The organism is Chitinophaga silvisoli, from assembly GCF_003412465.1.
Classification (GTDB): domain Bacteria; phylum Bacteroidota; class Bacteroidia; order Chitinophagales; family Chitinophagaceae; genus Chitinophaga; species Chitinophaga silvisoli.
Genome location: NZ_QTJV01000007.1, coordinates 1 through 57,671, shown reverse-complemented (window position 1 = coordinate 57,671; position 57,671 = coordinate 1). Strand labels below are relative to the sequence as shown.

The 57,671-nt window shown below is 46.6% G+C and carries 56 protein-coding genes and 1 pseudogene (1 of these 57 running past the window's edge); 36 read left to right on the top strand and 21 right to left on the bottom strand.

Translation table 11 applies throughout. The features are described 5' to 3' along the window. The 8 genes from DXN04_RS19015 to DXN04_RS18985 form a co-directional block, all read left to right on the top strand. A protein-coding gene (locus DXN04_RS19015; RefSeq protein WP_116854979.1) for an ABC transporter permease crosses the window boundary here: on the top strand, positions 1-366 show its final stretch. The gene continues 2,025 nt to the left of window position 1, outside the view; the window shows 366 of its 2,391 coding nt (coding positions 2,026-2,391); the start codon falls outside the window, past its left edge; the stop codon is at positions 364-366. Between the two features lie 280 nt (positions 367-646). Beyond that, positions 647-1,033, top strand: a complete 387-nt coding sequence (locus DXN04_RS19010) for a hypothetical protein (RefSeq protein ID WP_147319987.1) — start codon at positions 647-649, stop codon at positions 1,031-1,033. Then, positions 1,014-1,670, top strand: a complete 657-nt coding sequence (locus tag DXN04_RS19005) for a hypothetical protein (RefSeq protein WP_147319986.1) — start codon at positions 1,014-1,016, stop codon at positions 1,668-1,670. Before DXN04_RS19010 ends, DXN04_RS19005 begins: the two co-directional genes overlap by 20 nt. Then, complete coding sequence (locus DXN04_RS19000; protein WP_116854976.1) at positions 1,660-2,511, top strand: hypothetical protein; 852 nt, start codon at positions 1,660-1,662, stop codon at positions 2,509-2,511. The genes DXN04_RS19005 and DXN04_RS19000 overlap by 11 nt, the downstream gene beginning before the upstream one ends. A gap of 307 nt (positions 2,512-2,818) precedes the next feature. After that, positions 2,819-3,352 carry a YciE/YciF ferroxidase family protein gene (locus DXN04_RS18995; RefSeq protein ID WP_116854975.1) on the top strand — a complete coding sequence of 178 codons (534 nt, stop codon included), beginning with the start codon at positions 2,819-2,821 and terminating at the stop codon, positions 3,350-3,352. After that, a complete protein-coding gene (locus DXN04_RS34585; RefSeq protein ID WP_147319985.1) occupies positions 3,315-3,539 on the top strand; it encodes a hypothetical protein in 225 nt (74 codons plus the stop codon). Before DXN04_RS18995 ends, DXN04_RS34585 begins: the two co-directional genes overlap by 38 nt. A 24-nt stretch (positions 3,540-3,563) precedes the next feature. Beyond that, a complete protein-coding gene (locus DXN04_RS18990; protein WP_116854974.1) occupies positions 3,564-4,850 on the top strand; it encodes an alpha-L-fucosidase in 1,287 nt (428 codons plus the stop codon). Between the two features lie 284 nt (positions 4,851-5,134). Continuing rightward, a complete protein-coding gene (locus tag DXN04_RS18985) occupies positions 5,135-6,469 on the top strand; it encodes an NAD(P)/FAD-dependent oxidoreductase (protein ID WP_233525633.1) in 1,335 nt (444 codons plus the stop codon). Positions 6,470-6,618: 149 nt separating this feature from the next. Here the strand turns inward: DXN04_RS18985 and DXN04_RS18980 are convergent, their stop codons facing one another. Next, positions 6,619-7,344 (bottom strand): DUF4197 domain-containing protein, encoded by a 726-nt coding sequence (locus tag DXN04_RS18980; RefSeq protein WP_116854972.1) that lies wholly within the window; start codon positions 7,342-7,344, stop codon positions 6,619-6,621. Positions 7,345-7,397: 53 nt separating this feature from the next. On the opposite strand from DXN04_RS18980, the gene DXN04_RS18975 reads away from it, so the two are divergent. From DXN04_RS18975 to DXN04_RS18965, 3 genes are read left to right on the top strand one after another with little or no spacing between them, the layout of a single operon-like run. After that, positions 7,398-8,639, top strand: coding sequence for a multiheme c-type cytochrome (locus DXN04_RS18975; protein WP_116854971.1), 1,242 nt, complete (start codon positions 7,398-7,400; stop codon positions 8,637-8,639). Position 8,640: 1 nt separating this feature from the next. After that, entirely contained in the window at positions 8,641-9,129 is a 489-nt protein-coding gene (locus tag DXN04_RS18970; protein WP_116854970.1) for an SRPBCC domain-containing protein, read from the top strand. Beyond that, positions 9,129-10,040: an alpha/beta hydrolase gene (locus DXN04_RS18965; protein WP_233525632.1), complete on the top strand. Its 912-nt coding sequence runs from the start codon at positions 9,129-9,131 to the stop codon at positions 10,038-10,040. The genes DXN04_RS18970 and DXN04_RS18965 overlap by 1 nt, the downstream gene beginning before the upstream one ends. Here DXN04_RS18965 and DXN04_RS18960 read toward each other — a convergent pair. The 3 genes from DXN04_RS18960 to DXN04_RS18950 are packed head-to-tail and all read right to left on the bottom strand — an operon-like array spanning position 9,988 to position 12,615. After that, the gene (locus DXN04_RS18960; protein ID WP_116854969.1) at positions 9,988-10,566 is read right to left on the bottom strand and encodes a hypothetical protein; all 579 of its coding nucleotides are present in this window, start codon (positions 10,564-10,566) and stop codon (positions 9,988-9,990) included. The two genes, DXN04_RS18965 and DXN04_RS18960, sit on opposite strands and share 53 nt — an antisense overlap. Before the next feature lie 11 nt (positions 10,567-10,577). Then, a complete protein-coding gene (locus DXN04_RS18955) occupies positions 10,578-11,072 on the bottom strand; it encodes a CinA family protein (RefSeq protein ID WP_158569075.1) in 495 nt (164 codons plus the stop codon). Then, a complete protein-coding gene (locus DXN04_RS18950; protein ID WP_116854967.1) occupies positions 11,059-12,615 on the bottom strand; it encodes an FAD-dependent oxidoreductase in 1,557 nt (518 codons plus the stop codon). Before DXN04_RS18950 ends, DXN04_RS18955 begins: the two co-directional genes overlap by 14 nt. A 447-nt stretch (positions 12,616-13,062) precedes the next feature. On the opposite strand from DXN04_RS18950, the gene DXN04_RS18945 reads away from it, so the two are divergent. From DXN04_RS18945 to DXN04_RS18930, 4 genes are all read left to right on the top strand, one after another. After that, a complete protein-coding gene (locus DXN04_RS18945) occupies positions 13,063-13,473 on the top strand; it encodes a hypothetical protein (protein ID WP_116854966.1) in 411 nt (136 codons plus the stop codon). Between the two features lie 10 nt (positions 13,474-13,483). Continuing rightward, positions 13,484-14,704, top strand: a complete 1,221-nt coding sequence (locus tag DXN04_RS18940) for a hypothetical protein (RefSeq protein WP_116854965.1) — start codon at positions 13,484-13,486, stop codon at positions 14,702-14,704. Between the two features lie 205 nt (positions 14,705-14,909). Further along, a complete protein-coding gene (locus DXN04_RS18935; protein ID WP_116854964.1) occupies positions 14,910-15,125 on the top strand; it encodes a YgaP family membrane protein in 216 nt (71 codons plus the stop codon). A 200-nt stretch (positions 15,126-15,325) separates the two neighbouring features. Next, a complete protein-coding gene (locus DXN04_RS18930; protein WP_116854963.1) occupies positions 15,326-16,114 on the top strand; it encodes a DUF1266 domain-containing protein in 789 nt (262 codons plus the stop codon). A gap of 111 nt (positions 16,115-16,225) precedes the next feature. Here DXN04_RS18930 and DXN04_RS18925 read toward each other — a convergent pair whose 3' ends face one another. Next, positions 16,226-17,437 (bottom strand): MFS transporter, encoded by a 1,212-nt coding sequence (locus DXN04_RS18925; RefSeq protein WP_116854962.1) that lies wholly within the window; start codon positions 17,435-17,437, stop codon positions 16,226-16,228. A 283-nt stretch (positions 17,438-17,720) separates the two neighbouring features. Here DXN04_RS18925 and DXN04_RS18920 point away from each other — a divergent pair, with 283 nt between their 5' ends. After that, entirely contained in the window at positions 17,721-18,773 is a 1,053-nt protein-coding gene (locus DXN04_RS18920) for a site-2 protease family protein (protein WP_116854961.1), read from the top strand. Between the two features lie 175 nt (positions 18,774-18,948). Here DXN04_RS18920 and DXN04_RS18915 read toward each other — a convergent pair whose 3' ends face one another. Continuing rightward, positions 18,949-19,815 (bottom strand): sugar phosphate isomerase/epimerase family protein, encoded by an 867-nt coding sequence (locus tag DXN04_RS18915; RefSeq protein WP_116854960.1) that lies wholly within the window; start codon positions 19,813-19,815, stop codon positions 18,949-18,951. Positions 19,816-19,968: 153 nt separating this feature from the next. Between DXN04_RS18915 and DXN04_RS18910 the strand changes: the two genes are divergently transcribed. Then, positions 19,969-20,709 (top strand): SDR family oxidoreductase, encoded by a 741-nt coding sequence (locus DXN04_RS18910; RefSeq protein WP_116854959.1) that lies wholly within the window; start codon positions 19,969-19,971, stop codon positions 20,707-20,709. 101 nt (positions 20,710-20,810) lie between these two features. Here DXN04_RS18910 and DXN04_RS18905 read toward each other — a convergent pair whose 3' ends face one another. Continuing rightward, positions 20,811-21,563, bottom strand: a complete 753-nt coding sequence (locus DXN04_RS18905) for an alpha/beta hydrolase (protein ID WP_116854958.1) — start codon at positions 21,561-21,563, stop codon at positions 20,811-20,813. A 98-nt stretch (positions 21,564-21,661) separates the two neighbouring features. On the opposite strand from DXN04_RS18905, the gene DXN04_RS18900 reads away from it, so the two are divergent. Continuing rightward, positions 21,662-22,027 (top strand): winged helix-turn-helix transcriptional regulator, encoded by a 366-nt coding sequence (locus DXN04_RS18900; protein ID WP_116854957.1) that lies wholly within the window; start codon positions 21,662-21,664, stop codon positions 22,025-22,027. Here DXN04_RS18900 and DXN04_RS18895 read toward each other — a convergent pair. The 4 genes from DXN04_RS18895 to adhE form a co-directional block, all read right to left on the bottom strand. Continuing rightward, positions 22,022-23,056 carry a pyridoxal phosphate-dependent aminotransferase gene (locus DXN04_RS18895; protein ID WP_158569074.1) on the bottom strand — a complete coding sequence of 345 codons (1,035 nt, stop codon included), beginning with the start codon at positions 23,054-23,056 and terminating at the stop codon, positions 22,022-22,024. The genes DXN04_RS18900 and DXN04_RS18895 overlap by 6 nt on opposite strands. A 48-nt stretch (positions 23,057-23,104) precedes the next feature. Next, a complete protein-coding gene (locus tag DXN04_RS18890; RefSeq protein ID WP_116854955.1) occupies positions 23,105-24,301 on the bottom strand; it encodes an L-lactate MFS transporter in 1,197 nt (398 codons plus the stop codon). Between the two features lie 12 nt (positions 24,302-24,313). Then, positions 24,314-25,333 (bottom strand): hypothetical protein, encoded by a 1,020-nt coding sequence (locus DXN04_RS18885; protein WP_233525631.1) that lies wholly within the window; start codon positions 25,331-25,333, stop codon positions 24,314-24,316. 120 nt (positions 25,334-25,453) lie between these two features. Further along, the gene (adhE, locus tag DXN04_RS18880) at positions 25,454-28,084 is read right to left on the bottom strand and encodes a bifunctional acetaldehyde-CoA/alcohol dehydrogenase (RefSeq protein ID WP_116854954.1); all 2,631 of its coding nucleotides are present in this window, start codon (positions 28,082-28,084) and stop codon (positions 25,454-25,456) included. Positions 28,085-28,271: 187 nt separating this feature from the next. Here adhE and DXN04_RS18875 point away from each other — a divergent pair, with 187 nt between their 5' ends. Next, positions 28,272-29,144: a phosphatase PAP2 family protein gene (locus DXN04_RS18875; RefSeq protein ID WP_233525630.1), complete on the top strand. Its 873-nt coding sequence runs from the start codon at positions 28,272-28,274 to the stop codon at positions 29,142-29,144. 76 nt (positions 29,145-29,220) lie between these two features. On the opposite strand, the gene DXN04_RS18870 is transcribed toward DXN04_RS18875, so the two are convergent. Further along, positions 29,221-30,369, bottom strand: a complete 1,149-nt coding sequence (locus tag DXN04_RS18870; RefSeq protein ID WP_116854953.1) for a macrolide family glycosyltransferase — start codon at positions 30,367-30,369, stop codon at positions 29,221-29,223. Positions 30,370-30,485: 116 nt separating this feature from the next. Here DXN04_RS18870 and DXN04_RS18865 point away from each other — a divergent pair, with 116 nt between their 5' ends. The 10 genes from DXN04_RS18865 to DXN04_RS18820 all read left to right on the top strand — a co-directional run bounded on the left by DXN04_RS18865 (position 30,486) and on the right by DXN04_RS18820 (position 38,730). Beyond that, positions 30,486-30,935: an SRPBCC family protein gene (locus DXN04_RS18865; protein WP_116854952.1), complete on the top strand. Its 450-nt coding sequence runs from the start codon at positions 30,486-30,488 to the stop codon at positions 30,933-30,935. Then, a complete protein-coding gene (locus tag DXN04_RS18860) occupies positions 30,910-31,239 on the top strand; it encodes an ArsR/SmtB family transcription factor (protein WP_233525629.1) in 330 nt (109 codons plus the stop codon). Before DXN04_RS18865 ends, DXN04_RS18860 begins: the two co-directional genes overlap by 26 nt. Positions 31,240-31,397: 158 nt before the next feature. Next, positions 31,398-32,399 carry a sensor histidine kinase gene (locus DXN04_RS18855; RefSeq protein ID WP_147319984.1) on the top strand — a complete coding sequence of 334 codons (1,002 nt, stop codon included), beginning with the start codon at positions 31,398-31,400 and terminating at the stop codon, positions 32,397-32,399. After that, positions 32,396-33,154 carry a LytR/AlgR family response regulator transcription factor gene (locus tag DXN04_RS18850; protein ID WP_116854950.1) on the top strand — a complete coding sequence of 253 codons (759 nt, stop codon included), beginning with the start codon at positions 32,396-32,398 and terminating at the stop codon, positions 33,152-33,154. The genes DXN04_RS18855 and DXN04_RS18850 overlap by 4 nt, the downstream gene beginning before the upstream one ends. A 103-nt stretch (positions 33,155-33,257) precedes the next feature. Beyond that, a complete protein-coding gene (locus DXN04_RS18845) occupies positions 33,258-33,578 on the top strand; it encodes a DUF2147 domain-containing protein (protein ID WP_116854949.1) in 321 nt (106 codons plus the stop codon). Between the two features lie 10 nt (positions 33,579-33,588). Further along, a complete protein-coding gene (locus tag DXN04_RS18840; RefSeq protein ID WP_116854948.1) occupies positions 33,589-34,890 on the top strand; it encodes a TolC family protein in 1,302 nt (433 codons plus the stop codon). A gap of 2 nt (positions 34,891-34,892) precedes the next feature. After that, positions 34,893-35,993, top strand: a complete 1,101-nt coding sequence (locus DXN04_RS18835) for an efflux RND transporter periplasmic adaptor subunit (protein WP_116854947.1) — start codon at positions 34,893-34,895, stop codon at positions 35,991-35,993. 1 nt (position 35,994) lies between these two features. After that, positions 35,995-37,239 (top strand): ABC transporter permease, encoded by a 1,245-nt coding sequence (locus DXN04_RS18830; protein ID WP_116854946.1) that lies wholly within the window; start codon positions 35,995-35,997, stop codon positions 37,237-37,239. Positions 37,240-37,249: 10 nt separating this feature from the next. Continuing rightward, a complete protein-coding gene (locus tag DXN04_RS18825) occupies positions 37,250-37,948 on the top strand; it encodes an ABC transporter ATP-binding protein (protein ID WP_116854945.1) in 699 nt (232 codons plus the stop codon). Beyond that, positions 37,945-38,730 carry a hypothetical protein gene (locus DXN04_RS18820; protein ID WP_116854944.1) on the top strand — a complete coding sequence of 262 codons (786 nt, stop codon included), beginning with the start codon at positions 37,945-37,947 and terminating at the stop codon, positions 38,728-38,730. The genes DXN04_RS18825 and DXN04_RS18820 overlap by 4 nt, the downstream gene beginning before the upstream one ends. Here DXN04_RS18820 and DXN04_RS18815 read toward each other — a convergent pair whose 3' ends face one another. Beyond that, complete coding sequence (locus tag DXN04_RS18815; protein ID WP_116854943.1) at positions 38,731-39,621, bottom strand: helix-turn-helix domain-containing protein; 891 nt, start codon at positions 39,619-39,621, stop codon at positions 38,731-38,733. 35 nt (positions 39,622-39,656) lie between these two features. Beyond that, on the bottom strand, positions 39,657-40,478 hold the full coding sequence (locus DXN04_RS18810; RefSeq protein WP_116854942.1) for an SDR family oxidoreductase: 822 nt from the start codon (positions 40,476-40,478) through the stop codon (positions 39,657-39,659). A gap of 97 nt (positions 40,479-40,575) precedes the next feature. Here DXN04_RS18810 and DXN04_RS18805 point away from each other — a divergent pair, with 97 nt between their 5' ends. From DXN04_RS18805 to DXN04_RS18790, 4 genes are all read left to right on the top strand, one after another. Next, positions 40,576-41,667: an alpha/beta hydrolase gene (locus DXN04_RS18805; RefSeq protein WP_116854941.1), complete on the top strand. Its 1,092-nt coding sequence runs from the start codon at positions 40,576-40,578 to the stop codon at positions 41,665-41,667. Between the two features lie 69 nt (positions 41,668-41,736). Next, positions 41,737-42,450, top strand: coding sequence for an SDR family oxidoreductase (locus DXN04_RS18800; protein WP_116854940.1), 714 nt, complete (start codon positions 41,737-41,739; stop codon positions 42,448-42,450). A 63-nt stretch (positions 42,451-42,513) separates the two neighbouring features. After that, positions 42,514-43,407: a helix-turn-helix domain-containing protein gene (locus tag DXN04_RS18795; protein ID WP_116854939.1), complete on the top strand. Its 894-nt coding sequence runs from the start codon at positions 42,514-42,516 to the stop codon at positions 43,405-43,407. 53 nt (positions 43,408-43,460) lie between these two features. Continuing rightward, positions 43,461-45,062 carry a sigma-54-dependent Fis family transcriptional regulator gene (locus tag DXN04_RS18790; protein ID WP_116854938.1) on the top strand — a complete coding sequence of 534 codons (1,602 nt, stop codon included), beginning with the start codon at positions 43,461-43,463 and terminating at the stop codon, positions 45,060-45,062. Here the strand turns inward: DXN04_RS18790 and DXN04_RS18785 are convergent. From DXN04_RS18785 to DXN04_RS18775, 3 genes are all read right to left on the bottom strand, one after another. Next, positions 45,048-45,986: a ring-cleaving dioxygenase gene (locus DXN04_RS18785; protein WP_116854937.1), complete on the bottom strand. Its 939-nt coding sequence runs from the start codon at positions 45,984-45,986 to the stop codon at positions 45,048-45,050. The genes DXN04_RS18790 and DXN04_RS18785 overlap by 15 nt on opposite strands. A gap of 123 nt (positions 45,987-46,109) precedes the next feature. After that, entirely contained in the window at positions 46,110-46,358 is a 249-nt protein-coding gene (locus DXN04_RS18780) for a hypothetical protein (protein WP_116854936.1), read from the bottom strand. 55 nt (positions 46,359-46,413) lie between these two features. After that, positions 46,414-48,255 (bottom strand): glycoside hydrolase family 2 protein, encoded by a 1,842-nt coding sequence (locus DXN04_RS18775; protein ID WP_116854935.1) that lies wholly within the window; start codon positions 48,253-48,255, stop codon positions 46,414-46,416. A gap of 178 nt (positions 48,256-48,433) precedes the next feature. On the opposite strand from DXN04_RS18775, the pseudogene DXN04_RS35820 reads away from it, so the two are divergent. The 3 genes and pseudogenes from DXN04_RS35820 to DXN04_RS18760 form a co-directional block, all read left to right on the top strand. Next, a pseudogene (locus tag DXN04_RS35820) lies at positions 48,434-48,532 on the top strand (UbiD family decarboxylase domain-containing protein); the annotation flags it as partial. A gap of 239 nt (positions 48,533-48,771) precedes the next feature. Further along, positions 48,772-49,191, top strand: a complete 420-nt coding sequence (locus DXN04_RS18765) for a PNPOx family protein (protein WP_116854934.1) — start codon at positions 48,772-48,774, stop codon at positions 49,189-49,191. Further along, positions 49,184-49,756, top strand: a complete 573-nt coding sequence (locus DXN04_RS18760; protein ID WP_116854933.1) for a UbiX family flavin prenyltransferase — start codon at positions 49,184-49,186, stop codon at positions 49,754-49,756. The genes DXN04_RS18765 and DXN04_RS18760 overlap by 8 nt, the downstream gene beginning before the upstream one ends. A gap of 13 nt (positions 49,757-49,769) precedes the next feature. Here DXN04_RS18760 and DXN04_RS18755 read toward each other — a convergent pair whose 3' ends face one another. The 4 genes from DXN04_RS18755 to DXN04_RS18740 all read right to left on the bottom strand — a co-directional run. After that, positions 49,770-50,633: a helix-turn-helix domain-containing protein gene (locus tag DXN04_RS18755; protein WP_116854932.1), complete on the bottom strand. Its 864-nt coding sequence runs from the start codon at positions 50,631-50,633 to the stop codon at positions 49,770-49,772. Between the two features lie 12 nt (positions 50,634-50,645). Next, entirely contained in the window at positions 50,646-52,037 is a 1,392-nt protein-coding gene (locus DXN04_RS18750; RefSeq protein ID WP_116854931.1) for a PD40 domain-containing protein, read from the bottom strand. A gap of 10 nt (positions 52,038-52,047) precedes the next feature. Next, positions 52,048-52,974, bottom strand: coding sequence for a PorP/SprF family type IX secretion system membrane protein (locus DXN04_RS18745; RefSeq protein WP_116854930.1), 927 nt, complete (start codon positions 52,972-52,974; stop codon positions 52,048-52,050). Between the two features lie 67 nt (positions 52,975-53,041). After that, a partial coding sequence (locus tag DXN04_RS18740; RefSeq protein ID WP_116854929.1) for an Ig-like domain-containing protein occupies positions 53,042-57,671 on the bottom strand: 4,630 nt, incomplete at its 5' end.

Genomic DNA, 57,671 nt, shown 5'->3' with positions numbered 1-57,671 from the left:
ATCTTTGCATTGCTGGCGATCTTTATTTCCTGCCTGGGTTTATTTGGGATGGCATCGTTTATGGCGGAGCAAAGGACGAAGGAGTTGGGGATCCGGAAGATATTGGGCGCGTCTGTATTTAATTTATGGGGGATGCTGTCAGGAGAGTTTATTGTATTGGTAACGATTTCATTGTTGATAGCGATGCCCTTGGCCCATGTATGGATGTCGGCATGGTTGCAGCGGTATTCATACAGGACGGCGATACCCTGGTGGGCGTTTTTAGTGGCGGCAGGGAGTGCGCTGATCATTTCGTTGCTGACCGTAAGTGTGCAGGGCATCAGGGCGGCGACGATGAACCCCGTGAAAAGTTTAAAAACGGAATAAGGGGATGGCGAACATGGGTTTGTAAATGGGAATGCGCAATTACCCGGGTTCCTGGCGTTGTTTATGGCAAGCGCAATTACCCGGGTTCCTGGCGTTGTTTATGGCAAGCACAATTACCCGGGTTCCTGCGCAATGTTTATGGTAAAGCGCGGGAACCGGGAAATTCCCCTGCTACCGGCTTTATTAAATTCAAACTGAAAATTAGGGTATAAATACCTGATTGTTATATAATTGAAATCCCCTAACTTGCCTTCATATTAATCCCAAAACATTTCACTGTATGAAAAGGCTTCTATTGCTTTCATTGTGCGCCCCTGCGGTGCTCCTCCTCTCGTTTTCATTCCAGCAGGAAATCGGCGTTAAGCGCGTGAGCAAGCACCTCTACACTGTTTCCAAAGTCGCTTCCAAGCGCGTGTCTGTGAGTGACCAGGAAGAGATCAAACGTGTTGTAGCAGAGCACTACGGCATCAAAGATTTCGGTCGTGGTGCGATCACTATTGCATCGAATAATCCGCTGAACAGAAGGATGGGTGGTATTCTTGACAACTCCATTTACAAAGATTGGGTGTCTACCAAGTTCATTTTCTGGAAGCAGATTAAAACCCTGCCGGAAGAAGTGATCAAAGCTAACGAGATCATGAACCGCTATGCACCAGCCATCAAGTAAGTGGCTAAAACGATGGCTGGCACGTAATCGGCCGGCCATCGTGCTGTTTCGAAAGATTCGTATGCGCGCTTTGTATGCCTGGATGGCCGTACACCTTCTCTTAATTATTATCATTAACAGCGTCAGTGCCTATAAGGCGTACCATGAGTTCTACCACACGCCGGAAAATTCCGTGATCGTGCAAAAAATAATGCCCTGGGTGGAAGCCCCGGCCCTGCGCTATTACGGCCGCTATACCGGCGCAGAAACCGGCTATGGGTTCTTTGGTATCAATGTGCGCTCAAATGGAATATTGATCGGAGAATGTGATGGCACGCCCATGACTGCCGATTTTAAATCGTACGAGACTTCTCTCCGCTTCTTTTCAATGGCCAATGCGCTGACGGATGATTTTATTAAACCGGATGCACATGATAGTCTGCCCGGAGGCCTGCTGGGAGAATATAATAACCTTGTCTTTAAAAATATCGCTGTCACACTTTATCAGCAGCATGGTTGCGCGGACAGTACTGTACTGCTAAGTTACAATGTACTGCAGTTCCCTACACTGCAGGCTGTGCGATCCGGTACACCCCCTGCATACCAGCTGACGAAATTAGTGACAGGTACCTATAGTCTGACACCACATGCGCAATAAGACCTATCCCGGATGGTTGTTCTTTTTCCGGGTAAATATGGCGGGTTTTGCTTTATTACATTTCCTGGCGATACAGCCGGATTTCGATATGTTGTATTCCTATAAAGGGTATATCTACCCGGATATAATGGATACGGCTACGGATCATTTTAGTCCTACCCTTATCAGCCTGCAGCATTATGTGGGTATGCCCTATGAAACTTTATTGATGATCTGCAGGATTGCATATCCATTGGCGTTAGTAAGTCTCCTGCTTGGATGCTGTACCCGGCTGAGTGCTATATTGTCTTTATTCCTACAACTGCTAATGCTAAAATCCATCCACCTCTATGAGTATGGGGTGGATGGTTATACTACGATAGCATTATTCTATTGCTGTATTTTTCCTGTGGGATATATCTATTCCATTGATAACAGGTTAAGGCGTTTTATCATTGCGCCGGAATATGGCCCCTGGTTACTTTTGTTAAGAGCACACCTGTGCATTGCATATTTCTTTTCAGGCTTTGATAAAGTGATCGGGGTAAGCTGGAGGAATGGAGAGGCACTGTGGAAGACCCTGCATAGTCATAATTATTATAGTTTGTTTAGCATGGATTTCCTGGTGCATACCCCTTTCTTCCTGGTAGCAGGCTGGGGTACAATCCTTCTTGAAATGGGGTATTGTATCGGGATGAATATCCCCAAGGTAAGGATGTGGTGGCTGGGCGGTATAGTGTGCCTGCATCTGTTCATCGCTTTATTCATGGGCTTATTTTTCTTTTCGGCGATGATGATATTATTAAACCTTTGTGCCTATTATACGCCCTATATAGATCCTGAGCGGTTTAGAAAAAAATAAGCCTTCGGTATGGATTACCGAAGGCCTTGCTGGAAGTTTCTTTTTTTTCCTTCGCTGGGATTATCCAGAGCAGGTACTAAGGGTATTATCTCAGGTTCAATTGTTATAACCACCCCGGGTTTGAAACTTCCTTTCTGATTTTAAGAGTGAAAGAATCGTGCCAGCCCTATATGGGCTGAAATGCCTGTTTAGAGGGTTTTATTACTACGATCTGTGGCCATTTGGGGTAGTAAATCACTGATGAGGACTACATTATCGTGCCAGCCGTTATGGCATCATTTTCTCTCTTTCTTGGGAAACTAATCTTATGGCAACTACATCCGCAAATGCGTCTACGGCGTATGACAGCAAACTGAAGGAATTTTTCATTGACCAGTTGAAAGATATTTACTGGGCAGAAAAGAAACTGGTGAAAACCCTGCCAAAACTAAGCGAAGCCGCTACTACTAATCAATTGAAAGATGCGATTGATAGTCACCTGGTAGAGACAGAAAATCATGTAGCAAGACTGGAAGATGTATTTGAGATGATAGGTGAAGATGCAGATGCGAAGAAGTGTCATGCAATGGCGGGCATTGTGGAAGAAGGTGAAGACCTGATTGATGAGACAGATACTGATACCTGCCAGCGGGATGTGGCGTTGATTTTTGCCTGTCAGAAGGCAGAGCATTATGAGATTGCTACTTATGGTGGCCTGGTAACACTGGCGGCTACATTAGGGTATAAAGAGGCAGCAGTGCTATTGCGGCAGACACTGGAGGAAGAGAAGGCGGCGGATGTGAAGCTGACGCAGATAGCGGAGAATGATATTAATTATAAGGCGAGCCAGGAAAGGGAGTAGGAAAGAACGGTTATGGCAACAGGGAGGAAGAGAAATCCTACGGGCAAATAGCGGAGAAGGAAATACTGAAGAGGGAAATCCTTTCTCAGGAATTCTTGAGAAAGGAATCCTTGAGAAAGGAATCCTTGAGAAAGAAATTCCTGAGAAAGAAAGAATATTTCCCTGGAGCAGGAAAAAGATAAATTAGCTATCTTATAGAAAATTCCCAACTATGTTAGCCAGATTTACCTTTATCCTGCTCCTTCTTTCCAATTTCTGTTATTCCCAAAAAATGGACTGGTGGAAGCATGACCGCTTTGGCATGTTCATCCATTTCGGCCTATATGCAGAAGCCGCCAGGCATGAATGGGTCAAAAACCATGAAAGACTTACAAACGAACAATACCAGGTTTACTTCGACCAGTTTAACCCCGACCTCTTCAATCCAAAAGAATGGGCCAGGCAGGCCAAAGCAGCGGGCATGAAATATGCCGTGCTGACCACCAAACACCATGAAGGTTTCTGCCTCTTTGATTCAAAATACACTGATTATAAATCGACCAATACCGCCATCCGCCGGGACCTGGTCAGGGAATTCGTGGATGCATTCCGGGCAGAAGGAATTAAAATCGGGTTTTATTATTCGCTGCTCGACTGGCACCACCCGGATTTTACAATCGACATTTACCATCCGCAACGCCCTTCCAACGACACAGCTTATGCCCGCCTCAACAAGGGCAGGGATATGGCAAAATACCGCGTGTACATGCGCAACCAGATTACCGAACTCTTAACGAAATACGGGAAGATCGATATCCTCTGGCTGGACTTCTCCTACCCCGGCCCTCATGGCAAAGGCAGGGATGACTGGGAATCTCTCGCGCTGCTGAAAATGATCCGGAAGTTGCAACCCAATATCATTGTAGATAATCGCCTGGACCTGGCCGGCGTACCTGATGGGGCTGACTTCGCGACACCGGAACAGGTAAAACCGGAGGAGCTTAAAAGTAATTATGATGGATTGCCTTTTGAAACCTGCCAGACCTTCTCGGGTTCCTGGGGTTACTACAGGGATGAGGAAACCTGGAAGACGAATCTGCAGTTGCTAACCCTGCTGATTACTTCGGTGAGTAAGAGTGGAAACCTGATCCTGAATGTAGGGCCTACCGGCAGAGGCGTGTTTGACTACAGGGCTACACGGGCATTGGATTCTATCGGGCAATGGATGCATTATAATGATAGGGCGATTTATAATTGCCAGGAGGCTCCGGCTGGCTACCTGGCACCGGCGCATAGCCTGCTCACTTATAATCCTGCTGCTAAAAGGCTGTATGTACATTTGATGGAATACGCCGGAGGGAACCTGGTGTTAAAAGGGTATAAGGGCAGGGTAAAATATGCACAGTTCCTGCATGATGCATCTGAGATAAAGCGGGAAGAAAACGGGGATGACCTGGTACTGGTATTACCACTGCGGAAGCCAGGGTTTACAGTGCCGGTAATTGAATTGATGTTGTAAAGGGAGAAGAAGGAAGTGTAGCAGGAAAGATGGGGCCTTTAACAGGAAGGATACACTCTTAAGCAGGAAAGATGAAGCCTTTAACAGGGAGGATACACTCTTAAGCAGGGAAGAAAACCTGTCAATTTTATTTAAATCTTATAAATCTCACCACAAAAGCGATAATATAAACAATAATAGGGAATTCTCCTAGGACGGCTATTAGTCGAATGGTACTATCTTTGGTATCAAATTGTGCCCGGCAGTTTGCCATATCATTGATTCACAGTCTAAAATACAATAGCGTGGTCTTATTAAGTCAAACGAAAATAGCAACAACAGGTAAGAAAAGAGTAGTGATCATAGGCGGGGGATTTGGAGGGATGGAACTAGCGAAATCCCTTGCCGGAACAGACTTGCAGGTAGTACTGATTGACAAGCATAACTTTCATACCTTCCAGCCATTATTGTACCAGGTAGCGACTACCAACCTGGAAGCTCCCTCCATCGTAGCGCCTTACCGTAAGATTTTTAAGCAGCAATCGAATTTGTTTTTCCGCATGGCGGAAGCAAAAAATATTGATACCGCCAACCAGACGGTGGAAACCTCTATTGGATTGATCCGCTACGATTACCTGGTAATTGCAACGGGTGCTACTACGAATTTCTACGGGAACGAGGAGATCGCGGCAAGAGCGATCAGCATCAAGAGCCTGGAAGATGCCTTGTTGTTGCGGAACACGATTGTGAGCAATTTTGAAAAGGCCTTGCAGGTAGAAGATGAAATGCAGCTGAATAGTTTGATGGACTTTGTGATTGTAGGTGGCGGACCAACTGGTGTAGAGATTGCGGGTGCACTGAGTGAGTTGAAGCGACATGTATTTCCGAAAGATTATAAGGAACTGGATTTTGTGAAGATGGATATCCATCTGATCCAAAGCGGCGGGGAGATCCTGAAAGGAATGTCGGCGGCAGCATCGAGGGAGTCTTTGAAGATGCTGAATGACCTGGGCGTGAGAGTATGGCTGAACAGAAGAGTGGTGTCTTACGATGGATTTGCGGTGAAACTAAGTACGGGAGAACAGCTGGTGACGAGGACCTTGATCTGGGCGGCCGGCGTATCCGGGTTGCCGGTGGAGGGCTTGTCGCCAGAGTGTATGCAGGATTCCAGGATTAAGGTAGATGAATATAACAAAGTAGCGGGCTATGATAATGTGTTTGCGATTGGGGATATAGCCGCGATGGTAACGGAAGAAACGCCACATGGGTACCCCATGCTGGCGCAGCCTGCGATACAACAGGGAAAGCTCCTGGGGCGTAATATCATGCGGTGGGAAGCAGGAAAGGCGCCGAAGCCGTTTAAGTATAATGATATGGGAACCATGGCTACCATTGGAAAGAATCATGCCGTGGCAGATTTAATGGTGTTTAAAAAGCAGATCAGGACACAGGGATTCAGGGCATGGCTGATATGGATGTTTGTGCACCTGATGTCCTTGGTTGGATTCAGGAACAGGATTGTGGTGCTGATAAACTGGGTGTGGAAGTACTTTACCAATGATGCGGGGTTTGGGACGATTATTGGAAAGCCGAAGGAGAATATACCAGTGGAGAAAGTGACGGAGAAAGTGCTTGTTTAAATTTATAGATGGTAATAAAAAAAGAGCTTGCATCAAAAGTAAAATTCCCGGAATTTAATCCGGGTACCTGACGGAGAGAATTTTTGTTTATGTAGTTCTCAATGCCTTCAGATTACTTTTGGTACAAGCTCTTTTTTATTTTGATGATATTATTTATTAGCTGTCTGCGCCAGTGTGCTGCCAAAAACGGTTTTCAGCAGGTCTGTGACACGGGCGGCAGGATCCTGCCTGATCTTCGCTTCTTCTGCGGCTACTTCCACATAGATCCCAGCGATCGCTTTTTCTGTTACATAAGCAGAAAGGTCGGTGTTCACCGGTGTGCTGGAAAATTTGTTATACAGGGAGAACACATCACTCCAGTATTTAGTGGCATCTACTTTCTTCAAGGCTGCTGCAATCACTGGTTTGAAAGCATTGGTCAGTTCAGCAGTGGTCTTGCTTTTGAAATAATCAGTAGCTGAAGTCTGGCCACCTCTCAGGATGCCGATAGCATCTGTAATACTCATTTGTTTGATCGCATTCACAAAGATAGGTGCAGCGGATTTTGCAGCTTCTTCAGCGCCTCTGTTCATAGAGAGGATGGCTTTGTCTACCACATTACCCATACCCAGGTTACGTAAGGTAGATTCTACCTTCTGCGCTTCCGGCGGCATGAGGATTTTTAACGCTGCATTTGCAAAGAACCCGTTGACAGCAGATAAGCGGTTTGCGCTGTTCTGTGTTCCGATAGTCAATGCTTCTTTCAGACCCGCGGCGATCTGTGTGCTCGTAGGTTGCCCCACAGTAGTAGGAAGGTTTTGTAAAATCTGCTGTGAGGTTTCACAGCTGGTAGAAAAACATAAAATGCCCAGGCATACAAGAATAAGACGCTTCATAGTACAGTATTAATTTACTCGAACGGAGGCAAAGATATAAAAATCCGGGCGCAATGAATTACGTATATAAGAATGTATTACTACCCTTTATGCGGTACATCATTTTATCATCCATTATCTTGCTGATCATCCTGGGCAGCATCATGTGTACGACTACACAACCTGCCACACAAAGCGGCATTATAGAATTACCAAATGGTAAAGCCTTTGCAGGTGCAGCCGCCTGCCAGTCCTGTCACCAGGACATATATAAAGATACCCGCCACACGGCGCACTTCCTCACCTCTTCCCTACCCGATGCGGCAAATATCAAAGGCAGCTTTGCCAGGGGCAGGAACCGTTTTGTTTACAATGATAAAATGGAAGTTGTGATGAACCGGGTAGGCAATAAATTTTACCAGACGGGGTATTTAAATGATGTGAGCACACAAAGGGAGGCATTCGGCATGGTGATCGGCTCCGGGCGCATGGGGCAAACCTACCTTTACTGGTCGGACAATCGTTTGTTCCAGTTGCCCATCTCCTACTTTACACCGATTCATGACTGGGCGAATAGTCCGGGGTATTCGATCAGTTATATTCGTTTTAACCGCCCCGTTCCGGCAAATTGTATTGAGTGTCATGGTACCTATGCAGCGGCGGAAGTACTGCCTGATAAGAGTACTGTTTTCGACAAACAAAAGATCATTTACGGTGTAGACTGTGAGCGTTGTCATGGTCCGGGTGCTGCCCATGTAGCCTACCATGCTGCCCATCCTGCGGATACAGTTCCACAATATATCGTTAACACCGCGCATTTGGACAGGCAAATGAAACTGGATGCCTGTGCGCTGTGTCATTCCGGGATCAGGACACCCTTGCAACCGGCTTTTTCCTACCAGGTGGGCCAGCCTTTACATGACTATTCTACAGAGAAGACAGCTGAGGGGGAATTGGATGTTCATGGGAATCAATATGGACTGCTTACTTCCAGTAAATGTTTTAAGTTGTCCGAAATGGATTGCAGTTCCTGCCATGATGTGCATAAGGATGAGGCTAAAAATTCCCGTTTATTTTCTCAGCGCTGTATGAATTGTCATAACAGGAAAGATACCTGTAGATTCCGGCCTGATAATGGATTGGTATTATCGGATAATTGTATTGATTGTCATATGCCCGCAATGGCTTCTGCAAAGATAACCTTCAAGATGGAGCAGGATAAAGCCGCTATTCCGGACCTGGTGCGGACCCATAGAGTAGGTATCTATCTGGCAGAGACCAGGGCATTTTTGGCAACCCAACTCAAAACGCATTGATATGACTGAAAGAAAAGAAGCCATTGTACCCCATGACGGCCGGGAGATCATTCTTTCCCGCCTGGTACGTGCACCCCGGGATATTGTATTTCAACTTTGGATCAGCGAGGATAAACTGGCTGAATGGTGGGGGCCTAAAGGATTTACCATCACCATCGAATCTTTTAATTTAAGCACCGGGGGAGAATGGAAATTTGTGATGCACGGCCCTGACGGCGTGGATTACCGAAACAGGGTGGTGTTCATTGAAGTGCTGGAACCGGAAAGGATCTCTTTTTCACAAAGCAGTGATACCGACAATGATCCCGACCAGTTCAATACAACCGTAACATTCCAGGACCAGGGCGATAGTACCTGTATCGACATGCGGTTGATTTTTAAAACTAACGAGGCCAGGGATCATGTCATCCGATCCTATGACGGCATTGAGGCGGCGCAACAATCATTGGACCGGCTGGAAGAAATATTATTTAAAACTATTGCGGAATAATGGCTAACTTATATGCCATGTCACGCATTTACCTCCTCCTTTGCCTCCTGCTGCCCGCTGTTGCCCATGCGCAAAATAAGCAGGATACGCCCATTGTTCTTCATCTTTGGTCCAATGGTGCACCCGGTTATGAAAACCGTAAAAATGAGCCTGAAATCGCCAAAGATTACTATGTAAAAAACATCCATAATCCCAGTATCACCGTCTACCTTCCCCCAAAGGAAAAAGCGAACGGTGCTGCCGTGGTAATTTGTCCGGGTGGTGGCTTCCGCTTACTGGTATATAATTCCGAGGGGGTAAACCCTGCAAAATACCTGAATAACCTGGGCATTGCGGCCATTATTCTCAAATATCGCCTGTTCAGGGAAGATTCTACTTATTCATTGGAGAAGGAGGTCAGGCAGGATGCTTACCGGGCCATGCGCTTAACCCGTAGTCATGCAAAAGAATGGGGCATTGATACCAGCCGGGTTGGTATGTGGGGATTCAGTGCCGGCGGAGAAGTGGTGACCCAGGTAGCATATGCAAACGGGTATATCAATCCTGCCGCCAAAGACCCGGTAGACAGGTTGAATGGTAAACCGGATTTCCAGATCCTGGTATACCCTGGTCCATTGGGTATTCCGCAATCTGTACCGGCAGATGCTCCGAAGGCATTCCTGGTGGTAGCGAATAATGATGCCTGCTGTTCTGCACCGATAGTGACCTTATTAAGCGCCTACAGGGACGCTAAGGTCCCTGTAGAAGCACATATTTTCGCCAATGGAGATCATGCTTTTAATATGGGTTATAAAACCGATCTGCTTTCATTGAAAGCATGGCCATCCCTGTTGACGAACTGGATGATGGATAGTCATATTATTCCTGTACAGCCAGCACAGTCTGCTCATGCCTCACCACCACAGCTTTAGACTGATCTTCAAATGTGAGCAGGGCGAAATGCCGCTCATTTCTGGTAATATCATCCATCAACTGTGTATTTTTTATCGGCCGCTGGTAGACTTCTTCCCCATCTGTCAGCTGCACGGGTAACAATACGGGTGATTTACGTTCAGGATCGAAGAGCTTTGCAATCTGTGCCCTTACGAGCGGATCATTTTCATCGTCAATATGCTCGATCCTGTCGGCAATATCTTCTATAAATTCCTCATCATATTTCCGTTTGCCAGTCGTATAGATGCAGTAATAGGTTTCTGAATGATCATTGCTAAAAGGAATCGGTGCATACTTTGGTACACTTGCCTTCCTGATAGTTACATTTTGCAGGATGGCGGCTAATATGAATGAACAGATAGCAATTCCTGCACACACATACATGGCAGGATAATAGGACGGATGCTGCTGCGCTTCGGCATAACTGAAATAAGTGCCAAAAAGAGAAAATACAAACAAAATAGCAGGCACAGCCACCCACTTGTTAATTCCACGCTGTTTCATAAATAATGCATTTAAGGTGATACAATGACATTTACAAACTGTGAAAGCAGCTGATTTGTGAAATAATATCTCACTTCCATCGGGTCTGCGTCTTCACCGGCGGTAATCTTACCATGCGCCACCGGCTGACCATTCCTGCTGATTGCATAATAGGCAAAGAGCGAATGGATACCCTGCTCCGGTACTTTGGTCGCATAGCCTGTAATCCCTAATCCCCAATCGGCTGCAAATAAATAACAGACCTGATCGGCCATTTGTTGTGCAATCCGTTCAGATACGCAGTCTACCTGCTGGCCGTGGATAGGATCGATTTGTAAATGCCTGGACTTTTGTCCGATATTATAAGCTGTAATACCTCCCTGAAAATAGCTGGAGGCTTGTTCTGCCATGGAAAAGGCCACCTGGAGATGGCCGGAAGTAACGCTTTCAGCCACCCCTACAGTCTGACCTTTTTCTATCAGCAGATCTCTGATATTGTTTATCAAATCCTGGTCAAAATTGTTCATGTGCTTCCACCTTTGATGTATCATGCGAAATATCGAGATGCTCCAGGTCCCTGTCTGCAGGGGTATTCAAAACCTTCCCATCTGCATCGTACCTGGCACCGTGACAGGGACAATCCCATGAGCGTTCTGCACTGTTCCAGCCTACCTCACACTTCATATGGGTACAAACCGGGTTCACGGCATGCAGCATTCCCTCATCATCTTTGTAAAGAGCTACACGATGACCATCATAGTTCACTACCTGTGCTTCTCCGGGTGCCATTTCGGCCAGTTCGGCCAACTTATGCGCAGGGAATAATTTTCCGAAGAAGAGTTTTACCACATCTGCATTGTGTGTTACAAAATTCGTAAAGCCTGCTATTGGCTTTATACGGTTTGGATTGAACAATTTCTCTGTAGCCCGATGCTTACCCATGATAATATTCCGGATTACCATTGCTGCTACCCCGCTATAGACCATTCCATTGCCACCAAAGCCCGTAGCCACATACACGTTATCCGGCTGTCCCGGCATATTACCGATATAAGGCAGGCCGTCTGCTGATTCATAGAACTGCGAAGACCATTTATAGTCTACTGACTTCACTTTGAAGTGGGCACGCACTAAGGCTTCCAGGTTGCGGAAACACTGTTCTGTATTCTCATGATGGCCTGTCTGATGATCCTCCCCTCCTGCTATCAGGTATTTCTTTCCGTTTACTTCCTGTGTTCTGAAATAATGATATGGCTCGTGCATATCGTAAATCAATTCAGCAGGATAGGCATTATCCGCCAGTCTTACAGCCAGCGCATAACTCCTGTATGGTACACAACGCAGATGTACCAGGTTGATGCCCGGAGGTACATGTGTTGCATATACGATATTCATTCCTGTAAACTCACCGATAGTAGTATCTACTTTGATATGGTTGGTATTATGAATTTCAATCACCCGGCAATCCTGTACGATTATACCGCCGGCATTCTCAAATGCGCGGGCCAGTCCGTAGATATAAGCTAATGGATTAAACCTTGCCTGTCCGGCGATTTTATAAGCCTTGGTAAAATTAAAAGGCACAGGCAGCTGATCCTGCAGGGTGATGTTGACTCCTTCTTCCCTGGCTGATTTTGCAATGATGTCCAGTGCTTCAGTCTGCTTTTCATCCTGCGCAAATAAATACGCATCTGTATAGTCAAAGCCACAGTCTATACTGAAGCGCTCGATATTCTGCTGGATCAGGCCAATGGCAGCCCCAACTGATTCCCTTACCAGCCCTGCATCTTCTTTACTGAAGTTCTTTTCAATCTGGGCGTAGGATGTATCTAAAATTGTATTGAGGTGGGCAGTTGTACCGCCGGTGGTACCAAAACCAATGTTGTTGGCTTCGAGCAATAAACAACGCTTACCTGCTTCCTGCAGTAAAAGAGCGGTAGTAAGACCGGTGATACCACCACCGACAATGATCACATCATAAGTGGCCATATGATCGGCTATTAACGTGGATTGAAAGGGTTCGATGTTACCCTGCCATAAACTGATAGTGGATGCATCTCTTTGTATCATAGCTTCCAGATTTGATTCCTATAACAGGTACCATAATTTATGCCGGATACTATTTTCTGACTTGTGAGATGAATTTCCGGGGGGAGATGGGCAGCATGCTCTGCTTTATATGCATTTTGCTCAGGTGAAAATTGATTCAGGGAATGCTCCTTTTGGTGCGCTCTTTCCACATTTCCTTTGTTCCGGCTTTAGGTGGTGCGGCAGATTAATCATCATTATGTCTTTTTATAAGGGAAACCAGCCTGGTTAGCGCCCGGTTTAAATTTGGGTTATAAATAGATAGCCGTGCTTTTGTCCTGATATTAAATATCAAGTAATATAATAAATTATTTATTTTTACAAAAAATGTACGAATGCTTATTTTGCAGGTAGGTATTTCAACCAAATTTACGTCCAAACCCCAAATTATAGCTTGCCAAAGCTGTAGCTAAAACCAAAAACTCTAAAATGTCCACGACACCACTAAAAAAGGTTTTTGCCGATACTACCGGCAAAACCAATCACTATGATGAGTACAAAATAGACCGCAATGACACCCCTATTGTAATGAACTTATTTCCTGGCACTACCGGGCAATCTGCAGTATCGGATGTGATCATTGACTCCAGCAAAAAAGGGAGTAATATCCAGGGTGCTATCAGCAATTTCACGCTTGGCACTGGCAATACTCTCGTTAACAGGTTCCTGGAGGTGTATACGATTATTACGGATGTATCGACTGTGACGAACCTGACGAGTCTGGATTTCTCCCTTACCGGGGGTAGTATGCCGTACCGGTACAAAATGGAAAGAACAGTGCAGGAGCAGGGTGATTCTGCCGCTTATAAGATCACTATTTTCTTCACTGACTTTTCTTAATGCTTCACTTATGAAACGGATTTCTTTTATTGTGGCCATCCTGGCCATGCTATGCCTGGACCTGAGGGCTCAGCTGAATGTGGATACCACGATTACGCTGGATGTATTAAAGTCGCCGGTATCGCCGGCATTCAATATGCTGGGAATTAGTACCAGTGCGATTGAAAGGCCTTCGGACCTGAATAGTTTCAGGTTGTCTGTACAGAATGCGACGAATAACCTGACGGCGATTCCGAATAGTTATGCATTTGAGATTGCGCCTTTTTTATGGGGTGCGAAGAAGTATACGCTGAAGGATTTTGACAGCAGCAGGCATGCATTTTTGCAATCCTTTACGATTTCAGCGGGATTTACGCATATGGGACCGGAGGGGCAGGAAGATGTGGATAGTCTGAAGACGACGAAAGTAGCTTTTGGGCTTAAATTTTCGATTATCAGGCCAGGATGGTCTGCGACTACGCGGAAGACATATTGGGCTCTTATAAAGGCACAGGAGGACCTGTTGCAGGCCTACCAGGTGCCGAATATGTATTCGGATTCTCTCCAGTATTTTAAGGACCTGCGGGTGGCGCTGGGTAGGGATACAACATTGACCAGGGAGGAAAAAAGAGTGCGGAGGGATGAGTTGATACGGGAGTTGCAGCGGATGGAGGGCCTGGTGGATTCGATAAGGCAGGAGGGGTTGCCGTCATCGGAGCCGTATCAGCGGGCCAGGGCGATAGCGGCGGCGTTTCCTACGGAGCGGAAGGGGGTGTTCCTGGATTTTACGACGGGAATGGTGGCTGACTTTCCGGACAATCGTTTTGACAATAGTTTGATCAATAAGGCGGGTGCCTGGCTGACGGGCGGGTACGAGAATGGGAATAAGGGTATTACTTCTATGTTTATTGCCCGGTATTTGTATCATCCTGAGGTGATTTTTGCGGATCCGGCCGGGAAGCTGAGTGCGGATCATGCTTCGACCTTTGATGTGGGTGCGAGGTTTTTGTTAAGTACATTGAATGATAAGTTTACTTTGAGTGGAGAGGCGCTGTACCGCAGTGTGATCGGGAATAGTGTGCTGGATCCTTCGTGGCGGCTGGTGGTGAGTACGGAGTATGAGGTGGCGAAAAACCGGAAGGTTACATTTTCATTTGGGAGGAATTTTGATGGGGCGATCAGTAAGGGGGGTAATCTGATAGCGGCCATTAATTTTATAGCAGGATTTGGGGGGGAAAGGAAGCTAAGGTAGGTGGGTTGAAATATTAATCGAAACGTTGGTTTTTAAATAATTTTGTATCTTAGCGAAGAGAGAGACAACGATTCCACGATTGATAATTCTATTGAAAACTTCCGTTGGTAGGTATGCTACTATAATCATTGCTATCAATGACGAAAGTCACCATTCCACGACTTTATTTCATTTACCTTTAAACTGATTTAAAAAATTAAACGCTATGAAAAAAAATGTCGGTACAGTTGATGGATTGATCCGCGTAATTCTAGCCATCGTTACCATCTTCCTGTTTTACAACAAGATACTTACAGACAGTCTTTTCATGATCATAGCAGTTATTCTTCTGCTGACCAGTCTCACCGGCTTTTGCCCTTTGTATTCGCTGCTGGGATTGAAAACAAAACATGAGGCACCTAAGGAGCCTGCGCGGAGTTAATGTACTTGTCATAACAACATAGGGAGGCTGCTATCTTGGAGATGGCAGCCTCTGGTTTTTTAGGGGGAGTTTGGTTTGTTGGCCGTCATTTTTTTTTGAGCTAAAATTATTCCCTATCTTGCCCCTGAATAAAGGGGACATGAAGTAGATATTTAGAGAATTGTTAGCACCCAATTTTCCCAATTAATTTTCTGATCAACATGAAAACCATACTTACCTACCTAATCATAGGCATTGCTGTGGGTTATTTCGTATATACGCGGCTTCTACCTTTGTATAAAAAAAAGAAGAGACCGTTTACACCTGTATTTCGTGATCCGGATAGCACGCTGACTGAGGCCGAGTATAAAAAAGTGGCGCTGGGAGCTATTTACAGCGAAATGACACATGCATATATCAATAACCTGGCAACAGGGCTTGATAAATCTTATGTGATAGGTACCCTGCTACACAGTTACTGGAAACTGAAAACCGCCGATGAAGCCAGGGCTAAACTGGAATATCTGCGGGACAAGGGTTTCCGTTTTTACCTGCCGGCTATTTACAAGGCCCTGATGGCGAAGACGGAGCAGGAGCAGGAATTGATCCTGGATGAATATTTTACGGAAGAGGAAGATCATGGGAAAGCGCTTTCGCAATTGCATAACCTGATGGATACGATGCCTGAATTGCTGCAGGATGGGATTCTTCAAAATGAACAGGATATTTTGAGATACGGTATGATAGGCTGGGATTGTGGCAGGCTGGTCTTCCTGACAAGACTCTGCTATGAAGCACGCATTATCAACCAAAAAGAGGCCTGGGAGTTTATTGATGCGGCAGATGAGCTGGCGCATATTACTTATACAGATTGGGAGTCTTATGCGAAAAGTTATGTACTCGGGAGAGCTATGTGGGGTGGGGTGCATTCCGGCAACCGGGATGTAGCGGCGATTGCTAAATATTTATTGGAGAAGGGGGACAGTCCCTGGATCCGGATGCCCTGGTAGCATTAATAAGGGTGAAGGCTGATGCCAATAGTAGCCCTGGCAAATGAAAATAAAATGAAGAAGATTTTTAAATTTTACAAAAGGCTTGATGATGCTGATCAAAAAGACTCATTACTCCTTTCCCCCTCTTGTATACCAGGCAAATAACGCGACGCATACGGCACCGGCAATACTCTGTATTGTCACCGTATGCTTAGCTCCCAACTGATGCGCAATCGTCCCTGTTATCAAATTCCCAACAGGCAGCATTCCCTGAAACGCCATCACATAATAACCAATCACCCGGCTCCTCATCCGGTCCTCCACATGCGTCTGCACGTAAGTATTCGTCGCCGCTATCTGCGCCATCATCCCCCCTCCTGCCAGCGCTACAAAGAACAATGCCAGCGGCAATGACCTGCTCAATGAAAAACAACATACACTCACTGCAAATGTCAATCCTGCAATCACTATTATCTTCAGCAGGTCCCTCCCCGGTTTTAAAGCCGCCATATACACCGCCACACACAATGCCCCGAATCCTGTACAGGTCCCAAACCAGCTAAAGGTAGTTGCATTCCCGTTGTACACATGACTCGCAAACACCGGTGCCAGTGTACTGTATGGCGTAACCAGGATATTAATAATAGCAAGCATCAGGATCACAGACCTGATATCCCTGTGATTCCGCAGGTAGCGATATCCCTCCCGGAACCCCTCCCAGATACTGGCCGTATGCTTTTGCGGCACCGCTGCAGGCAATCGCATCAGCATCAGTGAAATCAGCACCGCTATAAAAGTGAGAAAGTCTACCAGGAAACAAATTCCCTCTCCCCAGGCACTCAGGATCACACCAGCCACTGCAGGGCCTAAAATCCTCGCCAGATTCACCATGGTGGAGTTCAGGGCGATCGCATTCGGAAGATCCTTCTTATCGTCTATAAACGCCACTACCAGCGATTGCCTGGAGGTGGTATCAAATGCATTTATGATGCCCTGGGCAAAGCTGAGGACAAGGATCGCAGGCATATTGTACCATCCTAACAGAATGATCAGTGCCAGCGCCCCGGATTGCAGCATGGAAGCAACCTGTGAGCGGAAAAGGATTTTGAAGCGGTCGTGCCGGTCTGCATAAGCGCCGGCATAGGGCGACAGGACCAGGGAAGGGATCAGTCCCAGAAAACCCACCAGGCCAAGTATAAACGCACTTTCTGTAATGCGCCATACCATCCAGGATACAGCCAGGCGTTGCATCCAGGTACCAATTAAAGAAATGCACTGGCCGGTAAAATATAAACGAAAGTTCCGGTACTTAAGCGAGCGAAATATTCCTGCAGACTCCACGGATTGACAATCAGAAAGTGAATGGTTAATGTAAGGATGTAAGCGGCTTTATTGCATTGAAACAGTCGGTTCCGGTAGTCAGGAAATAACAAATTTCAAAAGATTGATGCCAATCAAGCCAGGCTACAAGTATTCCTAACATAAGAAAGCCTTAAATGTAAAATTATTCAAAAAGATCCTGCCAGAAATTTATATAAATGGTAATGACCGTCATCATACAAACAATTCATCATCATAGTCCAGCTCCCCCCTAAAAGATAGTTTTGTATCAAATAAACGCCATATGAGAAACGCCGTCAAACTCTTCCGCATTAAGGGTATCCCGGTGGGGGTACACTGGATCTTTCTGCTTGTCAGCTGCTGGATACTATTTGTCCCGATTATTTCCCGCGGCGACTCTCAGAGTATAGGATGGACTGCTCTCGGGGTACTGTCTATCTGGGCTTGTGTGATGCTGCATGAACTTGGCCATACCATAGCAAGCATGCATGCCGGTATTCCTGTCAAAAATATACGCCTGCTGCCTACTGGTGGCTTGCCTACAATTGCTATGCAGCCTGAAAAAACAAGTCATCAGTTACTGATCACTTTTGCAGGTCCTGCCGTCAACCTGTTTATTGCACTGCTGTTGCTGCCATTCCTGGATGACTATACGCCATTCTGGGACACTCACCAGCTTGTATTTAATATCACACCTAATAACTACCTGGTATTCTTACACAATATCAACGTAATGCTCGTGGTGTTTAACCTGCTTCCCGCCTTTCCAATGGATATGGAAAGACTGCTTTCTCCACAGGCTTCCCTGATGGGTACCCGCATCCTGGGTGTGCTGTTTTTCATCGGTGGCACTGTGACGCTGAACCGCTGGCTGGTATTCTTTGGATTGTACCTGTTACTGATGGGTGCTACTGAAAAAAGACTGGTGCTGAAACCAGCTGTAAAAAATGTGTGTCTGGGTGACATCGTGAATACGGATTTCAAAACTGTGAATGCCGGCTTTACGATGGAAGAAGCCAATGCTTACCTGCTGGGTGATCGCCACCGGTCTTATGTGGTACTGAACAACGAGGCTCCTATCGGGATTATTGACAGCCAGGTCATTCACTTCTCCCAGGCCCCTGGTTATTACAGGAGGAAAGTGTATACGATGATGGACAAGGATGTGAAACTGATGAATGGGAATATGACCATTTTCGATTGCTGGGATGAGTTGCCGGAAGAACATTTGGCACAGGTGCCGGTAGTGAAGGATGGCTGCCTATTGGGAGTGGTGAGCAGGGAAACTGTGAAGGAGTATTTATCAGATAAAGAAAATGCTGTTAGTTTCGGATAAGAGCCAGCATTTGTCATGTGAATAGCCAAATAAGATCCGTTGCCAGCCAGAATAATATAAGAGCGATTTACAAAAAAACAACAAAAAGGGAATTAACGGACAAAAGGGAATGCTGTCAACTTTGGATAAAAAAAAGAGGGGATGCCGGTTGGCATCCCCTCGTCAATTTTATAACTTATGCAAATAACACTGTGCGCAGGTATTTTGAGCTTTCTGTAATACTTTCATATGGATCTATAGAGAAATTCTCCTGTTCCACTATATAATACTTAATCCCAGCCGTCTTTGACTTTGCAAAGATGGATTTGAAATTAATACTTCCTTTACCCACTTCTGTATTCAGTTCAGGATTTGCCTTATCCATATCCTTCACATGCACCATCGTAAAGCGGCCCGGATATTTATTGATCCATGCTACAGGATCCTGGTTAGAACGCACTACCCAGTAAATATCCATCTCAAAATGCACCATGGAAGGATTGGTACCTTTCAGCAACTCCTCATAGAGCATCACCCCATCTACTGTCTTAAATTCGAAGTCGTGGTTATGGTAAGCCAGTTTCAGGCCATGCTTCTTCGCCTTGTCAGCCAGTTTATTCAGTTCTGCGACGATATTTTTGATATCAGCAGCGGTTTTACGCTTTTTTTCATCGATATAAGCCATGGTCAGGTATTCCTGGCCCAGTATTTTAGCCGCTTCGATAGCTGCATCCTGATCGGCTTCAGCGTCCAATGCGTAGTGTCCGCTTGGGCTGGTCAAACCATGCTTTGTGAGCAGGGCCTTGAATTCCTGGGCGCTCAGGCCCCAGAAGCCGTTCTTTTTGCTGTAGCCGTAGGTTTCCACTTGTTTGTAGCCGGCGGCAGCTACTTTGGCAATTACGCCTTTTACATCTTTAGGGAGTTCTTCGCGGAGGGAATAGAGCTGTAATCCTGCTTTGGCATTGATTTTACCAGCAGCCAGTACATTTTTCGACGAGAGTCCAAACGCCAGTCCGGCACCGAGGAGACCTGCCTGGGCAAGGAAAGTTCTTCTTGTGGTCATAATAATTTATATGTTTTAGCTCAAAATGATGAATTAGTTTCCGGGAGAAACAAAATAAGACGGAAATGTGAATTTTGCAAACAATGGATTGATCCTTGCAAATACGCTCCCTCTATTTCTTCTCAATTTTGCAGGTATAAACAATCAATAATTATGCAAATTAATGGAAACACGATCCTGATTACAGGAGGCACTTCGGGAATCGGACTGGCTTTTGCGGAAGAATTTGTGAAGCATGGCAATACCGTTATCATCACCGGCAGAAGGCAGGACAGACTGGATGCCATTCAACAGCGCATACCTGGTATTGTGGTGAAGAACTCTGATATGGCCGATGCCGCACAGCGGGAGGAGCTGGTAAACTGGGTGTATACTCATTATCCGGAGACAAATGTACTGATTAATAATGCAGGGGTACAACTGGCCATGGACCTGTCTAAACCGGTAGATCCGACAAGAGTGTACACAGAAATTGATACGAACCTGGTAGGGCCTATTCATTTGGGTTCCCTGTTCGTGCCGCATTTACTGGGGCAGAAAAACCCTGTGATCATTAATGTTACTTCCGGACTGGCATGGGTGCCGGCAGCCTTTATGCCGGTATATTGTGCAACGAAGGCAGCGATGCATTCATTTACCTTGTCACAGCGCTGGCAGTTGCGCAATACAAACATCCAGGTGGTGGAGGTAGCGCCCCCATCTGTGGATACAGAGCTTGGGCATGACCGCAGGGAGGATAAGACACAGTCTCACGGTGGTATTCCGATCTCTGAATTTATTAAGGAGGCAATGGCTGCACTGATTGATGGTGAGCCGGAAGCGGCGATTGGCGGAGCGAAGGATTTAAGGGCAAAGGGAGAGACAATCTTTGAGGCCTTTAACAGCAGGTTTTAGCAAGTATTGGGGTTGAAATAAGAGTTGTTAACAGGTATCAGAAAGTATGATGTTTTGAACTAAGAGATACTTTTAAACAGCTGAGTTTTTAACAGCAGGTATTAATACCCTGCTGTTAAAAATTTCGCTATTTCTGCCAGTGTCTCCGGCGTATCTATATCTGCCAGTGGCCACACATGTTGTTTCCCTTCATACACTACTAATTTAGCATGAGGAATGCGTGCCTGAAAGGTTCTGCTATCATCCAGCAGGATCTCCTTCTCTCCTGCCAGGATCAATACCGGCGGAAATGTTTCAAAGCGCAGACTATCCGGGCTCACTCCCGCATATTCCTTCGCTGCCCCGTGAAGGTATTCAGTCGCAATCACATCTCTTCCTTCATTGAGCTGGTGCGATGGCAGATCATTTTCCAGCCGGATCCAGGGCGATAATAATACCACTGCCTTCGGTGCCTTTTCAACCGCTGCAATTGCTGACAGGATCATTCCACCGCCTGCACTATCGCCCATCATTTCTACCTCCACATCCCCAAGTGTAGCATATACTTTTAACACATCATTCAATCCTGCCGGATAAGGGTTTTCAGGGGCCAGTGCATATTCAATAAATAATACTTTCCGCTTTGCAGCTTTTGCAAAATGCGATACCATAGGGCCATGTGATTTGATAGAGCCTACTGCAAATGCACCGCCATGCAAATACACCAGGATCTTCCCGGCGGCTGCTTCTTCCGGTTCAATCCAATAGCAAGGTACTCCTTCGATTGTCGCTGGTGTAATGGTGACACCTGCTGCTGCAGGATAATTGTTTCCGAAATTATCAAAGAACTGCCTGCGAATCTTTACATCTTCCATTGTGCTAATAATTTTTTCCAAAAGTATCCCCACTGGTATACATTTGCAAGAGGTCAGGAGAACCTGCCTTACTACGAAAAACTATAGTAATACTGAAAATGAGCGCAAATAAATTGAAAGAAAGAAAAAAAATTTCCTGTCCGGTGGAGTATGCCGTCTCGGTTCTGAGTGGAAAATGGAAATTGCGGATCCTGTATGCGATTACGAAACAAAGTCCGAAGCGATTCAAGGAGCTGGAAAGGGAGATCAGTGGTATTACCCCTACTATGCTCACGGCTCAGCTGCGTGAACTGGAAAGGGATGGAATTATTGAAAGGGAGGTTTTTGCAACGGTGCCACCAACAGTGGAATACAGGCTCACAGCGTTTGGTAAGACGACTGCTCCGATGATGAATGAAATCAAGAACTGGGGGCTGTTGTTGAAAGCCCATCAGGCAGGTAATAATGGCAATGAGATTTCATAACTTCCTAAGCACCTCCTGTGCTTTTTTGTTTTCTGAAGGAAGTCCGATAGTGATGCGGATCCATGTATTGTAAGGTGAAAACAAACGGGCGATCTGTACTCCTTGTGCTTTGAAGGCAGCGGCTACCTGCCCGTAAGGTTTGCCGGTATTGAAGTAAATAAAGTTGGCCTGGGAGCTGGTGTGCTCCAGGTGTAAACTATCAAGCAGCTGGTTCCATTTTTTTCTTTCCGCGGTAATGGTTTTATTAAGTTGAGGAACATAACTTTTATCAGCCAGTGCGGCTTTGGCAGCGACGATAGAAAGCCTGTTCAGGTCATGTACATTCCCCAGCCCTTTATCCTTCAGGAATTTTGCGATTGAGGGAGCTGCTACGCAATAGCCGATGGATAAACCAGCCATGCCGTAGGCCTTTGCAAAGGTGCGGAATACGATGATGTTATCTCCTTCTTTGATATTGTTAACGGCAGTTCTGCCGGCGAAATCATCGGCATATTCGAGGTAGGCTTCGTCCACTAAAATGATCGCCTGTTTAGCGGCTGTATGTAGAAAGTCGTGAAAAGTTTGTTTGTCGCTGACAGTACCGGAAGGGTTGTGGGGGTTGACAAGAAAAATAGCGGTGGTGTGCTCATTTATTTTGCTGCTAATGGCCTGCAGGTCGTTTTCTTTCCTGTCATTCAGGGGCACTTCTATCACCTTTCCTCCTACGCTGGCGGCAGCATCCGTAAACACCGGGTACCCGGGTACAGAATAAATGAATTCCCCGCCTTTTAAGCCCAGGAAAACCCCGAGTTGGGCAAGTATCTCTCCCGTGATGATTTGGTCTTCTTTTACGCCCTCTTTTTGGGCAATAGCGGCAATCAGCGCATTTGCATCCGGCCCGGGATAACGGGCAATATTGGCCATCTCTTTTTTGATGGCTTCCTGCACTCCGGCTGCGGGCGGATAGGGGTTTTCGTTCAGCGATAATTGTTGTGCACCGGCGTTCAGGCACATAAAAAAGAAAATAGTGGGAATATAAAAGCGATACATAACCGACATTTTATTATCCCACTAAAATACTAGAGTTATTGCAAAAAATCAACTAGCCTTATTAACGAGGCGTCTCAGCAGTATTGCGAATACCAGGGCAATCACTAACAACACGCTAAAGCAATACAGTGTGCCATTATAGCTGCTGCTCGCACTTCTGGCTATCGCTGCGAAGAGCGGACCAGCCATACCGGCAGCTGCCCATGCGGTAAGCATATACCCTACAATTGCGCCCAGTTCTTTGGTACCAAAGAGGTCACTGACATATGCAGTGGTAGTAGAAAAGCCGGCACCATAGCAGGATACGATCAGGAAGATGATGAGCTGGAACAGCATTGCGTTGTGTACGCTGGGCAATATCAGGAAGGAAGCAATGGCAATACAGAGGAAAGTGATATAGGTATTAGGTCTGCCCAGCCAGTCAGATGCCGCGGACCATCCGATACGGCCACCGCCATTAAAGATCCCCATCAAACCTACCATTGCTGCTGCGGCAGCGGTGGAAAGGCCGGCTGATTCCTGCGCCATAGGAGAAGCGGCTGAGATGATGGCGATACCGCAACTGATATTGAGGAAGAACATCACCCAGAGGAACCAGAATTTCTTTGTACGGATGGCTTCTTTTGCAGTCATACCCGTATTTTCTTTAGCCTTTGCAGGTCCGCCATAGCCTTCGGGTGGAGGTGCGATGTAGGAGGATGCAGCAAGGATGACTACAAAGTAGCTGCCGCCCATGATAAAGAAGGTGGTTGGGATACTGGTATTGGCGATCAGGTATACGATCAGCGGGCTACTGATTAAGGCCGCAAAACCGAAGCCCATGATGGCCAGACCGGTTGCCAGTCCTTTTTTGTCAGGGAACCATTTTATCAGTGAGGTGATAGGTGTGATATAACCCAGGCCCAGGCCGATACCACCGATTACGCCATAAGACAGGTACAGCCCCCACAGTGAGTGTGCATATACTGCCAACCCTGAGCCGGCGATGCCTGCTCCGAAGAAAAGCGCCGCAAGTCGCCCGGATTTTTTCGGGCCTAGCTTTTCAACATAACTGCCCAGAAAGGCGGCAGACATACCCAGGAAAAAAATAGCCAGGCTAAATGTAAACTGTGTCTCTTTCAGTCCCCATCCAAGTTGCGCTATTAATGGTTTTGTGTATACACTCCAGGCATACACAGAGCCGATGGAGAGATGGATCCCAACTGCGGAGGCTGCAATGAGCCACCTGTTCTTAAGTTTGTTCATGGTTGTGATGAATTATGCATATATTTTCAACTGTTCGGCAATCAGCTCTCCCATGTTCCGGCAGCGGCTGAATCCATCGTGGTGATGGAAAGTGGCCAGTTCCCCGGCCAGCTGGTCTACCTTTTTCTGCGGGGAGATCTGATCGTCTTTCATACAGGCCAGCAGATCATCCAGTCTGTAACGTACCAGGCGGATGCGGTTATTGATTAAGCTCCGCTCCTCTTCCTGGTACTGCCGCATGGTCCGGCTGTCCATATGTTTGATACCAAGGCTTACCAGTTGATTGTTATCTTTAAAGAAGTGTGGCAGGTAAAACTGTCTTCTGCCTTCATAAGATTGCTGGTCAAAGTCGATGGCACGGATCCGGTATTGGTTTCCTTCTATATCAGGTGTGATATGTACTACATAGTTATAGGCGCGCATATCGCCCAGCAGGCGGATAAAGCAGCGTTCGTTGAACTTCACGAATTCTTTACAGATCCTGATCTGGTTGAATTTGGATGTGTTCAGGCGGTTTTTGATAAACACGTCTCCTGGCAGACCTGAGATGTGTTCTTCTATCAGGGTTTCGCCATCGGTAAGATAGGCGATCCTGTTAGGTGACAATATATGTTCGAGTTCCAGTCCGTATACACGGGAGGCATCAGATATTTTTACGTAGAAGTAATCGTAGTTATCATTCAGCGTATTCAGAACGCGTACCCGGAAAGGCTTGCTATTACCAAAGGTGCAGTAGTCGATCTGGGATACCTGTAAGTGCTCGGTAAAAGCGGTATCGCCAGAGGTATTCATAATGGCATAGATGAGGGTGAGCGCGGGGAATAAGGTTTCCATATGCGCAGGATCGTAATAAACGGTTTCCCAGAGGGTGTCTTTACCATCTTTGTCCAGCAGTGGTATGCTCACATGAAAACGGAGCAGGTCACTGTAGTTTACCAGTACTTTCAGGTCACGGTTATACTTACGCAGGTATTCCATCAGGGGCTGCCTGACGGGATAAACCAGTTTCTTACGGGATTGAACGTCCATCATACATTGAGCATAACAGGTAGTGACACAGGCTGCAGGTTCATCGACATGAAGCAAAATGGATCATTACCGGATAAAAAAGTAGCTGGCCGGGTCAGCGGCCAGCTACAGAAGTATAGCAGATTAAGCACTAACAGGTGCCTTGATCTTCGCATTGGTCACCTCAGCTTTCTGAGGACCTTCGAAGGCCTTGATATAGAGCTGTTTCATTTCGCTGATCAGTGGGTAGCGGGGATTAGCCGGTGTACATTGGTCATCGAAAGCCTGTTCAGACATTGTATCAAGAGATGCATAGAATTTGCTTTCTGACACGCCGAATTCCTTAATGCTCTTAGGAATAGCTACCTGAGCTTTCAGTTTTTCGATCGCTTCGCACAGCAGTTCTACTTTTTCCGCATCGTTTTTACCACCCAGTTGCAGGTAGTCAGCGATACGAGCATATCTCCAGCGGGCGTTAGGATATTTATACTGAGGGAAAGCAGCCTGTTTGCGAGGGTTTTCAACAGCATTGAAGCGGATTACTTCAGTGATGAGCATACCGTTCGCTACACCGTGAGGCACATGGTGGGTAGCACCCAGTTTGTGTGCCAGGGAGTGACAGATACCGAGGAAAGCGTTGGCGAAGGCCATACCAGCGATGGTAGAAGCGTGTGCCATTTTTTCTCTTGCTTTCACATTGGTTTTGCCTTCGTTGTAAGCAGCAGGCAGGTATTTGAAGATCAGGCGGATGGCTTCGAGTGCCAGGCCATTGGTGTATTCACTTGCCAGTACGGAAACATATGATTCCAGTGCGTGGGTAAGCGCATCGATACCGGAAGCAGATGTGAGGCTCTTAGGCATGTTCATCATCAGTTCGGCATCTACAATTGCCATATCAGGAGTCAGTTCGTAGTCAGCCAGCGGATATTTGATACCAGTGTTTTCGTCAGTGATAACTGCGAAAGGAGTTACCTCGGAACCAGTACCTGCGGAAGTAGGAATTGCGATGAAGCTGGACTTGATACCCATTTTAGGGAAGTGATACACGCGTTTGCGGATATCCATGAAACGCATTGCCAGGTCTTCGAATTTTTCTTCCGGATGTTCGTACAGTACCCACATGATCTTTGCAGCATCCATTGGTGAGCCACCACCTAAAGCAATAACGGTATCAGGCTGGAAGCTGGCCATTTCTTCAGCACCTTTTCTTGCACAGATCAGGGTTGGATCAGGCTCTACATCGAAGAACACGGTGTGAGCGATACCCAGTTCGTCCAGGATCTTTGTTACTTTTTCAGCATAGCCCAGGCCATAGAGTACTTTATCAGTTACGAGGAATACTCTCTTCTTGCCTTCGTCTTTCAGTTCTCTGAGAGCAACTGGCAGACAGCCATATTTGAAGTATACTTTTTCAGGTACTTTAAACCACAGCATATTTTCTCTTCTTGCAGCTACGCTCTTTATGTTCAGCAAATGTTTTACACCTACGTTTTCGGAAACAGAGTTACCACCCCATGAACCACAACCGAGGGTCAGGGAAGGAGATAACTTGAAGTTGAAGATGTCACCGATAGCACCTTGTGAAGAAGGCATATTGATGATGGTACGGCCGGTTTTCATAGCAGCACCGAATCTGTTCACCCTGTCCTGAGAAATGCTTGGATCGGTATACAGCACGGAGGTGTGACCGAAACCACCCAGTTTAACAAGGCGGGTAGCTTTGTTCAGGGCTTCATCGAAGTCTTTGGCTTTGTACATAGCCAGTACAGTAGACAGCTTTTCGTGGCTGAATGGTTCATCCAGTTCTACAGAAGTTACTTCACCAATCAGGATTTTGGTTTCTTCAGGAACGGTGATACCTGCCAGGGCAGCGATCTTAACAGCAGGCTGACCTACGATGTTGGCATTGAGTACGCCATTGATCAGCAGCAGCTGGCCAACTTTGCTGGTTTCAGCTTTGCTCAGGATGTAAGCACCGCGGTCGATGAATTCTCTTTTTACTTCTTCGTACACTTTATCAACTACGATCACGCTCTGTTCGGATGCGCAGATCATACCGTTGTCAAATGTTTTGGAGAGCAGGATGGAGTTCACGGCCATTTTCAGGTGGGCAGTCTCATCGATGATAGCAGGTGTGTTACCGGCACCTACACCGATGGCAGGTTTACCTGAGGAATAAGCGGCTTTGACCATACCGGGGCCACCGGTTGCCAGGATTAGATCAGCTTCTGCCATAACCATCTGGGAAGATTCAACGGAAGGCTCTTCGATCCAGCCGATGATATCTTTTGGTGCCCCAGCTTTAACGGCTGCATCCAGTATGATCCTTGCCGCTGCTATTGTGGAATTTTTAGCTCTTGGGTGAGGTGAGAAAATAATGCCATTGCGGGTCTTGAGTGCAATCAGTGCTTTAAAGATAGCGGTGGAAGTTGGGTTTGTAGTTGGAACTACAGCCGCGATCACACCGATTGGCTCAGCGATTTTGGTGATGCCAAAGGCTTCATCAGTTTCGATGATGCCGCATGTCTTTTCATCTTTGTACTGATTATAAATATACTCAGATGCAAAATGGTTCTTTATCACTTTATCTTCCACCAAGCCCATGCCGGTCTCTTCCACCGCCATTTTGGCGAGGGCGATACGGGCATTGTTAGCCGCTATAGCCGATTGGCGAAAGATCTCATCAACCTGTTCCTGGGTAAAGGTGGAAAACTGTACCTGCGCTTTCCGTATTCTTTCAATCTTGTCGATTAAATTTTTTGAATTAGGTTCCATGTTAGAGGAGTTGATATTGATAAATAATTCCTTAACAAAGGTGGGTAGAAGTGAAATTATAACCGATGACGGGTTTGGCATAAGTCGTTGATACAAATCAGTGACCTTGGGCAGGATGACCTTGGGCAGAAAAAAGACTTGGACAATAGAAATATTTTACTATTTTGTAACCATTACCTTATATCTGATGAAATTTTACGGCCTACAACTGTTGATGCTATTAGTAGCAGGGAGGAGTGCGTATGGACAGACCATGGCTCCTGATTTTAAAGATTCTGTACATGTGAATGCGGTATTGAATACCCGGGAAACAGCACCGGGCACCACAATTGAGCAATTTTTCAAGGACAATCCCGGTCCGGTAAGAATTTCTTACACTGAGCATCCATATTTCTACACTTACAAAGTCAATCCCGGACCTTTACTGGCTTCCGCCGTCATGATCGGCTATGGGGCCGCTACCTTTCACGTGCGCCCATTGCATGACCTGGACCTGTCTACAAAACAGGAAATCCGCGGGGAGCATCCGGCATTCAGGACTACGATTGACAACTACCTGCAGTATGCTCCCATTTTTGGGGTGTATGCGCTGAATGCCATGGGTATTCATGGGGAACATAACTTTAAGGACAGGACTATTATCCTTGGTATGTCTTCTTTGATCGTATGTGGCTCTGTAACGGCGGTGAAGACGCTCACCCACCGGGAAAGACCCGACGGCAGTGCAGCGAATTCATTTCCTTCCGGGCATACGGCGACGGCGTTTATGAGTGCGGAGTTTATGCGGATGGAATACCGGAATGTGAGTCCCTGGTATGGCCTGGGTGGGTATATGGCTGCTACGGCAACGGGTGTGTTGAGGATGTATAATAACCGGCATTGGTTGAGTGACGTAGTGGCCGGGGCTGGTGTGGGTATCCTGAGTACGCAGGCTGCGTTCTGGTTGTATCCGAAAATCCAGAGAGGATTGAGCGGGAAGGGGAATAATGAGACGATGATAATGCCTACCTATGATGCGGGTACGAAATCGGTGGGGATCAGTGTAGTTTGCTTGCGGTAATAGATGATTGGATCTTTATAATACTATATAAATATACCAGCACCCTCTCTCCGGTGCTGGTATGGTCTTCTAATAATCAGTTTATAAATTCCTTTATATAGGCCACTGCCCGGGGATAACCACCTGCAGCTCTAAAGGAGTCGCTGATCTTTTTCATGTTGGCTGTGTATGACGGATCGCGCAGCACCTTTTCAACGGCATCCTGCAGGATAGCAGGGGTAAGCGTTTCATGGTCCAGAGAGATAGTGGCACCCAGGGCAGCGGTTCTCTCAGCGAGATCGGGCTGATCTGCGCCGAGAGGGATGGCTACAAAAGGAACATCGTTGTACAGCAGATCACTGATACTGTTCATACCGGCGTGGGTAATGGCTACGTCGGTATGTTGTAAAATGGCCAGCTGTGGGATATAATGACGAACAATAAAATTGTCCGGAATTTTAAAATGACTGAGGTCTACATTGTAGGCAGCCATGACGACCGTCACATCTTTACCCGCAAATGCATCGAAGAAAACCTGGTAAAGTGCAGGCTTAAAGTTGCTGAAGACGGTACCGAGGGAGATGTAGATAACTTTCCTGTCTTTTAATAACTTAAAAGGAAAGTCGGATTTCTCTTTCCGGTCGAATACAGGAGGGCCTACGAAGCGGTAGGTGTTGTCGGACAATTGATCTTCCGGAACGAAATACCGGGAGGAATAGACGAGATTTAATCCACCCAGGTTGATCATTGTGGCCACAAATTTATCCGGCAGGATAACATTGTATTTTGCTTTTATTGCTTCCCGCATCAGGGCATATTCCGGTGGTGTCGGGAACATGTCTGCACTTTCAAGAAAATTATTTATTCCAAGGAAAATCCCTAAGGATGAAATAGTGGGTATTTTCAGGACCTGTTTGAATACTTCCGTAAATGGAAAGGGGGTGGAATGAATGATGTAATCGAATTGAATTCCTTTTGTTTGTGAGAATATATCTTCAATAATGTTGGTCGCTTCCCTCATCATGGTACACATGGGGTCCTCCTCTCCTTCTTTCTCAGGCCTGAACAGATCCAAATCTACCAGGTATTGTTTATATAGCGCGCCGGTGGCTTCAATTTTTTCCCTGAATGTTCCTGTGGCGAAGTAAATGACTTCGTCTCCGTTTTTAACCAGTTCGCTGACGAGGCCAATGGTCGGGTTTACGTGGCCGTGTGAGGGTACACTCAGGAATAGTACTTTTGACATAGCGTTGTTTTGTAAGAATGTAGACGGGGAGTTGGGGGATATATTTTAGAAAATGAGAAAAATATTTGCGTAACCTGAAAGTTACATATATTTGTGTAACCAAAAGGTTACATGACATGCATAGAGACTTATCATTCAAATGGTTTTTCCCGCATTCACCCGCAGCGGTATGGGAATGCCTGACGGAGCAGGAAGCGATCGCCGAATGGCTGATGAAGAATGATTTTAAACCGGTGGTTGGGCACAAATTTAATTTTCATACGAAGCCGATTCCGAAGATGGATTTTGATGGGATTATATATTGCGAGGTGCTGGAGGTGGTGCCTATGCAGCGCCTGGTTTATACATGGAAGGGGGGCCCGATGCCGGGTGTGATTACGCTGGATACGGTGCTTACCTGGACCCTTGTGGCTAAGGAGAACGGAACGGAGCTAAGATTGGAACACAGCGGGTTTAAAGGATTTAAAAATTATCTATCCAGCCTGTTTATGGGTGCGGGATGGAATGGAAAGATTCGTAAGAGATTGGAAACACTACTAAATGAAAAAGCAAATGCTACAACCTGATCCATTCCAGGCGATTGCCGATCCGGGCAGAAGGGAGATTCTGTTTTTGTTGTCAAAAGAGAAATTATCTATGAATGCACTGGCAGAGAATTTTGAGATTAGCAGGCCGGCAGTGAGCAAGCATGTGAAGATTTTGTATGAGGCGGGGTTGATTATGATTACGGAGGTGGGCAGGGAAAGGTACTGTGAGCTGAATCAGGATGGGTTTAAGGAGATCAGTGAATGGATGGCGTATTATGAAGAGTTCTGGAAGGCGAAGATGGTAGGGTTTGGGAAGGTACTGAATAAGCGGGCAAGGCAGTAGCGTGGAAATGGGTGTAATTGAGGAGGGGCATAATTTGGGAAGATTTAATTTGAAGAGGTCTGTACACCAGGAGATTTATCTGCCCGTTTCAGGCATCAAATTGCCGTTTTCCCCCTGAATTATGCCCTGGCACAGCTATACTATTGTATCTTTAAACCGTGAAAAAACATGACGGATACTTCGGCATGCTCATCTCAGCATGCATCGCTATATTAGCAAGCTTCCCAAGGATGCTCCGCATGGAGCCATTCTCCTGGTGGGCGATCATTCATTTCTTCCTGCATTCATTCCTCTTTGGCCTGATCTGCTGGTTCCTGCACAACTGGTTTATCACGGAAACCTTCCACCGGAAAAGGGAAGATAAGATCATAATAGCACTGTCATATATTGTGCTGGTCGCCTTGCTTATTTTTCCTTACAATTACCTGATGTCATTATTATACGATGTTTCCGAAGGCTTCCTGGAAATTCCTATAGCCCGGAAACAGTATATGCTGTTCCTCAGAGGCCTGGTTACCAGTGGCCTTTTCTATTTCATACAACATCATAAGATGGTGGTATTTCAAAAACAGGAAAGCCAGTTAGAAATAGAAAGACTGAAACAGGCACAACTGGAAGTAAGCCTGAATTCACTGAAAGAACAGTTAAGCCCGCACTTCCTGTTTAACACCCTCAATACGCTATCTACCCTCACTTCCGAAAAACATGTGAAGGACTTTGTGAACGAGCTTTCCAACATTTACAGGCATGTATTGCAACACAAGCAGAAAGATACGGTGACCCTTACACAGGAGCTGCATTTTATTCATTCCTATGTTTACATCCTGAAAAGCAGGTTTGAAGATGCCATCAATATTGACATAAATATTGCGGAAGCCGACCAATCATTGCACATTCCTGCCCTCACCCTGCAACTGCTGATTGAGAATGCTGTCAAACATAACATGGCGACAAGTTATAAGCCGCTTTCCATTCAATTATTCAGGGAAGGAGATTACCTGGTAGTGATTAATAACCTGCAGGCCAAAAACAGCGTGAGCTATTCTACCGGTACAGGTCTGCATAACATCCGTCTACGCTATCAGCTGATCTTTAATAAAGAAATCGTAATAGAAAAAACCAGCACACATTTCATCGTAAAATTACCTTTAGGAGCATGAATGTACTGATTATAGAAGATGAGCCGAGAGCGGCAAAAGAGCTGAAAAGTATGATTCAGCAGATAGATGATACCATCCAGGTAGCAGGCATACTGGAATCTGTAGAACAGGCGAAAGACTGGTTTGCCCATAATACCCAGCCGGACCTGATTCTTTCAGATATTCAGCTGGCGGACGGGTTAAGTTTTGAAATTTATAACCAGGTGCAGATTACCAGTGCAGTGATCTTCTGTACAGCATTTGATGAATACCTGATGAATGCTTTTGACACAAATGCTGTCAGCTATTTACTCAAGCCTGTTACGATTGAGAAACTGGAAAAGGCACTGGAGAAATACCATAGTATGAAGGCTTCGTTTGCCAATGAGCCTTTGCCCAATAATTTACATGCCCTCCTGCAGGTGATTAAACCTGTGCACAAAACAGCGCTGCTGGTCAATGAAAAAGAGAAAATCATTCCTGTACAGGTAAAAGATATTGCCTGTATCTACCTGGATAATACGATCCTGCAGATTACCACCCTGCAAAATAAGAAGTACTTTATCACTGCGACGATGGATGAGACAGAGCGGCTATTGGACCCTGCCCTTTTTTACAGGGCGAACAGGCAGTACCTGATTAATAAGGCGGCTATTGCGAATGCAGAGCGGTATTTTGCCAGGAAATTAGTTGTGAAGCTACTTGTACCTACTGAAGAACAAATAGTGGTCAGCAAAGCGAAATCAGGGGAATTCCTGCAATGGCTGGAGAGTTAGGGAGCGCCCGCTTCATCCCCTTATCTGCCCGCCTCACCCACTTAAGCCCCACCCCTCCCGACATATTTAGCCAGTTTTGCATTATCAAATCAAACAAAGCAAAATGAAAACACTGGCTTTACTTTTATTACTCATCAGTTCCTCCTTCTCCCCCGACAGCATCCTTGGCAAATGGACCAATGCTGACAAATCAAAAGAACTGACTTTAGTCAAAAACGGGGATGGTTACACCGGCACCTCCGAAGGGAAAGAAATCCTGCAACACCTTGTTTATAACAATGGCTCCTACACCGGCAAAGTATTTCTCCCCAAACGGAACCAGACCTTCCCCTGCACAATTAAGCTCAAAGGAGACGATACCATGGAAATCACGGTCAAAGCAGGCTTTATGAGCCAGACCAAAGTATGGACAAGAATTAAATAAGGACCTGCATATGAAAAAGTATCTCACCGGTATCCTATGCTGCCTCAGTGTACTACCGGTGTCTGCACAGCTCAGCTTCTCGTCCGTCCAGGACATCTGGAAATACGCCGATGCGCATAATATACAGATCACGGCAGCCATTGCCAGCGAAAAAGAAGCTGCGCTTAGTGTCAGACAAGCCAAAGGTGCCTTATTACCCAGCCTTAGCGCTAATGGCAACTATACAGACAATATCAAGCTACAATCGACCTTAATACCAGCGCACCTGTTTGACCAGACCGCAGCAGAAGGCACTTTTTACGAGGCTACTTTTGGAAAGCGTTATAACTACAATGCCGCTGCCAATGTACAACTGGACCTGATCAATACACAGAACTGGTTTGCCATCAAAACCGCCAGACTGGATAAGGAAATAGCTGCCCTTAACATACAGAAAACAAGGCGTGACCTGTACGAGCAACTGGCAAACAGCTATTATTCTTACCTGCTGGCGGATGAGGCGGAAAGATTGTCCCGCTCCAATTCAGTGACCATGGATACCGTATTCGCCTCCGTGCAGCGTAAATACAATGATGGCTTTGTGAGTGAAGTGACGATGAACAATGCCGCTATCAACAAGGAAAAGGCGGCTAAGAGTCTCGCAACAGCGACGCAAAACAAACTGCTCCAGCGCAATAACCTGCAACAGTTATTGAATACCGGAGACAGCATTGTACTCAGGGAGCAGGCGGTAAGTCCTTACTTCCCCCAGCCCTTTGCTACCGATCCGGATGTGACTATTGCCTACGAAGAGCTGCTGAAATCAAAAGCACAATGGCAGTCTTCCAAAGCGGCCTATGCACCTACTCTCTCCGCCGTGTACCAATACAACAGGATGATCTCGACAGATCATTTCATGTCTTTCAGCAATAGTAATGACCTGCCAAGCCAGTACTGGGGACTGCGCCTGTCCGTACCAATCTTTTCGGGTAACAGTCGTCATTACAACGTGCAGAAAGCAAAGGTAGAGATGGAGCTAAAACAACAGCAATATCAATCTATGGGTCTGCAGTCTCAACTGACCAATCAGAATATCCTGATCTCCTACAATACGGCCTTCAAAGATCTGGAGAAAGCAAAGGAAATCCTGGCTATGTACAGCAGCAATGATACACATGCCAGCCGCTTGCTAAATGAAGGTTCAATCTCTATTGACGACAGGTTGAAATACTATTCAGATATGATCACTAATCAGCAGGAATACCTGCAGAGTATGAGCGATTATTTTATTCAATCTTATCGCCTTCAAATCAGGACTATAAACATCTATTAATCATGAAACGATCATTCATTATATTACTCGCGGGCAGCGCACTTTTCTCCTCCTGCAAATCAAAACATAATGGCACTGCCACCCCTGTCTATGCACCCATTACCGAAGCTGTATTTGCACCCGGCCATATTGAAGCAGGCGGCCAATTTACGCTCACAGCCCTGAACGATGGTTATATCACTGAAGTACCGGTATCTGAAGGTGATACCGTGTCCATTGGACAGGTTATTTTCAAACAGGATAATACAACCGCTGCCATTGCACAAAAATCAGCTACGGCGAACCTGGCTATCGCCCGTCAGAATGCATCAGACAACTCTGCCGTATTGGAGCAACTGAATCAACAACTGCATACCGCCACTGAAAAATTAGCCAACGACCTGTCAGTAAGAGATCGCAATGCCAGGTTGTATGCCACCCGCAGTGTGGCAAAGGTTGATTTTGACAATGCAGAACTGGCGTATCAATCATCCTTAAACAATGTAGAGCAGATCAGGCAAAACATTGCAGCTACCAGGCTATCCCTGCAGCAGACCCTGATCAATTCCCGAAAAGACCAGGAAACCGCCATCGCCAACAACGCCTATTACGACATTAAATCTCCGGGGGCTTATACGGTATATACCCTGCTCAAACGGAAAGGAGACCTGGTACGTAAAGGCGATGCACTGGCTACTTTAGGGCATGCAGGTGGTATGCTTATTTCCCTCTCTGTTGATGAAGGCAGCATAGCCAAAATCAAAACGGGGCAGACGGTATTGACAGAACTGAATACTGAAAAAGGCAGGACCTACACCGGTCATGTCAGCAAGATCTATCCCAGCTTCGATGAGCAGTCGCAGGCCTATACCGTAGAAGCCACTTTTGATACTATACCGGCGGGATTGATGAATGGTACCTTATTACAGTCAAATATCATCGTTTCCCACAAGGAAAGGGCGATGCTGGTACCTGCAGCCTGTGTAAGTCCTGATGGCAAAGCCCTCGTTAAGCATGGCAGGCAAACAGATACTATCCAGTTAAAGACAGGCATTGTGGCGAAAGACTATGTTGAAATATTGGGAGGGATCCATGCTGATGACAAACTCATAAAAGCCTATTAATATGAAAGCGGGCATTAACACCAGGATAGCTTACACCTATATGGTAAGCAAGGTCAAATCAACGCTGGTCGCTGCTTTGGGAGTCACCTTCGGAATTGGTATGTTCATTTTTATGAACTCGCTGATCACAGGTACGAATGAATATTCGGAAAAAACAATGTTGAGTGCCACGCCGCATATCCGCTTGTACAATGATAACAAAATCAGTAATACGGATATGCTGAACCGTTACCTGGGCGACAGGACCATCAACCTGATTTCCAACCCGCAGCTGGTGCCGCAGGATAACCGGATCTTCAACCCTGATGCCGTGGCCGCAGTACTTCGTAAAAGAAAAGAAGTCATCGCCCTCAGCACACAGGTTACTGCAAACATCATTTACAGCAAAGGGAATGTGCAGGAAAACGGGACCATCTTCGGTGTCAACATTGCAGAGCAGGATAAAATGTTTGACATCAGTTCCAACATGATTGCGGGTAAGACCCAGTCTGTGGCCGACAATCCCAATAACATCCTCATTGGTATAGGCCTTGCGCAAAAGCTCAACCTGAAAATGGGTGACTATGTCAGGATTACCACCAGCACCGGTTTGACAAAAACACTGCAGGTATCGGGTATCTTCAAAACCACTATTAAGAATGTAGATGAAACGAAGACTTATGTGAGTCTGCCGGTGGTACAGCAACTGCTGCAAAAAGACAGGGCTTACATCACCGACATTTATGTGAATGTAAAAAACTATTCACTGGCCACTGAGACCGGCAACAGCATGGCGCAGCAAACCGGCTATACATCTGAATCCTGGCAACAAAGTAATGAGCAATCACTTGCCGGGAAGAAAATCAGGGACATCATTGCCAACGCCGTCATCTTCACCATTCTGCTGGTGGCGGGATTTGGGATCTACAATATCCTGAATATGGTGATCTATGAAAAGATCAAGGAGATCGCCATTCTAAAGGCCACAGGTTTCCAGGGGAGTGATGTAGTGAGCATCTTTATCCAACAGGCATTGTTGATTGGCCTGGTAGGTTCAGCAATGGGCCTGGTTGTAGGCTGGTTCACTTCTTACCTGCTTTCCAAACTGTACCTGGGCCTTGGGAATGTGACCTATCTGCCCATGACCTTCCTTTCGAAACATTATATACAGGGAGCGATTTTCGGTCTGCTTACCTCCTTTTTCGCCGGCTATATTCCTGCCAGCAAGGCATCGAAAGTAGACCCTGTATCCATCATCAGAGGATAAAATTATTGAGATGAGTATTGCATTAAAAGCTGAGAAGATCAGCAAATACTTTTATACACCAGAGAAATTCAAGGTACTGTCAGATGTGAGTTTTGAAGTACAGACAGGAGAATTTGTATCCGTGGTCGGGAAGTCAGGTTCCGGTAAATCTACCATGCTGTACATCCTGTCTACCATGGATACGGATTATACGGGTAATCTCATTCTGAACGATCAGCAGATTACGGGGCGTTCCGTCAATAAACTCGCTGCTTTCAGGAATGAACACCTGGGATTTGTATTCCAGTTTCACTACCTGCTGCCGGATTTTACCTGTTTGCAAAATGTGATGATTCCTGCATTGAGACTAAAAAAGCTCTCTGCTGCCGAGATCGAACATAATGCCTATGAAAAGTTGAAAACACTGGGCCTGGAGGATCAGGCACTTAAAACAGCATCCCGCATTTCAGGAGGGCAGCAGCAGCGCGTAGCCATTGCCCGTGCACTGATCAATGAACCTGCGATCATTATGGGCGATGAGCCAACCGGTAACCTGGATAGCAAGAATACAGAAGTGGTGTTCGACATTTTCAAACAACTGGCGGCTGAGCATAATAAGACGATTATTACTGTGACCCACGACAATGACTTTGCGGCAAAGAGTGATCGTATTATAGAAATGAAAGACGGGATTATTATCAGTCACGATCGTAAACCACATGAGTTATGAAGTATTTTATCATGGCATTTGCACTGCTCTCCGGCCATTGTTTATATGCCCAGGGCATTGGTTATACTTATGATGGCGGGGATTATAGTGCACAAACTTTCAATGCCAATGCACGGTTTCCCCTGTTGAAGAATATGTTTGGGAATGTGATGTACCGGCACCTGAGCCTGGAGGATCATACTGTGCAATCAGGATCTATGCAACTGTTTTACAACATTAAATTCTCGGAGAAGAAATCGCTTGTGCTGATTGGTACGGGCGGATTGTACAACGAAGGCTGGCGCTATGGGGCAGGGTTTCGCTATCTGTACAAACATTCTTCGAAGATAAATGCAGGGATAGGCCTGATGTATAATAAGCAGTTTTTTGGCAACCAGCTGATTCCGTTTTTTGATATCAACTACGAGCCTTCTGAGAAATGGACGATCTCGGGCTTATTCCCTATCAAACCCAAAGTGATGTATCATTTCAATAAAGTGCTGAGTGCCGGAATGGAAATCACGGGGGAAGCCAGCAGTTACCGGATGACAGATACTTACCTGCGTAATAACCAGTGGACAGGCTTATGCAGGCTGGAATGGTTATTTACAAAACGCCTCTTGCTAAGTGCGGGGATTGGCAGGAACTTTATAAACAGGTACCAGTTTTTTGACAATGATGCAAAGACGGGTTGGACGGTTATTACTATACCATTAAGCGAAAAAGCCCAACCTGTCTATGAAAAAGAGTCCAAAGGGATCAGTGCGAATATTGGTCTTTCACTGCGGGTGAACAGGGATTGATTATACATGCACGGGGATGGATCTAAAACTTGAAGGTGCCTGGCCGGTGTGCTTTTTGATAAAGTGACTAAAGTGGGCGGGATCTTCAAATCCCAGGCTGTAGCCTATTTCAGCCACATTCCACTCGGAGTGTTTTAACAGGATAGTGGCCTCTGTAACCAGCCTTTCAGCGATGAGACTGGAAGTAGATTTGCCGGTGGTGTTTCTAAGGGCACGATTCAGGGAATTCACATGCACGCCTAACTGTGCGGCAAAGTCTGCCGGAGACTTCAGCTCAAACTGCTGGCTCAGGTTCTCTATGGGGAACTGCCGGTCCAGCAATTCATTGAATACACCAGTGATCCGCACGCTGGCATCCGTTTGCAGGTGCCGCTTAGCCACGGGCTCCATGCGCATGGCATAATGGAGTATATCAATAATACAATTACGGATCAGGTCATCCTTATATTCATAATCTGATGTAAACTCCCTGTTCATTCTTTCAAAGAGCCGGGCGATGTCCGCGGTCTGGGGGGCATCCAGTTCATATACCGGGTGAGCACCAGGTGCAAATAAAGGCAGGTCCTTGATATTTCTCCTGAAGTACTCCGCGAGGTAGGCACCTTTGAAAATGAAATATTGCCCGATGGCTGGTCCATCGGGCATATCTACTGTATATGGTACATCCGGACTGAAGATAGCCAGTGCATCGCCATTCACTTCCAGTGATTTATCACCGTAGTGCAGCAGGGTGCGGCCCCGCATAAAGCTTACCTTGTAAAAGTCCCTGCGCCGGTAAGGCTGAGGATCCATACGAAGACAATCATCGTATCGAAGCAGGTTGAAGACTAAAGGCTGGCTATTGATAGCTCTGTTAATATAGAAATCTTCTATCGATTCAGGCTTTTTCATACTTCAAATTTACACAATATCAGGCATTGCACCACTTATGCTCCCATATCCGGTACCCAATTGGCCTTCATATATTCATGATAGCCCTCTTCGCCCGTCATCCTGACCCTTGCCAGCTCCTTCGCATCTTCTCCGGCCAGGTACCGCAACCTGGAACTACCGTCTGTAGCAGCCTCATAAATCACCTCAGCCACCTGCAAGGGTGTAGTTCTTTCCTGTGTCTTTGAGCCCCAGAGGTTCAGGAATCCCTGTACAAATGAGTCGTAGTCTGTAATCTCCGGATTGCCTGTGAAATTCGCCGCCGCATCAAAGCCGGTTGCAATCGCACCTGGTTCTACCAGTTTCACCTTTATATTCAAGGCTGCCAGTTCATATGCCAGTGATTCAGAGAAGCCTTCCACTGCAAATTTGGTCGCATGGTACATGCTCACGATGGGATAGGTAATAAGCCCCCCGATGCTGGATAAGTTGATAATAGTACCGGCTTTATTTTCCCTGAAATGAGGCAGGATGGCCTGGGTCAGGTGCATCAATCCAAATACATTCACATCGAACTGTTGTTTGATCTGTGCATCCGTTGCCAGTTCAAAAGGGCCAAATAAACCATAGCCAGCATTGTTAAGCAGCACATCGATCTTTCCAAATCTTTTAATACCTTCAGCAATCACCTGCTGCATGCCGGCTTTTTCCTGCACATCCAGCCTGGTGACAAACACATTATTTAAGGTAGTTAATTCAGTTTCCTTTTCCGGAGAGCGCATCGTAGCAATAACGTTCCAGGACCTGGCGGCAAAGTATTGTGCAGCTGCTTTTCCAATACCGGCAGATGACCCGGTGATCAGTATTGTCTTGTTCATGATTTGATTATTTTTTGATAACAAGACAAAATTAGCCCGGGAATCAGGGTCAGAATTGTCTCCATGAAACGAATACTTGTATAAATCAAACCGAGCTATGAAGAGAACCATTTGGACCTTTTTATTACTGTTAGTTCAATCCACATTATTTGCGCAGGCAGATAGCCTCAAACCCGGCCTGAGCCGTGCCAAACTTTACCTGGCCGACCTTGGTAAGATCGTTAGTCCCAATGGTATCCAGGAAAACTTTCAACTCCCCATTGGCGGGATCAACCAGGAAATTTATACCCGGGGCCAGGACAGGGAAAATCCGGTAATCCTGTTTATTCACGGGGGGCCGGCTTCGCCCATTTCGCCCGTAATGTGGATGTACCAGCGCCCCCTGGAGGAGTACTTTACCATGGTGACCTACGATCAGCGGGGTGCGGGCAGGACTTTCCTGAATATTGCCCCGGATTCAATTGCCAATACCATCCACATTGACAATTATGTAAACGATGCTATTGCCATTGCGGAGCACATCCGCCAGCGCTACAAAAAAAAGAAGGTCATCCTGATGGGACATAGCTGGGGAACCATCGTAGGAATGAAAGCGGCGTTGAAAAGACCGGATCTCTTCTATGCCTATATAGGAATTGGTCAGGTCATCAATACCCGGGAAAATGAGCATTACAGCTTTGAATATGCACTGAGTACAGCGCAGCAAAACCACAATGACACTGCGGTGGCGGAGTTAAACGGGATTGCACCATATCCGGGTGATCAGCCCATTACAAGGGAAAAGATCATTATTGCGCGAAAATGGGCGCAGTATTATGGAGGTCTGAGTGCTTACAGGCATAGTTCCCGTTATTTCTTTGCAGGTCCTTATATTTCACCTGAGTATAGTTTTGAGGATGTAGCAGCGATTGACAATGGCAACATCTTTACGTTGGGGAGAATATTGCCGGAATTCCTGGAAGTGGACCTGAAAGGGGTGAAATCTTTCCCAATCCCGGTATTTATGTTGATGGGCAGGCATGATTATACAACACCGAATGCGCCAACAGAGACCTGGCTAAAAGCTGTAAAGGCACCTGTTAAAAAAGGAATCTGGTTTGAGCATTCCTCACATATGCTGATGTTTGAAGAGCCGGGGAAGCTGCTATTGAGTCTGGTGAATGAAGTGAGGCCCCTGGCGATTAAATAAAACCTTTTTGGCTACAACTTTTACATTTTTGGCTACTATTCCCAGGCTTGTGTCCCGGAACTTTGGAGCATGATAAAAGATAAAGTTATTGCCATCACCGGAGCCAGCAGCGGCATAGGCGAAGCGACCGCCCTGCTGCTGGCATCCCAGGGCGCTAAGGTGATCTTAGGTGCCCGCAGAACAGACAGATTAGCCCAGGTAGCTGAAAAAACCGGGGGCTTGTACATGCCACTCGATGTAAGGAATAGGGAAAATGTGGCTGATTTCGTTCAATTAGCCCTTGACAACTATGGTCGGCTAGATGTCCTGATCAATAATGCCGGAATTGGGCCCATTTCTCCCTTAGACGAGCTTCGGGTAGCTGACTGGGAAGACATGATCGACATCAATTTTAAAGGGGTGCTTTATGGCATTGCTGCTGCCCTGCCGGTGTTCAGGAAGCAAAATTCCGGGCATTTTGTAAACACCATTTCCACCGCCGGCATCCAGATAGTGCCCACCATGGCAGTCTACGCCGCGACGAAAAATGCGGTTCGCACGGTAGCCGATGCCCTCCGGCAGGAAGCAGGCTCCACTATCAGGGTGACCAGTGTCTCTCCCGGGTACATAAAGACGAACTTTGCGGATTCCATGACCAACCTGGAAATCAGGGAACAAACGAGAGCGCGTGCGGAACAGATTGCCATCTCCCCGGATGCTATTGCACGTGCGATAGCATTTGCCATTGACCAGCCTGCAGATGTGGATGTGAATGACATTGTGATCAGGCCTACTGCGCAATAGCATGCCCTGCATCAGATAAATGCACCTGGTCATCAGGCCCGATAAAATTCGTAGCTTCAACTCATGGAATCACCTCTTACTTACACCAGCATATCAGCCCTGTTGCGCCGCCTGGACCTACCGGCACCGCTGCATCCGCTGATAGCGCTGGTGCCTACCGGCAATATCAGGGTAAAACCTGAAGACATTGGCCGGGGAGTCATCACAAGCCTGTATAAGATCTCCTTTAAGATTGATTTTAAAGGAAAGATTCCCTATGGCCGTGGCACCTACGATTTCGAAGAGGGAGGCCTTTCCTTCACCGGCCCTCACCAACTCTCCCTGCCTACCAGTGATGTCGCCGATTATGAGGGTTATACCTTGTTCTTCCATCCTGACTTCCTGCGTGGCTACCCATTGGCCAAAACTATACAACAATATGGTTACTTTTCTTACGCCGTTTCAGAAGCGCTCTACTTATCCGACAAAGAAAAGAAAGTCATCTTCTCCATCTTCGATGCCATGCTCCTGGAATTGGATAACAACATGGATCATTTCAGCCATGATGTAATGATTTCCCAGTTAGACCTCCTGTTAAATTATAGTAATCGTTTTTACAACAGGCAATTCCTCACCCGTAAAACCCTCCACAATGACCTTATTTGTCAGATGAACACGTATATTTCCGCAATTTTAGATACGTCTTCTCACCTGCCTACAGTGCAGCAGGTTGCAGACCACCTGCAAGTTTCTCCCCGCTACCTGAGTGATATGCTCAAATCCTTAACTGGCATGGGTACCCAGCAACACATTCATCACCAGCTCATAGAAAAAGCCAAGGAAATTCTGACCACTACCGATGCCACGATAGCAGAGATTGCGTACCAGCTAGGCTTCGAACATCCACAGTCCTTTAACAAATTATTCCGGCAAAAAACAAACACTTCTCCACTCGCTTATCGAAAATCAGGTTATTAATTCTGCAATGGATTTACTACTTTCGTTGTATCGTTACAACACAACATTCGATTATGGATTGGAAACAACCTATCATCGTCTCGCATAATCACCTTTTAGAGCAACTTACCTTAAAGGAAAAAGAACAGTCAACTTTACTCTACCTCAGTAACAAGATTGCTGCTGCTCAAAAACGGGATGAACTGTGGAACGTGATCACTGATCAACTGCTTTCACTGTTTGGAGGGAAATACTATACGCTGTGTCTGATCAATGAAGATGGCAAGACGCATTCTCCTTTTCTCCATACAAAGGAAGGCACCATTAAAAGAAGAGTGGACGAAAGTCCGATCATGCACAAAGCACACGATATCGAAGATGGCATCTTCAATATTGCGCTGAATGCTGATGAACCTATTATATTTGATCTGAAAAAACTGATCCGCAATAAGAATGTGCCTCCATACATTATCCACTGGCACAATACCGGTATCAGGGAAATGATGGTTATCAAAATCGGCAATGCTAACCAGGCGCAAGGCTTACTGTACCTCTATGCGGATGAATATGGCACCTTCTCACCCAACCAGTTTCCCCTGCTGACAGGGATTGCGGATATGCTGGGATTGGGCATCAGCAATATTCTTGCGAATGAAAAGATTGCCTGTCAGCGGGCAGAGATTGAACAATTGAAAGGAGGGCAATATTACTTAAACCAGGGAAACAGCACCGCACAGCTGATCGGTTCTTCTCCGGAAATACAAAAGATTTACAAACTTATATCTCTCGTCGCTACGGCAGACAGTACCGTCATCATTACCGGCGAAACTGGAACAGGAAAGGAACTGGTGGCGACAGCCATTCACCAGGCATCTCCCCGCGCCCAACAGGAAATGATCCGTGTCAACTGCGCGGCTATTCCGGCTACGCTGATCGAAAGTGAATTGTTCGGGCATGAAAAAGGAAGCTTTACCGGGGCGATGGATAAGCGCATTGGTAAGTTTGAACAAGCGGATAACAGTACTATTTTCCTGGATGAAATAGGTGAACTTTCCCTGGAGCTGCAGGCAAAACTGCTGCGGGTATTGCAGGAGAGAGAAATAGAACGTATAGGGGGCAATGGAAGTATCAGGGTAAATGTGCGGATCATTGCCGCGACTAACAAAAATCTTGAGAAAGAAGTTCAGGCAGGCCGTTTCAGGAGTGATCTGTACTATCGCCTGAATGTCTTCCCGGTATCCTTACCTCCCCTGCGCCAACGAAAGGAAGACATCCCCATGCTGGTCACGCACTTCATAAACCGCTATGCAAAGGAAACCCGTAAGAAGGTGACCGGGATCAGTCAGAAGGCGCTCAATAGTCTGCTGAATTACTCCTGGCCGGGGAATATCAGGGAACTGGAACACCTCATTGAAAGGGCGGTATTACTCTGCACAGGTACGACCATCAGCCAGATAAACCTGCCATTGAATCAGCCTGCACAGCCGGCAGATAACTTTGAAATCATTCCGCTGGCAGCCATGGAACGGGAGTACATCCTGAAGGTCCTGAAGATCTGTAAAGGTAAGGTCTCCGGTCCCAATGGTGCTGCGATCATGCTGGGTTTACCCCCCACCACGCTGATTTCTAAAATGCAGAAATTAAATATTAAGAAGGAACTATTACTTGTAAGCTGACAAGTCAATATGAATAGGTGCCAACTGGGACTCCAGCGTAGTACGCTGCGGTTCCAGCCACGCTGGCAACATCAGCTGCTCTCCCAGGTGCGCCGCAGGTTCATCTACACTGAAACCCGGCAATGCGGTGGCTACCTCAAATAACACCCCACCCGGCTCTCTGAAATAAATAGATTTAAAATACTTACGGTCCAGGATTGGTGTGGCATTCAGGCCCATACCAGTAACTTTCTGACGGATATCGGTCTGCGCATCGCCATCCGGGGTGGTAAAGGCGATATGGTGCACGGTACCGCTGCCTGATAAACCTTTCAGACTATCAGGCATGCAAACGAGGTCCACATAATTGCCCGGTTTATCCTTCGCGGCAAAGCGAAAGCGATTGCCTTTTTCAGCAATCAGCACGTGATCAAGTTGAGTGGTCAACAATCCGGCGGTGCGCTCGTAACCTTCTTCCCATATTTCTACGCTGTAAAATCCGCGGATGGCATGTGCGTCACCTTTTCTATCGTCTTTATCATTGAAGATCAGTTCCAGGCCTAATCCATCGGTATCTTCCAAATATACCGCCAGTTCTCCCTCGAAGCGCTCTACCGGGGGCTTGTGAGCAATTCCAAAGCGCTTCAGTCTTTCCAGCCAGTAATCCAGGGAAGCCAGGGGCACAGAGAAGGCGGTGGTGTTCAGCATGCCTTTGCCTTGCCGGCCATGTTTCAATCCTTCGTAAGGGAAGAAAGTCATGATACTACCGGGCGTACCGGTTTCATCTCCGTAATATAAATGATAGACACTGTTGGCATCGAAGTTTACGGTTTTCTTAACCAGTCTTAAGCCCAGGATACCTGCGTAGAATTCCAGGTTCTTCTGCGAACTGCCGGCAATGGCAGTAACGTGGTGAATACCGGTTACAAGTTGATTCTTATTCATGGGGTGTAATTTAATTCTCACATGACGCAATAATAACCAAATCGATAATACAGGCAACAAAATCGATAATAAATAAAAAGAGCTGGCAAGAAAAAGGGCCTCTTTGCAGAGGCCCTTAACATATCAACAAGTTGAAAAATCTGAAGAAAAATTACCATTCACCGCCTGCAACTGATCTACCCGGATTTCCGTCTGGTCTTCCAGTCTGAGCCAGTGTTTACCATCTTTTTCATATACACTTTCAATGATTCCACCTGCTCTTGTCGGACCGTTATCGTCGTACAATATAGATGCCTTTTCTTTCTTTTCGAAAAGGTCCATAATGATCGGGTAGAATGATTCTCCTGGTAAGATTAATTTGCCTGGTTCCACGGTAATAATTTTTATAAAGATAAAACTATTAACGGTATCACCGTTTATGAATTACCTACTTCACCTTCACCTGGTACAACTTGCGATTCTGTTCGCCCAGCTGCTGCACAGGGAATTTTTCTACTTTCCTGTCATAGGTCATGAAACCGTTTACCTCGCCTTCCACATCCGTGGTCTGTGTATAAACAGCGGCAGACAATCCCAGTGGGATCAACTCAGCCAAACGATCTGTGAAGGTTTTATACTTCCTGAACATCTCTTCGCTGTTTTTGAATGACTGGTAGCCCCAGTTTTTATTTCCCTGCCAGGTATGGCCATCCAGTGGCAATCCTAAGCCGCCAAATTCACCCAATACCAATACCTGTTTTTTACCAAATAAATCAGGTCTTGGCATAGCCGGATGCGGGTAGTTGTGCAGGTCAATGATATGTCCGGTTTCGTAGAAGTTACCGCCGCTGGCACTATTCACCAGCCGGGAAGGATCTTTCTTCATTGTCCATTCCGTGATCTCTATGGTTTTGAACTGTCCCCATGCTTCATTGAAGGGTGTCCATACAACGATACAAGGGAAATTGTATGCAGCGTCCATAATCGCATTCCATTCTTTACGATAGTAGCCTTCTGATTCAGGGCTACGATTTTGATCAGTGCCACGGTCCAGGACACCGGGCCTGTTTTCCCAGCCATTGCCCAGGTCACCGCTTGGCATATCCTGCCAGAGGAGCATTCCTTTTTTATCGCAATAAGCATAGTAAGTAGCCGGTTCCAGTTTGATATGTTTCCTGATCATGTTAAAGCCCATCTTCTGCAGCTGATCGATATCATATACCATGGCCTCATATGTAGGGGCAGTATACAAGCCGTCAGGCCACCAGCCCTGATCCAGGGGACCATATTGGAATACGAACTGGTTGTTCAGCATCATCCGCTGAATCCCGTTCTGATCTGGTGCCATGGAGATTTTACGCATAGCGAAATAGCTCTTCACGACATCGACTGCTTTGTTTTTACGTATAAGCGTTAGTTTGAGGTCGTATAAGAATGGATGGGTGGTAGACCATAATTTCTCATTCTGCAGGGTCAGCACGGCAGTAGCAGTAGGCGCAACTTCCTGTGTAGCCACTACATTGCCGCCATCCAGCACTTCTACCTTTACCAGGTCACCTCCCTGCGCACCTGTTACATTCGCACTTACGCTGATAGTGTGATGATCAATATCAGGTGTATTTTTAGTAGCGGCGATATAAGTCTTAGGCACTGCTTCCAACCAAACCGTCTGCCAGATACCAGTCACAGGTGTATACCAGATGCCTTCCGGTTTCTTTACCTGTTTACCGCGGGGTTGAGGACCGTCGTCGGTAGGATCCCAGACGCGTACAGTGATTTCCTGTTTCGCACCACTCCTGAGCAAAGGGGTGATATTGATGGAGAAAGGATCGAAGCCACCTTCATGTTTACCAGCACTTTTGCCGTTTACAAATACTTCTGTCTGCCAGTCAACCGCCCCGAAATGCAGCAGTATTTCTTTTCCTTTCATCGTAGCAGGGATACTGATGTTTGTATTGTACCACAGGAGGCTATCCTTGCCAACAGTGCGGCCAACGCCGGAAAGCGCCGATTCTACAGCAAAGGGAACGAGGATACTACCTTCGTATTTAGCAGGTTTATCCTGTGAAGCAGGCGTAATGGCATAGCTCCATAAGCCGTTCAGGTTTTTCCAGTTATTCTCACGCACCAGCTGTGGACGTGGATATTCAGGCAAGGGCGCATTCGGATCTACTTTCTCTGCCCATGGCGTAACGATCCTGTCTTTAATTAAATGCCAGTTGTTTTGCTGTGCGTGTACAGCGTAACTCATGCAACCCAACATGAGTAAGGAGAATGTAAACTTTTTCATAAAATCGTGATCTGAGTAATAACGTGCATGAAATAAATGAGGGCAAAAGATATAAAATAATATGCAAAGGTGTGCATGTGCGGAAAATCCTATTTTTTCGCACTTTAGTCCTTAACAGTCTGCTGGCTTGTTCCGATCTTTGAATTATGGAAAATAAAGTCAATGACCTACCCATTCGCCACAGGATGCAGGCCATTATTTATGCCTGGGACTGGTATTGGGTTCAGATCCGGAAACCGGGCATTCTGATGTTACCATTCACCGGCTCTGCGTATAGGGCAAACCACCCGTTACCAGGGCGATGTAAGTACCATCTTCATTCCCGGTGTATGTTGTCATTCACCCGATCCATCGCAGCATCCTGAATATAGTCCTTCCATTTCAGGGAAAGGGATTACAACCAGGACCATCTTTGATTGTACAGTACCCTGGCACCTGAAAGAAAAAATGTGGAGGGCGAAGTTTAAGGAAATAGATGCGACTCCTTACTTACCTGAATGGTATAAATAAGCACCTATGAATCAAGAATTAATTATCTGGAACTATATTCGTTCCAACCATGTACTCAGTATTACGAGCTTTCACAACGGAGAGATTTGGGCAGCCAACCTGTTTTATGCCGTGGACTATGAGCGGAAAAGACTGCTGTTTATGACCTCTGAGATCAATACAAAACATGGTGCCATGATGTTGGCAAACAGTCACGTGGTAGGCACGGTGTGTGACCAGATTCGTGATGTAGCACAGTTAAAAGGATTGCAATATGCAGGTAACGCTACCATTGTGAACACACAGGAAGCACTGGATATCTACATGCAACAGTTTCCCATGGCAAAACATCACCAGGAAACGCTGTGGATGATTACCTTTACAGCTTTGAAACTGACGGACAATTCCGCCGGTTTTGGCACTAAATACACCTGGAACCTTGAATAAGATTATTATTGGCATTAGTGGAGCAACCGGTATACAATATGGTATAAAAGCACTGGAATTATTGCGTGACCAGGATGTGGAAACACACCTGGTCATAAGTAAAGCGGCGGAACTGGTGCGGACATATGAGACAGCAATAAAACATGAAGAGCTGCTGCGCATGGCGGATAAAGTCTATCCATCAGGCGATGTAGGCGCTGCGATAGCGAGTGGTTCATTCAGGACAATGGGGATGCTGATAGCTCCTTGTTCTGTAAAGACATTATCAGAAATTGCAACGGGTGTGACGAGTAACCTGCTATCAAGGGCAGCGGATGTGGTGCTGAAAGAAAGACGTAAACTGGTATGTTTGTTCAGGGAAACGCCCCTGCACATGGGACATATTAAAAGCATGGCGGCGGTGACTGAGATGGGGGGAATCATTATGCCGCCGGTTCCGGCATTCTATACAAAGCCACAAACGGTGGATGAGATCGTGACACATACTGTGGTGAGAGCCCTTGATTTGTTTGGATTTGATATTCCGATGCCGAGATGGGATGATGATCACAAGGCGAGGATGTAAGTGGCGTGCGACTTTACGCCGCCAGTTCTTTCCTGAACTCCACAGGTGTCTTACCTGTCAGCTTCTTAAACAGCCTGGCAAAATAGCCGGGATCTGCGAAATTCAGCTGGTAAGCGATTTCCGATACACTGTAAGATGTATGGGCCAGGAGTTTCTTTGCCGCTGCAACTGCATGCTCCTGCAGTAAGAGGGAGGCAGACTTACCTGCCACGGTATGGCATACCCTGTTGAGATGTACAGTCGATATGCATAACTCTTTTGCAAAATCAGGTATTGACTTGCTGAATGGGCGACTGCTGGTATAGCTTCTCTGGAACATATGAAAATACTTTTCATTCAATCCTCCCATGTTGGTCTGAAATCGTGCCTGGACATTGAGTCTGTTCAGTTGTACAAAGAGCAGCCCTATCAAAGACTGCAATGCAAATAAGCGGTCTTCTTTATTATTAAAGATCTCGGCATCGATTTGTCTGACCATTGAAAGGATACCTTCATCCAGCGCTGTCAGGCAAATTAAAGTATTAAAATTGTTATAGATGTGAATCACTGGTTGGAGAATATCTTCCAGATAGGCATTGTCTAATGTGAGCACATGACCTGTTACCTCCGGATCATATGTTAGTCCATGCACGTTGCCCGGGGGGATTACAATAATCCCCGGCGCAGACAAGCGTACAGTACCTTCAGTCATTTTTACATCCACAAAGCCGGATGTAATAAAGAAGAGTTGAAAAAGGTTGGTGTGAACGTGCGGGTTTATCTGCCAGTTAAACAAACCACTGCGATCCCTGACCGATTCACTTCTTACATAGAGCTCACCTGCAGAGCCCTTGTCCTCCCTGTATAGTCCCGAATAATGCTCCAAATATTTTACCACCTTACGAAGTTATTATTTATCTATACGAGATTTCCTTACAAAGCTGTAAATGTCATCATTGCCTCTTCTGTCTGAACTAAAATATCCCTTATTACTATCAGGCTCAACTAGTATACCAAAATCATTGTGCGAACTGTTAAAAGGTGCGCCGATGTTTACGGCAGCTGATACAGCCTTGTAATTTTCGTCCAGCCTGACAATGAAAAGATCCAGGCCGCCCAGGCCCGGCCACTTGTCTGACGAAAAATACAGGGTACCATCAGGAGCGATATAGGGGAACATCTCATCCCCGCTGGTATTTATCATCGGTCCTGCATTGATGGGTGGGCCCCAGCCGGTATCTTTGCGCAGGCAATAGTAGAGATCTTTTCCTCCCATGCCGCCCGGCATATCAGAGGTAAAGAATAATACCTGTCCATTGGGATGAAGGGCGGGATGCCCTACGCTATATGCATCATTATTGAAAGGAAATTCAGCTATGGTGATCCAGTCACCGTTTTTCATGACCATGGTTTTCATTCGTAACCTGCTGATGTTGCCTTTCCCTTTTGCACGGATTTGGTTATTGTAGGTGACGATGATCGTATCATATGTGCGGTTGAACGAGACGGGCCCGACATGGTATTTTTTATTCAGCTTCGTATTGAAAGGGAAAACCATTTCAGGCGAGAGCTGGTTGGGCACCTGTTTAAAATTGTATTGAGGATTTGTGGCGATGGTCTTGCTATCGCCGCTGGTTTGCGGATCGCTGTCATGGTTCTTTTTGTCCTTATTTGCGTAAGACAGCACCTGCTCCAGTTCCCTGGTTCGCAGGCTGGCATCTTTAACCCTGGCAGTATCTGTGATCCTGTAGAGGGTGAGATAGCTGCCTCCGTTCCAGCCATTGGCGGCTTTTATAAATATTCGTTCCGGTCTGTCGGATACGAATACGAGGCCTGCACCATAAGGTACGGGGCTAAAGTCAGCATAGCCACTGTTGATGTTTAACAAAGCTGTTGTCCACATAGCCGAGTCCTTACGCAGGGCAGAGGCTCCCTGTTCATAGAGAGTGATGGTTTGTTTTGTCTGGTCATCGGGGTTGCTTTGCTGGTACTGCCTTGCAGCCTCCTGGTAGCGTCCGTTGATGGCTAGTAACTGTGCATAACGATAGCGCGCAGCTATACTCATGGAATCATTGTTCATCTGCTCATAACAATTCAGTGATTTTTGATACTGCTGTGTTTTGTCATAACTGGATGCCAGTTTTAGCAAGGCCTGGGCAGGCAGGCTGCCTTTTTTCATTGCCTCGGTATAACCATAGATTGCATCGGCATAGCGTAATTCGTCGTATGCCTTATCCGCCACTTTGATCTGGCTGTAGGCCAGGGCGGGGAACCATAACAGGATCAATATAATTCCTTTCATTAGTCAACTGTTAAAAATAACGGGGTGAAATGACCTGGCCTCTCTCCCATCCAAATTCATAGCGGAGCATGATTTCGTGAGTGCCCTGGTTGTATTTGACGAGGTTAGAGATGGGGTGATCATATGCATACCCTATTCTGAACTGGTCGTTCACCTGTACTTCGAGCATACCACTTACGGCATCGCCTGTACGGTAAGACAGGCCTACAGACAGTACATCGTGGATCCATAGATTGGCGTTTACGTCCAGCTGAATCGGGGCACCTCTCACGACTTTTAAGAGAGTGGATGGCTTTAGTTTCAGGTCGTCGTTGATGTCAAAGACATAACCGGCGATGAAGAAGAAGTGCATGTACTTCTTGGCAATCACGTCTGATCGGTAAGCGATGACATCTTTGCGCAGGTAACTCTTTACCAGGTTGGGAATGGAGAAACCAGCATAGAATCGGTCAGAGTTGTAGTAGATGCCGGCACCGAAGCTGGGGAGAAGGGCATTGATGTTTTGAGAGAAGGAGACATCTCCCCCATCGATCAGGTCTACTTTGGTCAGGTCAGCCTTGTAATTGGTAATGCCGCCCTGCAAGCCGATGGCCAGCGAGCCTTCATTGCTGAAACGAATGCGGTAAGCATAGGTGGCATTGAATCCGGTCGTTCTGGTAATACCGATCCGGTCATTGAATGCCTGGATGCCCAGGCCTATCTTTTTGTTGCGGGTAGCCATATCGAAGGAGATGGTACCTGTTTCAGGTGCGCCATCGATCCCTACCCACTGGCGGCGGTACAATGCAGTTGCACTCAGTACACCACGGCTGCCGGCATAAGCAGGATTCACTCCCATCATGTTGAACATGTATTGTGAGTACATGGCATCCTGTTGTGCTTTGACGGATGCAATGCCTGAAAGGAGGAATAAGGTAAACATTAGTGTGTATCTCATAACTAACGTATTAAAAGGCCGGGTTTGCAGGAGTAACATCACCACTGCGATGTAACTCCTGACCCGCTTAACGAATAATAGTGATATAACTCATGAACTTCTCTTTACCATTCAGGATAACGATGTAGAAGTAGGTACCGTCAGGCAGGTCTTCACCGATGTGGATGCCCTGGTTACACTTACCATCCCATGTGTTCCTGTAGTTTGGATCCCTGAAGACAACGTTACCCCAACGGTTGTAGACTTCGAGACTGATGGTTCCGTTACCTATGTTACCGATGACGAACTTATCATTCTTACCATCACCATTTGGCGAGAAGCCGCCGGGGATGTGTAATTGTGTTTGGTTCAGTGTCACCGGCGTAGGTATTTCTTCACCAGGATCGTTATCTCCATTTGGATCAGCGGTCAGACCGTTTGTGCTGACATCTGTCACCTTCGCATTGCTTTCTACAGCAGTAGCGGTGAGGGTAGCGCTGTTGTTGAATGTACCGAAGTTGCCGTTTGGCATGATGGTAATGGTGAACCTGATAGTATCATTTTCACCGACCAGGATGGTACTTCCATCTTGCAGGAGGCTGGTGATGCTGACACCGTTGTATTGGTTGTTAGCGATCAGGTTCGCACCTGTGGTCTGGATGATGTCTTTGATTGTGAACGTCATTGGATCGGGGAATACGCGTTTGAGATCGTCAGTTACCTGTACATCTTTCAAGGCGGTATTTCCGAAATTGGAGACTACGAATGTGTAGGTGACATCATAGCTGCCGTTCAGGTTCAGGATTGGATTGCTGGCTTCCTTCGCGATACCGGCCAGGGATACGTTCAATGGTACGATAGAGAAGGTGACAGTAGCGGTGTCACAACCATCGGTAGCGCATACCTGGTAAGTGATATTGTCGGTGCCTACGTAATCCTGATCAGGTTTGTAGGTGAATGTACCGTCGCTGTTGAAGGTGATGGTACCGTGTACAGGACTGGTGATCATGGTAGCGGTGAGGGCATCGCCGTCCAGGTCGTAATCATTGTTGAGTACATTACCACTTACGCCGGTGTTGACAGTCATCGTGTAAGAGTCGTTGGTAGCGACAGGGGCATCAGGTGCCGGTGTGATGGTGATGCGCAGGATGGCGGTATCACAAGCACCGTGGTTGTCGCATACGCGGTAGATGACGCTGTCAGGACCGTCGTAGTTGCTGGTTGGGATGTAAGTGAATGATCCGTTTGCATTCAGGACGATTCGGCCGTTCGCAGGGCCCTGGATGATGCCGGCACTTAGAGGATCTCCATCAACGTCTGAGTCGTTGCTGAGGAGGTTGCCTATGCCGGTAGCGTCTTCCGGGATGGTGATGTTGTCGTTCTGAGCTACAGGGGCATCGTTCACTGGCGTGATGGTGATGATCAGGCGGGCGGTGTCACAGAAGCCGGTGTTGTCACATGCCTGGTAGGTCACGGAATCAATGCCGCTGTAGTTTGCATTTGGAAGGTAGGTGAAGCTTCCATTTGCGTTCAGTACGATTGTGCCGTGGGCTGGACTGGTGATTACGCTCGTGGTGAGTGCGTCACTGTCAGGATCGGTATCGTTGGTTAAGACATTGCCGGTGCCCTGGGTGTCTTCAGCGATGGTAATCGCATCATCTGCGGCTACCGGTGCATCGTTCATCGCTGTCACTGTGATGATCAGGCGGGCGGTGTCACATGCTCCGGTGTTGTCACATGCCTGATACATTACAGTGTCGATGCCGTAGAAGTTTGCATTTGGTGTGTAGGTGAAGCTACCATCTGTGTTCAGTACAATTGTACCATGGGCAGGGTTTGTTACTACACTGGCGGTGAGTGCGTCGCCGTCAGGATCGGTGTCGTTGATTAAGACGTTGCCGGTGCCTGGGGTGTCCTCATTGATAGTAGTCGCATCATCTGTAGCTATCGGTGCATCGTTCACTGGTGTGACAGTGATAATCAGGCGGGCGGTGTCACAGAGACCGGTGTTGTCACATGCCTTGTAGGTCACGGTGTCGAGGCCGTTGAAGTTTGCATTTGGTGTGTAAGTGAAGGTGCCATTTGCGTTCAGTACGATCGTGCCGTGGGCTGGACTGGTGATTACGCTCGCTGTGAGTGGGTCACTGTCAGGATCGGTGTCGTTGGTTAAGACATTACCGGTGCCCTGGGTGTCCTCATTGATAGTAATCGCATCATCTGTAGCTATCGGTGCATCGTTCACGGGTGTGACGGTGATGATCAGGCGGGCGGTATCACAGGTGCTGGTGTTGTCACATGTCTGATACATTACAGTGTCTATGCCGTTGAAGTTTGCATTTGGTGTGTAGGTGAAGCTACCATCGGCGTTCAGTACAATTGTACCATGGGCTGGGTTTGTCACTACACTGGCTGTGAGTGCGTCGCCGTCAGGATCGGTGTCGTTGATTAAGACGTTGCCGGTGCCCTGGGTGTCCTCATTGATAGTAGTCGCATCATCTGTGGCTATCGGTGCATCGTTCACTGGTGTGACAGTGATAATCAGGCGGGCGGTGTCACAGAGACCGGTGTTGTCACATGCCTGGTAGGTCACGGTGTCGAGGCCGTTGAAGTTTGCATTTGGTGTGTAAGTGAAGGTGCCATTTGCGTTCAGTACGATCGTGCCGTGGGCTGGACTGGTGATTACGCTCGCTGTGAGTGCGTCACTGTCAGGATCAGTGTCGTTGGTTAAGACATTACCGGTGCCCTGGGTGTCCTCATTGATAGTAATCGCATCATCTGTAGCTATCGGTGCATCGTTTATTGCTGTCACGGTGATAATCAGGCGGGCGGTGTCGCATACTCCATTATTATCACATGCCTGGTATGTTACAGTATCTAAGCCGTTGAAGTTTGCATTTGGCGTATAAGTGAATGAGCCATCTGCATTCAGGACAATCGTACCATGGGCTGGGCTGGTGATTACGCTCGCGGTGAGTACGTCGCCTTCGGGATCGGTATCATTAGTCAGGACATTGCCGGTGCCCTGGGTGTCTTCAGCGATGGTGATGGCATCGTCGGTAGCGATTGGTGCATCGTTCACTGGTGTGACGGTAATGATCAGGCGGGCGGTGTCACATGCTCCGGTGTTATCACATGCCTGGTAAGTTGCTGTATCTATACCGTTGAAGTTTGCATCTGGTGTATAGGTGAAGCTACCATCTGTGTTCAGTACAATCGTACCATGGGCAGGGTTTGTCACTACACTTGCGGTGAGTGCGTTGCCATCAGGGTCGGTATCGTTAATCAGGACATTGCCGGTGCCCTGGATATCCTCATTGATAGTGATCGCATCATCTGCGGCGATTGGTGCATCGTTCATAGCGGTCACAGTAATGATCAGGAGAGCGGTGTCACATGCTCCTATGTTATCACATGCCTGGTAAGTCACTGTATCTATGCCGTTGAAGTTTGCATTTGGTGTGTAGGTGAAGCTACCATTTGCATTCAGTACAATCGTACCATGGGCTGGGTTTGCCACTACACTGGCTGTCAATGCATCACCATCTGGATCGGTGTCATTGGTTAAGACATTACCGGTGCCCTGGGTGTCCTCATTGATAGTAATCGCATCATCTACGGCTAACGGTGCATCGTTCATTGCTGTCACTGTGATGATCAGGCGGGCGGTGTCGCATGCTCCATTATTATCACAGGCCTGGTATGACACAGTATCTATGCCGTTAAAGTTTGCATTTGGTGTGTAGGTGAAGCTACCATCTGCATTCATAATGATCGTACCGTGGGCTGGAGCGTTGATTACGCTAGCGGTAAGTGCGTCACCATCAGGATCGGTATCATTAGTCAGGACATTGCCGGTGCCCTGGATATCCTCATTGATAGTTATCGCATCATCTGCGGCTACCGGTGCATCGTTAACAGCGGTTACAGTTATGATCAGGCGGGCGGTGTCACAAGCTCCATTATCACATGCCTGATATGTGAGAGTATCTATGCCGCTGAAGTTTGCATTTGGCGTGTACGTGAAGCTACCATCGGCGTTCAGTACGATCGTACCATGAGCTGGGTTTGTCACCACACTGGCTGTCAAAGCATCACCATCCGGATCGGTATCATTACTCAGGACATTACCTGTGCCTTGTGCATCCTCATTGATAGTAACCGCATCATCAGCGGCTATCGGTGCATCATTCACAGCTGTCACTGCGATAATCAGGCGAGCGGTGTCACATGCTCCATTATTATCACAGACTTGATATGTTACAGTATCTATGCCGTTGTAGTTTGCATTTGGCGTGTACGTGAAGCTACCATCTACATTCATAATGATCGTACCGTGGGCTGGAGCGTTGATTACGCTAGCGGTAAGTGCGTCACTTTCAGGATCACTATCGTTTGTCAATACATTACCCGTGCCTTGGGTATCCTCATTGATAGTTATCGCATCATCTACTGCTACCGGTGCATCATTCATTGTTGTTACTGTGATAACCAGGCGGGCGGTGTCACAGCCTCCATTATTATCACATGCCTGATATATTACTGTATCTATGCCGTTGAAGTTTGCATTTGGTGTATAAGTGAAGCTACCATCTGCATTCAGTACGATTATTCCATGGACTGGGTTTGTTACTACACTGGCTATGAGTACGTCCCCGTCAGAATCGGTATCATTGGTCAGGACATTACCTGCTCCATTTGTATCCTCAACAATGGTGATC

Coding starts and splice junctions, on each gene's coding strand:
- DXN04_RS18905 (WP_116854958.1), bottom strand. CDS start 21,563: ATGGAAGATGTAAAGATTCGCAGGCAGTTCTTTGATAATTTCGGAAAC.
- DXN04_RS18970 (WP_116854970.1), top strand. CDS start 8,641: ATGACTGAAAGAAAAGAAGCCATTGTACCCCATGACGGCCGGGAGATC.
- DXN04_RS18845 (WP_116854949.1), top strand. CDS start 33,258: ATGAAAACACTGGCTTTACTTTTATTACTCATCAGTTCCTCCTTCTCC.
- DXN04_RS18765 (WP_116854934.1), top strand. CDS start 48,772: ATGAATCAAGAATTAATTATCTGGAACTATATTCGTTCCAACCATGTA.
- DXN04_RS18890 (WP_116854955.1), bottom strand. CDS start 24,301: ATGAACAAACTTAAGAACAGGTGGCTCATTGCAGCCTCCGCAGTTGGG.
- DXN04_RS19010 (WP_147319987.1), top strand. CDS start 647: ATGAAAAGGCTTCTATTGCTTTCATTGTGCGCCCCTGCGGTGCTCCTC.
- DXN04_RS18815 (WP_116854943.1), bottom strand. CDS start 39,621: ATGAAAAAGCCTGAATCGATAGAAGATTTCTATATTAACAGAGCTATC.
- DXN04_RS18980 (WP_116854972.1), bottom strand. CDS start 7,344: ATGAAGCGTCTTATTCTTGTATGCCTGGGCATTTTATGTTTTTCTACC.
- DXN04_RS18945 (WP_116854966.1), top strand. CDS start 13,063: ATGTCCACGACACCACTAAAAAAGGTTTTTGCCGATACTACCGGCAAA.
- DXN04_RS18860 (WP_233525629.1), top strand. CDS start 30,910: ATGAAAAAGCAAATGCTACAACCTGATCCATTCCAGGCGATTGCCGAT.
- DXN04_RS18800 (WP_116854940.1), top strand. CDS start 41,737: ATGATAAAAGATAAAGTTATTGCCATCACCGGAGCCAGCAGCGGCATA.
- DXN04_RS18805 (WP_116854941.1), top strand. CDS start 40,576: ATGAAGAGAACCATTTGGACCTTTTTATTACTGTTAGTTCAATCCACA.
- DXN04_RS18785 (WP_116854937.1), bottom strand. CDS start 45,986: ATGAATAAGAATCAACTTGTAACCGGTATTCACCACGTTACTGCCATT.
- DXN04_RS18865 (WP_116854952.1), top strand. CDS start 30,486: ATGCATAGAGACTTATCATTCAAATGGTTTTTCCCGCATTCACCCGCA.
- DXN04_RS19005 (WP_147319986.1), top strand. CDS start 1,014: ATGCACCAGCCATCAAGTAAGTGGCTAAAACGATGGCTGGCACGTAAT.
- DXN04_RS18930 (WP_116854963.1), top strand. CDS start 15,326: ATGAAAACCATACTTACCTACCTAATCATAGGCATTGCTGTGGGTTAT.
- DXN04_RS18835 (WP_116854947.1), top strand. CDS start 34,893: ATGAAACGATCATTCATTATATTACTCGCGGGCAGCGCACTTTTCTCC.
- DXN04_RS18810 (WP_116854942.1), bottom strand. CDS start 40,478: ATGAACAAGACAATACTGATCACCGGGTCATCTGCCGGTATTGGAAAA.
- DXN04_RS18775 (WP_116854935.1), bottom strand. CDS start 48,255: ATGAAAAAGTTTACATTCTCCTTACTCATGTTGGGTTGCATGAGTTAC.
- DXN04_RS18795 (WP_116854939.1), top strand. CDS start 42,514: ATGGAATCACCTCTTACTTACACCAGCATATCAGCCCTGTTGCGCCGC.
- DXN04_RS18940 (WP_116854965.1), top strand. CDS start 13,484: ATGAAACGGATTTCTTTTATTGTGGCCATCCTGGCCATGCTATGCCTG.
- DXN04_RS18955 (WP_158569075.1), bottom strand. CDS start 11,072: ATGAACAATTTTGACCAGGATTTGATAAACAATATCAGAGATCTGCTG.
- DXN04_RS18965 (WP_233525632.1), top strand. CDS start 9,129: ATGGCTAACTTATATGCCATGTCACGCATTTACCTCCTCCTTTGCCTC.
- DXN04_RS18820 (WP_116854944.1), top strand. CDS start 37,945: ATGAAGTATTTTATCATGGCATTTGCACTGCTCTCCGGCCATTGTTTA.
- DXN04_RS18840 (WP_116854948.1), top strand. CDS start 33,589: ATGAAAAAGTATCTCACCGGTATCCTATGCTGCCTCAGTGTACTACCG.
- DXN04_RS18745 (WP_116854930.1), bottom strand. CDS start 52,974: ATGAGATACACACTAATGTTTACCTTATTCCTCCTTTCAGGCATTGCA.
- DXN04_RS18950 (WP_116854967.1), bottom strand. CDS start 12,615: ATGATACAAAGAGATGCATCCACTATCAGTTTATGGCAGGGTAACATC.
- DXN04_RS18875 (WP_233525630.1), top strand. CDS start 28,272: ATGAAATTTTACGGCCTACAACTGTTGATGCTATTAGTAGCAGGGAGG.
- DXN04_RS18915 (WP_116854960.1), bottom strand. CDS start 19,815: ATGACCACAAGAAGAACTTTCCTTGCCCAGGCAGGTCTCCTCGGTGCC.
- DXN04_RS18825 (WP_116854945.1), top strand. CDS start 37,250: ATGAGTATTGCATTAAAAGCTGAGAAGATCAGCAAATACTTTTATACA.
- DXN04_RS18870 (WP_116854953.1), bottom strand. CDS start 30,369: ATGTCAAAAGTACTATTCCTGAGTGTACCCTCACACGGCCACGTAAAC.
- DXN04_RS18910 (WP_116854959.1), top strand. CDS start 19,969: ATGCAAATTAATGGAAACACGATCCTGATTACAGGAGGCACTTCGGGA.
- DXN04_RS18935 (WP_116854964.1), top strand. CDS start 14,910: ATGAAAAAAAATGTCGGTACAGTTGATGGATTGATCCGCGTAATTCTA.
- DXN04_RS18960 (WP_116854969.1), bottom strand. CDS start 10,566: ATGAAACAGCGTGGAATTAACAAGTGGGTGGCTGTGCCTGCTATTTTG.
- DXN04_RS19000 (WP_116854976.1), top strand. CDS start 1,660: ATGCGCAATAAGACCTATCCCGGATGGTTGTTCTTTTTCCGGGTAAAT.
- DXN04_RS18920 (WP_116854961.1), top strand. CDS start 17,721: ATGAGAAACGCCGTCAAACTCTTCCGCATTAAGGGTATCCCGGTGGGG.
- DXN04_RS18990 (WP_116854974.1), top strand. CDS start 3,564: ATGTTAGCCAGATTTACCTTTATCCTGCTCCTTCTTTCCAATTTCTGT.
- DXN04_RS18995 (WP_116854975.1), top strand. CDS start 2,819: ATGGCAACTACATCCGCAAATGCGTCTACGGCGTATGACAGCAAACTG.
- DXN04_RS18900 (WP_116854957.1), top strand. CDS start 21,662: ATGAGCGCAAATAAATTGAAAGAAAGAAAAAAAATTTCCTGTCCGGTG.
- DXN04_RS18830 (WP_116854946.1), top strand. CDS start 35,995: ATGAAAGCGGGCATTAACACCAGGATAGCTTACACCTATATGGTAAGC.
- DXN04_RS18885 (WP_233525631.1), bottom strand. CDS start 25,333: ATGATGGACGTTCAATCCCGTAAGAAACTGGTTTATCCCGTCAGGCAG.
- DXN04_RS18895 (WP_158569074.1), bottom strand. CDS start 23,056: ATGTATCGCTTTTATATTCCCACTATTTTCTTTTTTATGTGCCTGAAC.
- adhE (WP_116854954.1), bottom strand. CDS start 28,084: ATGGAACCTAATTCAAAAAATTTAATCGACAAGATTGAAAGAATACGG.
- DXN04_RS18975 (WP_116854971.1), top strand. CDS start 7,398: ATGAATTACGTATATAAGAATGTATTACTACCCTTTATGCGGTACATC.
- DXN04_RS18850 (WP_116854950.1), top strand. CDS start 32,396: ATGAATGTACTGATTATAGAAGATGAGCCGAGAGCGGCAAAAGAGCTG.
- DXN04_RS34585 (WP_147319985.1), top strand. CDS start 3,315: ATGATATTAATTATAAGGCGAGCCAGGAAAGGGAGTAGGAAAGAACGG.
- DXN04_RS18790 (WP_116854938.1), top strand. CDS start 43,461: ATGGATTGGAAACAACCTATCATCGTCTCGCATAATCACCTTTTAGAG.
- DXN04_RS18750 (WP_116854931.1), bottom strand. CDS start 52,037: ATGAAAGGAATTATATTGATCCTGTTATGGTTCCCCGCCCTGGCCTAC.